The following is a 57,671-nucleotide window of genomic DNA, read 5'->3' as shown; positions in this document are numbered from 1 at the left end:
CTTTCCAAAGTGGACGATGTGGCCAGCGTACATTTGGATTATATCCGTTTCCCGGATATTTTCTTGCCTATAGGCTTATTGCCGAAGTATGACTTGGTGCAAGATGAGGAATTGCCGGAATTTGATTTTTGTTACTGTGACGTCTGTGTGGCCGAATTTGAAAAAATGCACCATAAGAATCCAAGGGACATGGAAAACCCTGCCATTGATATGGAATGGAAGCAATTTCGCCTGAATAGGATACGTGATGTGGTCAACGAGGCTTACGACATTGTCCATGAAAATGGCAAAATATTGACCGCTGCGGTGTTTCCCTATCCCGAGATGGCGGACCATATGGTAAGACAACGTTGGGACAAATGGGATGTGGATGTGGTATTGCCCATGATCTACCATAATTTCTATAATGAGGACACCGATTGGGTAGGGTTTGCCACCAAGCAAGGGGTTCAAGACCTAGAGGCTACCCAGACCGAGCTGCACACTGGACTTTTTGTGCCGGATATGAGCGGGGAAGAGCTCACCGAGGCCATTGAACAGGCAAGGCAAAATGGTGCCAAGGGTGTTTCTTTTTTTGACGGCCCTGCTCTGACCGAAGAACAGTTGTTGGCAATCAAAGCCTCAAAATGACAAGACGTGTCCAATCCCCACATCGAAATGGGGAATAGCTAAATGTTCGGCTATTGTCAAAGGTTGTTGGTCTAAAAATTTTTATACCATGGGGCGTTTTGGACAATTTTGGAAGGAAGTAATCCATAAGAGTACTTTTAATTTTAGTTAAATGCGGGTGAGCTGACCGATATTGGAGAATATCGGTCAGCTTTATTTTTGGCCATGGGCAGCCCACTTTTTCAATGCATTTGAGACATATGGTCTTTGGCCTCGCTTAGGACAATGACTTTGTTCTATGCCTTTTTCAAGCTTTTCCAACGCCTTTTTAAGAATTGAAAAATCAACCTTCGGCTTTTCACGTCTGTTGTTGGTCGAAATTTTTTCAGAAGTCTTTAACAAATGGGGATTTTCACTCGGTATGTTAACGTAAAATTAACATGCGAATTGGAATTACTAACTATCAAAAAAACTAACATGATTCAAAAACTCAAGTTTGTATTTGTTTTTGCTGTACTGCTTTCCATTCAGGGGGCAATGGCACAGACAATTACCGGAACGGTTTCTGACGAATCGGGCGTGCCATTGCCCGGTGTCAACATTGTTGAAAAGGGAACCAGTAATGGTGTTTCGTCTGACTTTGACGGAAATTATAGTATTGTCGTTTCGGATGGCAATGCTATACTGGTCTTTTCCTCATTGGGAATGGAGACCGTAGAAATGTCGATCAATGGTAGGTCGACTATTAATGTGACCATGAAGGAAGATGCACAACAACTGGGAGAAGTAGTTGTTACGGCGTTGGGTATCAGCAGGGAGAAAAAGTCCCTGGGCTATGCTGTCACAGAGGTGCAGGGAGATGAGGTTTCCTTGGTAAAAGAACCTAACGTGGTGAACTCACTTGCGGGTAAAGTGGCAGGTGTGGTCGTTTCAAGGACCACTTCAGGTCCTGGTGGAGGTACCCGTGTGGTCATACGTGGTAACAACTCCATAAGCGGCAACAACCAACCCTTATATGTAGTGGATGGTGTGCCGATTGACAACAGTGCACTAAGTGCACCTACCGGGGCAGGGGAGTTCAGTATCCCCGATTTGGGAACAGGTATTTCTGACATCAACCCAGATGATATCGAATCCCTCTCTGTTCTAAAAGGACCCAACGCGGCCGCTCTTTATGGTTCCAGGGCAAGTAACGGGGTCATCATCATCACTACGAAGAAAGGAGCGTTGAAAAAAGGAATGGGTATCTCGTTCACCTCAAGTGCCACTTTTGAGAACCCGTTCGTTTTGCCGAAGTACCAAAATGAATACGGTCGTGGTACGGATGGAAACTTTCCGACCATAAACCCTAGTGATCCTTTATCGGCACAAGTGGCTGCAGTGAGGGGAACCAGTTCTTGGGGACCTCGTTTTGACGGTTCCGAGCGTTTGGCCTACAATGGGGAAATGAGAGCCTATGAGGCCCAACCCAACAATGTGGAGGACTTTTTTGAGACAGGGACTAGCTTTATCAATACCCTTTCATTGAGTTCAGGGAACGAAACTTCTTCTGTTCGTTTTTCCTATACCAATTCTGACCTTCAGTCCATTCTTCCAAATTCAAATGTGGATAGGGACAACTTCAACCTTCGTGCATTTACCAACCTATCGGATAAACTGACTTTGGATGCAAGGGTGACCTATTTCCTTCAAAAGGCAAAAAACAGGCCTACCCAGGGTACGGAAGGTGTAATGGCTTATTTGTGGCCCTTGGCACGAAATGTCCGCATCAATGATTTGAAGCAATACCAAAATTTTGAGAACCCTTTGGATCCGACCAATCCCTATGGAGTGGTTGCGCCAACAGCATCCGGAGGTAACCCATACTGGATATTGCAGCACGATTCCAACATGGACAGACGTTCCAGAATAACAGGTTTTGCCAAGCTGCAATATGAATTTAACGATTGGCTTTCCGCTTTTGTGAGGGTAGGTACCGATGATATTTCCCAAGACACGGAAGCCATCACCAGGACGGGACATCATTTCTTCCCTTCAGGTCGGGTAAATTACGGAAAGAATAAAAGGACAGAGACCAACTACGATTTCTTGTTGATGTTCAACAAAGATTTGAGTGAAAAATTCAACCTGAATGCCAACGTGGGTGCCAACGCATTGCGTTTCTCTACCATAAGCTCCAGCACTAGGGGGGAGAACATTAAAATTCCCGGAAGACCCTTTTTGGACAATACGGAAAATCTGTTCGCTACACAAAGTGCATTGATCAAGAAGAATGTCAATTCCGTGTATGGGGCCATCTCCTTGGCCTATGACGATATGATCTATTTGGATTTGACTGGAAGGAACGACTGGTCTTCTGCCCTAGCAGCCGAGAACCGTTCCTATTTTTATAGCTCCGCAAGTTTAAGTGTGCTGTTGAATGAAGCTTTTGACCTAGGAAGCGATATCAACCTGTTGAAAGTTAGGGGAAGTGTGGCCAGTGTTGGTAACGATACCGATCCACAACAATTGGTGAACTTGTTCAGGATTGCGGCCAACGGCTTTTTGGACAATGTGACCGTGACCAGGGAAACCACTCTTTTCAGTGAAAGTCTTCGTCCAGAGGATGTACAGTCCACTGAGTTCGGTTTGGAATTGAGGGCCTTCAACAACAGGTTCTATACTGACCTTTCGTACTACAGCATCAGTTCTAAAGACTTGATATTCGATGTGCCTTTGGATCCAGGGTCTGGATACAGTAATTTTAGGACCAATGTAGGGGAGATTTCCAACAAAGGTTTTGAGATATTGGTAGGGGGAACACCTGTACAGACGGAGAATTTCTCTTGGGAAACTTCCATCAATGTTTCCAGGAACCGCAATAAATTGGAAAGCTTGGTCGAAGGACAGGACTTTTTTGAGTTCAGTAGCAGTAACACGGGAAGAGTATCCACAGTGGCCAGGGTAGGACAAGGATTTGGTGATATAGAGACCACCACTTGGTTGCGCAACGATGAAGGTCAATTGATCTTGACCGCTGAAGGAAGGCCACAAGCGACTTCCGAGCGTCAAAAATTCGGCAACTATCAGCCTGATGCAGTGGGAGGTTTCACGAACACGTTCCGTTATAAAAACTTCAGCCTGAACACCTTGATCGATTTCAGGATCGGGGGCGAGGTGTATTCAGGTACCGATGCCGGACTTGATGCCGCTGGGGTTTCCGAAAGGACCTTGCAGTACCGGGAAGGTGGAGTTTTGGTAGAAGGCGTCGTGGACAATGGCGATGGGACATTCTCTCCCAACACCACCACCATCAGTGCCCAGGATTATTGGGGAGCTGTCAGCACAATCGGTTCGGAATATGTTTATGACCAGACCAACGTGCGTTTGCGTGAAGTGAGCCTTACCTATAACTTTCCAAAGAAGATTTTGGACAACACTTTCATAACCAATGCATCCATAAGTGCTGTTGGTAGGAATCTCTTGTTTCTGTACAAGGATGTTGATAACTTTGATCCCGAATCAAGCTATTCCACATCCAACTTCAGCCAAGGTGTTCTTTTCTATGCCCTTCCTTCTACAAGGAGTTTCGGGCTTAGTTTAAATGTAAACTTTTAAAAATTGCTGAAAATGAGAAAACAAAAAAACATACTATTGGGCCTGATTTGTTCGGTCACAATATTTTCATGTACCAAAAGTTTTGATGAAATCAATACCGATCAGAACGGATTTCTTTCCGATGAGGTAAGTGCCAAGTTCTTTTTGACCGATACCCAGTACAAATTGTATTCCCCAGATCGTTTTCCCTATTGGAGAGCACATCTGATCCATGCAGATAGGTTTGCTGGACAGTTCACATTTGGTTTCAGTGGCTGTTGGTGGTCAGATGGATTGGGATATACCTACGATACCGGGTATACCGATGCAGCCTACGGTTGGCTAGCGGGCTACTTGGGTAATCTTAAAGGTTTTACCGATTTTGTGAAAGAAGGTGGTGAGCTTGAGAATGAATATATGTATGCCATGGCCTTGATCATGAAAGGGCTATATTACCAAATGTACACCGAGACTTTTGGGATGGTACCCTATACGGAAGCAGGAGTAGAAGGTATCCTGACACCAAAATATGATACCCAACAGGTGATTTATAAAGGCATCATTGCCGAGTTGGATGAAGCTATGGCCATAATCGGTTCCGAAGAGCGAACCGGTTTGGGAGTTGATGATGCGGGGTCGAACGATCTATACTGTGGTGGAGATTTGCAAAAGTGGAAAAAACTTGCAAATACCTTGAAATTGAGGATAGGGATGCGGGCACTTGGAGCCGATGGAGATGATTTTGCAGCTACTGCGATCAGTGAGGCATTAGCGGCACCTTTATTGGACGATGCCACTGGAAGTGTAGTAATGGAGAAGGATTTTGTGATCGACCAGTGGGCTGCTGCTGCCTATGGGGATGTATGGCACAACTTTGGAGGAACTGGTTCAAAATGGACCGTGAGCAATATCCTAATCAACATGTTGCAGGATAACAACGATCCCCGCCTGTCCGTATATGCAAACCCTATTGTGGGTGGATCCTTCGTTTATGTGAATGATGGTAGTGACCCCAATTTTCAGACCAGGGTCGATTTTGTTGTTGCAACGCTTGACAGGGCAGGAGCGGATTATACTGTAACGGTCAACGGGAACGAAACCACCATTGAAGTGCCCGGTGGACAATACATCGGACTTCCGACTAGGGTGAACGGGGATATCATGCCTTACATACGTTATGACATGTTCAGCTTGCCCAGTGAGATGGTCACCCAGCAAAAGGGATCACAGGTGGATGCTTATCCAGAAATCGTCCTTACCAGTGCCGAATCCTATTTCTTACAGGCCGAAGCTGTGTTGAACGGACTTCAGGGAGCTTCTGGAGATGCCCAAGACCTGTTTGCGAAGGGAATCAAAGAAGCCATGAGGATATGGGGCGTTTCCGATGGAGATGCGGACACCTATATTGCTACAGAAGCGGCCGCGGATATTACCGTGGGTACATTGGATGAAAAGCTGGAAAAGATAGCCCACCAAAGGTGGTTGGCCAGCTACACCGATGGGTTTGAAGCTTGGGCAGTGGTCCGTGATACTGGTTATCCTGCTGAATTGGCAGCTGGAGTAACAGATCCTGTCATTTATGAATTAGGGACCCTTAACGGGGCCTATCCACAGCGTTTGCGTTATGGATCTGGAGCTCAGGACAACCCAAATTTCTCTGCAGTGGCACCTATTCAGGGAGCAAATGTGCAAGGAACAAAACTGTGGTTTGCCAAATAATAAGTGATTTTATGAAATCAATGATCATTTCATAGCTTGAGTTAGTTTTATTTGTAGTTAATTTAAGTAAAGGAAGAACACGTTCTTCCTTTACTTTTTTTACATTGCAACAATAGTGAAACAACCACATAGCAACCAACGGAACAAATGGATATTGCAGGTGAACGGATTGGAAACCCAGAAGCTGAAAGCGGGGATAACGGCGTTCCTTGACTGCCCAGTGCTATCCAATGTCGAAATTTGTTGAAGATGTGCACCGAATTTAATAATATAACCAACTTACTTTAAACCAAACCTATGATATCATTAAATACTTTGGACTATGTAATCATTTTTGGCTTTTTTGCCATTACCCTGAGCATAGGTCTTTACGTGTCAAAAAGCTCTGGAAAGAGCAGTACGGAATACTTTCTTTCCGGAAGGACCATGCCTTGGTGGCTCTTGGGAATCTCCATGGTGGCCACCACCTTTTCCACGGATACCCCCAATCTTGTCACGGATATTGTCCGTACCAATGGCGTATCGGGAAACTGGGTCTGGTGGGCATTCTTGCTGACCGGGCTGTTGACGGTCTTTGTCTATGCACGGCTCTGGAGACGTTCCAATGTGAATACTGACCTTGAGTTCTATGAACTTAGGTATGGTGGCAAGCCTGCCCGTTTTTTGAGAGGTTTTAGGGCCGTTTATCTTGGTGTCATCTTCAATGTCATCACCATGTCGGCAGTGACCCTGGCCGCCATAAAGATAGGAGGCATCATGCTAGGTCTGGAACCTTGGCAGACCGTGGTGAGCGCAGGACTCATCACTGTGATATTCAGTGCCGTTGGAGGTTTTAAGGGAGTGGTCTATACGGATTTTGTCCTTTTCTTCGTCGCCATGGGGGGAGCCATAGGTGCAGCCTACTATTTGGTCAACATACCAGAGGTGGGGGGCATTGATGCATTGCTATCCCATGAAGTCGTGAAAGAAAAACTGAACATCCTACCTGACTTGAATGATAAAAGTGCATTGATCACCCTTTTGATCATTCCCTTGGCGGTTCAGTGGTGGAGTTCATGGTACCCAGGAGCGGAACCCGGTGGTGGAGGTTATATCGCCCAACGGATGCTCTCCGCCAAAAATGAAAAGCATGCCATAGGCGCCACTTTTTTCTTCAATATCATGCACTATGCCATGCGACCATGGCCATGGATATTGGTGGCCCTGGCCTCTTTGGTTGTTTTCCCGGATTTGGAAAGCCTTCAAGCTGCGTTTCCCATAGTTGCGGACGACAAACTGGGGCATGACCTCGCTTATTCGGCCATGCTCACCAAATTGCCGACAGGTTTGTTGGGACTGGTACTGGCCTCATTGGTCGCAGCATATATGTCCACAATTTCCACACAGTTGAACTGGGGGTCGTCCTATATCGTATATGATTTTTACAAAGAACGGGTCAATCCCGGGGCTTCTGAAAAAAGATTGGTAGCAGTGGGCAGGTTATCCACCGTTGGGTTGATGGTTTTGAGTGCCCTCTTGGCCCTTTTACTCCAAAATGCCCTCCAACTTTTTGAAATATTGCTGGTATTTGGAGCGGGCACGGGATTGATTTTTATTTTGAGGTGGTTTTGGTGGCGTATCAATGCTTGGAGCGAGATCACGGCCATGTTCATTTCAGGGATCCTGTCACTGGTGCTCAAGCTCACCCCCCTTGGGGACTACCTATTTGCAACCGATAGCGGCCTTCTGCCGGATTGGAGCGAATATCCCATGGTAGTATTGGTCACAACGATTGCTTGGCTCATCGCTACCTATGCCACATCGCCTGAGAGCAAAGAGGTCCTCTACGATTTTTGTAGAAAGATAGAGCCAGGAGGCCCAGGTTGGAAAAAAGTAGAGCAGCAGAGTAGGGCAGAAGGTGTGGAATTGAACAGTACCGGAAAAAAGTGGAGTGTCCCTAGTGGCATATTGGCAATGATTGTCGGCACGGTGCTCATATACAGCATTCTTTTTGCCACTGGATATTGGATCTATGGACGATGGGTATCGGCATCCATATTGACGGTCCTTGCCATAGTATCCGGCACCTTTTTGATCATGACATGGAAAAAAATAAAAGTATCCCTAACCTAATCCTATAAATGAAAGTGAAGATGGAAACAAAGGTATTATCCAAATCAATAGCATACAGACCGGCCGGGCAATTTGAGGAGACCCGGTTCGAAAAAATACACAATGTCATCTTTGATGACTCCAAGGAAGGATCCTTGCATGTGGCGATGGAAATTGCAACCTTGATCCGGGAAAAAGCGGACAAAGGGCAGACCTGTGTACTCGGCCTTGCCACTGGTTCGTCACCCATACGGGTATATGAGGAACTGGTACGCATGCACAAGGACGAAGGACTCAGTTTCAAGAACGTGGTCACCTTCAATCTGGATGAGTATTATCCCATGGAAAGGAATAATATCCAGAGCTACCATTATTTTATGCACCAACATTTGTTCGACCATGTGGACATTCCGGCAGCGAACGTCAATATTCCGGACGGGACCGTTTCTGCTGATGACCTGCAGGACTATTGCAAGGACTATGAGAGACAGATAGAGGCAGCCGGAGGACTTGATTTTCAACTGTTGGGGATTGGCCGTACAGGACACATCGGGTTCAACGAACCAGGTTCGCACTTCAATTCGGCCACCAGGGACATCACTTTGGACCATATTACACGAGTGGATGCCGCACCAGCCTTCAAAGGTCTTGAAAATGTGCCGAGAAAGGCCATCACCATGGGGATCGGGACCATTAGAAAAGCAAAACGGATCGTGCTAATGGCCTGGGGCCAGAACAAATCCGAGATTGTTAAGGAAACTGTGGAAGGGGAGATAAGTTCTGAGGTGCCTGCCACCTATTTGCAGGAACACTCCAATACCACTTTTGTCCTGGATAAGGAAGCGGCCCAGAACCTGACCCGAATAGATACCCCATGGTTGGTGGGCAGCTGTGATTGGACACCGGACCTGACCCACAAAGCTGTGGTTTGGCTGAGCCTAGAAAAGGGTAAGCCTGTACTGCAATTGACCGACAAGGATTATAACGATTCGGGCATGTCTGACCTTTTGAGCTCCGAGCATTCCTCCTATGAACTCAATATCAAGACATTCAATAGACTTCAACATACCATTACGGGATGGCCCGGGGGCAAACCCAATGCGGATGATACCAACCGACCTGAGCGTGCCGAACCTGCCCAAAAAAGGGTGATCATCTTCAGCCCACATCCGGATGATGATGTGATTTCCATGGGAGGCACTTTCGATCGATTGGTATCCCAGGGACATGAAGTGCATATTGTCTATCAGACCTCGGGTAACATTGCCGTTGCCGATCATGAGGCGCTGAAGATTGCCGAAGTGGCCGATGCCATATCCCATACTTCTGTTTTCGAGCAGGTCATCAAGGATATCAAGGCAAAAACCGAAGAAGATTACGATTCGGAAATCGTCCGCAAGGTCAAGGGGACCATCCGTAGGAGCGAAAGTTATGGGGCCACAAGGTATATGGGGATTCCCGATAGCCAAGTACACTTCTTGGACCTACCGTTCTATGAAACGGGGACCATCAAGAAGAACCCACTTGGGGAGAAGGATATCCAGATCATGAACGATATCATAGAAAAAATAAAGCCGCACCAGATCTATGCCGCGGGCGATCTGGCCGATCCGCATGGTACGCACCGTGTCTGTTTGGAGGCCCTGTTCGCCTCTTTGAAGGAATTGAAGGGGAAGCCGTTCATGAAGGATTGCTGGGTATGGCTCTATAGGGGCGCTTGGCACGAATGGGAGATCCACGAGATAGAAATGGCCGTGCCCATGAGCCCTGTTCAGGTATTGAGGAAACGCAAGGCCATATTTTACCACCAGACCCAAAAGGATGGGGTCATGTTCCAAGGTGAAGACCTTAGGGAATTCTGGGTAAGGGCAGAGGACCGTAACAAGGAAACTGCACTGAAATATCAATCTCTGGGGTTGGCCAGTTATGCGGCCATGGAGGCTTTTGTACGATATAAGTATTGACCCGATAAGAAATAACACTGGACATAAAAAGTAAAAGCCCCGTTTTCGGGGCTTTTTTACTGCTAAGTGTTTTTATTCCTGCATGGTGTGATACACGTTCTGGACGTCATCATCCTCCTCGATTTTTTCCAACAATTTCTCCACATCGGCCACTTCTTCCTCCGATAATTGTTTGGTTACTTGAGGGATGCGTTCAAAACCTGAGGAAATAATCTCCATTTCCCTGGATTCCAGTTCTTTTTGAATGGCGCCAAAATTTTCGAACGGGGCATAGATATGGATACCATCCTCATCGGCAAACACCTCTTCCGCACCAAAATCGATCATTTCCAATTCCAGTTCCTCAAGATCTATCCCATCCGCCTTGATGGTAAAATTGCAGGTGTGGTCGAACATGAACTCCACAGACCCCGAAGTCCCGAGGCTGCCGTTGCATTTGTTGAAATAGCTTCTGATGTTCGCAACGGTACGGGTATTGTTATCGGTGGCGGTTTCTATCAAAATGGCGATTCCGTGTGGGGCATAGCCTTCAAAAAGCACCTCTTTATAATCGCCCTGGCTTTTGTCCGAAGCCCTTTTGATGGCTCGCTCAATATTGTCCTTGGGCATGTTCACCGACTTGGCATTCTGGATCACGGCGCGCAGTTTGGAATTGGCATCGGGGTCGGGGCCACCTTCTTTGACGGCCATGACAATATCTTTTCCAATTCTGGTGAACGCTTTGGACATGGCTGCCCAACGCTTCATTTTACGTGCTTTTCTAAATTCAAATGCTCTTCCCATAGTAATAAAGTGGTAATCGATGGGGGCAAATTTAGCAAAAAAAGCTCCGCTGTCAAGATGGATTTATAGGTTCGATAGTTATGCCCCTACTATGCGTTCAATACTTTGGGCCAAACGGATGTCTTTTTGGGTCACACCGCCCACATCGTGCGTGTTCAGGGCAATGTTCAGGGTGTTATAGACATTTTCCCAGTTGGGATGATGGTTCTGTGCTTCACACTCAAAGGCAATCCGTGTCATTGTGGAAAAAGCTTCTTTGAAGTCCTTGAATTTGAAGGATTTCGATATGGAGCCATTGTTGAGGGACCATCCTTGGAGTCCCTGCAGTGCTTTTTCGATTTCGTTGTCCGTCAGTTTTTCCATGCTGTGCTTTTTTCTAAAGTTAACCAAATCACCTGAAAAAGTCCAATGTCCTTACACCGGAATGTGGTGGTCAATGATTTCTTGGCAAGTGATGAGAAGATTTTTGGGGAGCTTGTTGTCCTTGGGCAAAGCGGCAAGATAGCGGTCCTCGTTGGTGGTATAGACCCTTTTGAGGATGGGATGGTAATTGCCCATGCGCTGGATGACATCTTTTATGAATTCCTCGTGTTGGATAAGGTCGCTGCTGCCCAAATGGAAAATTCCGGTCTTGTTCCGGTTGATGAGGTAATGGATCTGCTGGGTGAGCCTGTCGTCATTCGTTACATTGATGATGAGGTTGGGAAAGACTTCAATGGGCTCGTTACTGTCCAGAAGGGCCTTGATTTCCCTCACCCTAGGCGATTTGTTCCCAAAGACCATAGGGACCCTCAATATGGCCGTTTTTTCCTTGGGCAACCGCATCATCATGTTCTCGATCTTTATTTTGAGCCGGCCAAAGACACTTTCGGACAAGGTCTTATCGTATTCATAGGAAGGGTATTTGCTATAGGCGTCAAAAACGTTGGCGGAAGAGATGAAGTATAGTTTGGCCTTGCTCTTCATCAAGTATTCCATCAAATGCTGATGGGCCTGAATCTGCGCAGGAAAATTGCCTCGTAGGGCAGAAATGATTACATCTGGATGTACCTTTTCCAAAATCTGGAAAATATCGTCCTCTTCCAGGTCGTACCTGAAAAATTGTTTGTTGGTAGAAAAGGAACGGTTGGAAAAATAGGTGCCGTAAGTGTCGAAATAGGAGCAGAGTTCTTTATATATGGCATTTCCCACAAATCCGCTCGCCCCTAATATCAGAATCTTCTTTTTCTCCAAATGTTGTCTAGGTATTTTTATAGAAAGGCAACTTTACGATGGTTGCCGGAACTTTGTTGATGCGTATTTTGATATAGATGGTGGAACCCAAAGCGGAATGCGTGGCCGGCACGTAGCCCAACCCAATTCCTTGGGAAAGGGAGGGTGACATGGTCCCGGAGGTGACCTTACCGATTTCATTGCCATCCTTGTCCAAAATAGGGTAGCCGTTTCTGGGGATGCCCCTTTCCTCCATCTGGAAAGCGATTAGTTTTCTTTTGGGACCCTCTTCCTTTTCCTTGGCCAAAGCTTCGCTGTTCACAAAGTCCTTGGTGAACTTGGTGATCCATCCCAATCCGGCCTCAAGGGGAGAGGTGGTGTCGTCAATGTCGTTGCCATACAGGCAATACCCCATTTCTAGACGCAAAGTGTCGCGGGCGGCCAATCCGATGGGCTTGATGCCAAAACCGGCACCGGCCTCCATGACCTTGTCCCATACTTGTTTCACTTCCGAATTTTTACAGTAGATCTCAAATCCGCCGGAACCTGTATACCCTGTGGCAGAGATTATTACATGGTCGATACCTGCAAAATCAGCTACGACAAAGCTGTAGAAACTGATGGCGGACAGATCCACTGAGGTCAAGGATTGCATCGCCTCCACAGCTTTTGGCCCCTGGATGGCAAGTAGGGAATAATCGTCCGATAGATCGCGCATATCGGCACCAATCTCCTTGTTGTATTTGGAAATATGCTCCCAATCCTTTTCAATGTTGGAGGCATTCACCACTAAGAGGTAGGTTTCTTCCTTGATGCGGTACACGATCAAATCGTCCACGATTCCACCCGTCTCATTGGGCAAGCAGCTATACTGTGCCTTGCCCACGGTCAGTTTGGAAGCATCATTGGTGGTCACTTTTTGAATCAGTTCCAGGGCCTTTGGTCCCTCGACCAAAAATTCGCCCATGTGCGAAACATCGAATACCCCGACGCCCTTACGGACGGTTTCGTGTTCGATGTTCACCCCTTCATAGGAAACGGGCATGTTGTAGCCCGCAAACGGGACCATTTTTGCACCCAGTGCCTTATGTGTTTCAAAAAGAGCCGTATTTTTCATTTCTACCATTTTTTAAAGCTTGGCAAATTTATAGAATTAATTAAGGATTCAAATGTTTAATACTCTTATGATTTACATAAAATGGAAGCAATTTTTAGTAATGCGTTTTTTTTGTAAAAAGTTGTATTTTGAGCCAAATACCGATTACATGAAAAATCTCATACGAAGCACTTTATTCTCCATGATGTGGGTATCATTGGCCATGGCTCAAGGAACCCCTACCGATTACTTATCTGCTGATTTTCACAAGGAAAGAAGGGACAAGGTCAGAAATTTGTTGCCGCCCAATACTGCGGTGGTCCTGTTTGCGAATGCGGAAAGAAACCGAGCGAACGATGTAGATTACATATACCACCAGGACCCCAATTTTTATTATTTGACGGGCTATAAGGAGCCCAACGCCGTGTTGGTCCTATTCTCCGAACCACAGACCGATGCGTCGGGCAAACAGTTCAACGAGATCATTTACGTGCAGGAGCGCAACGCCAGGGCAGAGCAGTGGACCGGAAAACGGTTGGGCGTTGAAGGGGTGAAGGAGAAATTGGGGTTCGATATGGTGTACAATGGTAAGGAGTTTGAAAATTTCCCAGTTGATTTTGCAAAGTTCGATATTGTGTCCTTTGTGGATTTCAAGAACGATTACCGCGACCAAAGTGGCAATGCGGACCTTTTCGACCTGATAAAGACATTCAAGGAAAAAGCAAACTATCCGTCAGATTATAACCCCATCCGAAACGAGCTCTATACCATGATCTCTGCGGATGATGGGAGCAAAACGGAAGAATTGGTACAAACGGTCGAAAGGTATTTGAACCGTTTTCCCGATATGCGGGAAGATGAATTCCTCAATGATTTTGTAAATGCGCCAAACGATGACCTTCGGAAGGAGATCAAGAACAAGGTGTTGATGGTACAACAATCCCATAACCTGGATTCCAAGGTATTACCTATGGTAATGGCCCAATTGAGGGAGACCAAAACTCCTGAAGAAATGAAACTGCTAAAAAAAGCGGTTGAGATTTCCGCTGTGGGGCAGATCGAGGTCATGAAGGCCATGCACCCCAATATGTCGGAAACCGAGATACAAGGTGTGCACGAATATGTCTATAAAAAATATGGGGCCGAGTACGAAGGTTACCCCTCCATTGTAGGTGGAGGCAACAATGGTTGTATCCTCCATTACATCGAAAACAACAAGATGGAGGTGGGGAACGACCTTGTGCTGATGGACCTTGGAGCGGAATACCATGGCTATACGGCCGATGTGACACGTACCATCCCTGCCAATGGAAAATTCACCCCAGAACAAAAGGCTGTTTATGATATCGTTTACAATGCCCAAGAAGCGGGAATAAAGGCCAGTGTGGTAGGTGCTCCGTTCCAGGCCCCGGGCAGGGCGGCCTATCAAGTCGTAGCCGAAGGCTTGCTGAAACTGGGTATTACCAAGAACGAAGATGAGACCAAGATTTATTTTCCACACGGCACTTCCCATTATCTCGGATTGGATGTCCATGATCAAGGCACTTACGTACCGTTCCAGCCCAATACCGTGATCACTGTGGAGCCCGGCATCTATATTCCGGAAGGCAGTGCCTGCGACAAAAAATGGTGGGGCATCGCCGTGCGTATCGAAGATGATATCCTCATTACTGAAAACGGACCGGTCAATCTATCCGAGATGGCCCCAAGGACCACGGAGGCTATTGAAGCCATGATGAAGCAGCCCAGTCCGTTGGACGATTTTAAATTGCCAAAACTGGATTGATCCTAGACGAGCAAAAAATCCTTTAGTTCTTCGTAAGAGGAAATGATATGGGATTTTTTCTCCCGGTCCATCACTTTTTGGATTTGGGGTGGAATGGCCGGGCTCAAGCCCAAGGTCTCTTCCACCACGTCCAAGAACTTGACGGGATGCGCTGTTTCCAGAAAGATGCCAAAGGTATCCGGATGCTGTTTTTGGTACTCCTTCAGACCCAAATACCCCACTGCACCATGCGGGTCCATAACGTATCCCGTATTGTAGTGGACTTCCTTCATTGCCTTTCGGGTCATTTCGTCTGTGAACGAATAGGATGATAAGTTTTCACGGAGGGTATCCAAGTCATCTTTATAGAGGTGCCTTATACGGATAAAGTTGCTCGGGTCGCCCACATCCATGGCATTGGAAATGGTGGCAATGGAAGGCACGGGTTCATAGATTCCCTTTTCCATGAATTTGGGAACCACATCGTTCACATTGGTGGAAGCTACGAAGTGCTTTACCGGCATCCCCAGTTTTTGGGCCACCATACCGGCGCAAATGTTCCCGAAATTTCCGGAAGGTACGGAAAACACAATTTCCTTTCCTTTGGATTTGACCTGCTTGTAGGCGAACAAAAAGTAGAACAGTTGGGGTAGCCATCGGGCCACATTGATGCTATTGGCCGAAGTCAATTTTTTATGATTCGTTATTCCCGAATCCAAAAAAGCAGTCTTTACCATACGCTGGCAATCATCAAAGGTGCCGCGCACTTCCATGGCCTCGATATTTTGTCCCAAGGTGGTCAATTGTTTCTCTTGGATATCGCTCACTTTTCCGCTAGGGTAGAGGATAACGACCTTTACGCCATCGACCCCAAGAAAACCATTGGCGACGGCACCCCCGGTATCCCCCGAAGTGGCCACCAAAACGGTAACGTCCTGTTTTTCTCCTTGCGAAAAATAGCCCAGGCAATTGGCCATGAATCGAGCTCCCACGTCCTTGAAGGCCATGGTTGGGCCATGGAAAAGCTCCAAGGTGGCCACATTGTTCTCGATCTCGACCACGGGAAATTCAAAGTCCAAGGTGTCCGCGATGATTTCTCTCAACACATCATCGGGAATGTCCTCGCTCACAAATTGATGGATGGCCCTGAAAGCGATTTCATGGTCGGACAGGGATTCAATTTCGTCAAAAAAAGCAGGGGGCAATGCATCGATGTGCTCGGGGAAGTACAATCCCTTGTCCGGTGCAATGCCAGCAATCACGGCTTTTTTGAAGGAAGTCTGTATGTTTGGGTCGTTTAAACTATAAAATTTCATGGGTTCAAGCAATTTTCTTAACGCCTTGGGCATTTATTTTGGAGATGTGGATGTCAAAATCGATTCCGATGGGTTGGTAGGTTTCCCTCATGGACTGGGCCACCTGTTTGGCATTTTCTTCCCCTTTGCTGAGGGCAAAAATGGAAGGCCCTGAACCGGATATCCCACTCCCAAGTGCCCCGGCCTTGAGTGCGTTGGCCTTGATGTCGTCAAAGGCAGGTATAAGGATGGAACGGATGGGTTCCACGATATGGTCGTGGAGGGAACGCCCGATGAGGTCGTAATCACTTTGGAAAAGACCGGCAATCAATCCTCCCAGATTTCCCCATTGTTGGATGCCCTTTTCCAAGGAAATGGTCGTTTTCAGGATTTTCCGGGAATCGGAGGTCTTGACCTCTATCTGCGGATGGATCACGGTGGCATACAATTCGGAAGGGGTGGGTATGGAAATGATGTCCAATGGATCATAACTCCGTACCAAGGTGAACCCGCCATAAATGGCAGGGGCCACATTGTCGGCATGGGCCACATCACTGGCCAATTTTTCGCCCTGCATGGCAAATTGTACCAGTTCCAAGTTGGAAAACGGTTTTCCCAGCAGTTCGTTCATGGCCCAAACGGCACCTGCGGAACTTGCTGCACTGCTTCCGATACCACTTCCCGGTTTTATCCGCTTATCGATTTCTATCTCGAACCCACCGTCGTAATCACTTTTTTCCAAAAGGGCCAGGCCTGCTACGCCCGAAACGTTTTTTTCGGTTTCCAGAGGAAGGTCCTGTCCGATAATTTTAGTAATCCGGATGCCTTTTTCTGTGGTCTTTCTAACGATCATCACATCGCCAACGGAATCCAGGGCGAGTCCGAGCACATCGAACCCGCAAGAAACGTTGGCAATAGTGGCGGGGCAGAATATTTTGATTTCTTCCATGGTCAAAAATTTCCGATTCGTATGATATCGGCAAAGATACCCGATGCGGTGACATCGGCACCTGCTCCGGCTCCTTTTATGATCATGGGTTGGTTGGGGTAGCGCTCTGTAAAGAACAGCACAATGTTGTCGCTACCTTCCAAATTGTAAAAATCATGTCCCTTTGGGATTCTTTGTAAACCTACCTTGGCCTTGCCATCCTCAAACTGGGCCACATATTTCAGTTTACAATCCGCATTGGCAGCTTCCTTGTACATGGCCTGAAAATCATTCTCATATTTTTTCAAGGACTCAAAGAAGGCCTCGTTGGAACTGGTTTCCAGGCTTTCCTTGGGCAAAAAGGATTCGTTTTCAATGCTGTCGATATCCAATTGGTTCCCACTTTCCCTGGCCAAGATCAAGATCTTTCGCATCACATCGATACCGCTTAGGTCAATGGTCGGGTCGGGTTCGGTATAGCCCTGTTCCTGGGCTTGTTTCACCACATCGTGAAAGGTGACAGAATCGTTAAAAGTGTTGAATACGAAGTTAAGGCTGCCGGAAAGCACGGCCTGTATCTTTTTCACCTTGTCGCCCGAAGCAATGAGATGTTTCAGGGTATCGATGATAGGCAGTCCTGCACCCACATTGGTCTCGAACAGGAAAGGGGCATTGTATTTTTTGGATAGTTCCTTCAGCTCCTTGTAGTAGGCATAGTCCGATGAACACGCAATTTTATTGCAGGTCACCACCGAAATACTGTTTCTAAGGTAATCGGGATAACTTTGGGAGACTTCTAGGTTGGCGGTATTATCCACAAACACGCTATTGCGTAGGTTCAGGGATTTCACCTGGTCAAAGAATGCCTGTTTGTCCGCTTTTTCGCCATTGGCCAATAGGCTTTCCCAATCTTTCAATGCAATACCATTCTCGTCAAAGACCATCTTTCTGGAGTTGCTGATGCCGATGACCCGGATATTGAGCTTGAGTTCTTCCTTCAGATATTTTTTCTGTTGGCGGATCTGTTGGAGGAACTTAGATCCCACATTGCCCACACCCATCACAAATAGGTTGAGCTGTTTGATGTTCTCCTCAAAGAAGGTCTCGTGCAGCGAATTGAGCGCTTTTTTTACATCATCTTTTTTGATGACCGCCGAAATGTTCCGTTCCGATGCGCCCTGGGCGATGGCCCTGATGTTCACATTGTTCTTGCCCAAAGTGCTGAACATTTTACCGCTCAGGCCTTGGTGGCTTTTCATGTTGTCGCCCACCAATGCCACAATGGTAAGATCCTTTTCAACGATCACTGGTTTTATCTTCTTGCTGGAGATCTCGTAGGCAAAGGTGTCGTTCACCGCCTCGGCGGCCATGTCAACATCCTCGTCTGCAATGCCCACACAGATGGAATGTTCGGAAGAGGCCTGGGTGATCAATACAATGCTGATGTTTTTGAGCGAAAGGGTTTCGAAGAACCGCTTGGAAATTCCAGGGATACCGATCATGCCAGGACCTTCGAGTGACAAAAGGCTGATATTGCCCACGTGGCTGATGCCTCGGACTGTCTTTCCATTGCCATTGTTGTTCTTGGCAATCAACGTGCCCGGATTCTCAGGTTCAAAGGTGTTCTTGATGGCAATGGGAATCTCTTTTCCCAAAACGGGCTGGATGGTGGGCGGGTAGAGTACCTTCGCCCCAAAATGTGAAAGTTCCATGGCCTCCTCATAACTGATATGGGCAACGCATTTGGCCTGCTTCACCAGTTTGGGATTGGCCGTGTACATACCGCTCACATCGGTCCAGATTTCCAAAAGACTCACCTGCTGTGCCGCCGCGATGATGGCTGCGGTATAATCCGAGCCACCCCTGCCCAAAGTTGTGGAATTGCCCGACTTGCTCGATGCCACAAACCCGGGAAGTACCGTGATCTTATGTGCATTCGCGCTAAAAAAGGCATTGCAATTGGCATTGGTCTTATCAAAGTCCACATTGGCCTTGCCATAGTTGTTGTCCGTGATGATGAGCTCCCGACTGTCCTTGAAAACGGCGTCCAATCCCTCAGATCTGAAAAATTCACTGATAATATAGGAAGAGAGCAGTTCGCCATAACTCACGATCTTGTCCGATAGCTTTGGGGTAAGCTCGCCGATCAAAAAGGATCCTTCCAACAGGGTCTCCAAGGTGTTGAGGTCGCTTTTTACCTTGCTCAACACGGTGCTTTGAGCGCGGACGGGGATAAGTTCCCTGATGGCCGAAATGTGCCTGTCCTCGATTTGCTTTAGGGATTCTTTATAGGCGGGATCTTGGTTGGATGCCAAACGGGAGGTGTCCAACAAAAGATCGGTAATGCCCCCAAAAGCGGAAACAACGACCGTTATGTGTTCATTGTTGTTTTTTTCAACAATGGATTTGACTTTGCGTATATGCTCTGGATTGGCCACGGAAGTGCCACCAAATTTTAAGATTTTCATGATGAAAAATGCTGTTGTGATAAATTATTGAAATGAGTAAAAAAAACGGACGGATGATATATAGCAGACTTACCCCAAAGGGGTGGTAATGGTGATGGTGAAGATAGATGAAAGTGATTTCATCTTTTTGGGCTCCATATCCGTTTGATTTATCTGCATTATGCTGTAATGAGGTGATAAAAGTAGTACATTTGGATACTTCATCAAATCCTTTGTGATGTTTTTTGCGAAATCCTCACGAATGACCAATATTTTTTGCTGAATGAAAATTTTTTCCGCACCTCAAATCTATCAAGCTGACAAATCGACAATAGAAAAGCAACAGATTTCCAGTGACGAACTCATGGAACGCGCAGCCACGCAGCTATTTGAGTGGATCCATTCCCGATTGAGGGGGACACAGGTAAGGATCCAACTGTTCTGTGGGATCGGGAACAATGGTGGCGACGGTATGGCGCTTGCCCGCCAATTGCTGGAGCACGGCTATTCCATCAAGGTCTATGTGGTCAATTATAGTGAGAAGCGGTCCGATGATTTTCTTTTGAACCTGGAACGGTTGAAGGAACGGAAACTTTGGCCCGATTTCTTGACCAAGGACAGTGAGCTGCCCGAGATTTCCCCTGATAATATTGTGGTGGATGCCATTTTTGGCATTGGTCTGAACCGGGCACCCGATACGTGGGTGGGCCATTTGATACAGCATATCAATGAATCAAGGGCCTTTGTGTTGGCCGTGGACATTCCATCGGGGCTACCCTCGGATAGGGCTCCTTGGAACCCTTCCCATGTGGTCCGAGGCAGTTATGTTCTGAGTTTCCAGATGCCCAAGTTGGTTTTCTTCCTCCCGGAAACAGGGGTGTATGTCAATCAATGGGAGTTGTTGGACATTGGTCTGGACGAAGAGGTACTTCAAAAAACGGAAGCAGATTTTGAACTGATCGGTAGGCCGGAAGTGTTGCCCATGTACCGACCTCGACTCAAGTTTTCCCATAAGGGTACCTACGGGCACGCTGTGATTATTGGTGGGAGTTATGGAAAAATAGGAGCAGTCCAATTGGCAAGCAATGCCTGTTTGACCGTTGGGAGTGGTCTTGTGACTGCCTTCATACCCAAGTGCGGATATGATGCTTTGCAAACTGCAGTGCCTGAAGTGATGGTTTTGACAGGTTCTAGGGACAAGAGTATTTCGGGAATAGAAATTCCATTTGAACCTTCTGCGGTCGGTATCGGTATGGGAATCGGTATGGATGATGATACGGTTGCGGCCTTTGGAACCTTCCTGAAAGAAATGGAAAGACCTATGGTCATCGATGCCGATGGTTTGAACATTTTGGCCAAGAATCCCGGAATGTTGGAGGATGTTCCAGAACTTTCTGTCCTTACGCCCCATCCCAAGGAGTTGGAACGTTTGGTGGGGAAATGGAAGGACGATTTTGAAAAATTGGAGAAAACCAAGGCTTTTTCCACTAAACATAACGTAGTGGTCGTCATCAAAGGGGGACATACCATTACTGTATATAAAGGGAAGGGTTATGTGAACACCACTGGCAATCCGGGCATGGCCACGGCAGGCAGCGGGGACGTACTGACAGGAATGATCACAGGTTTGATATCGCAAGGGTACCTTCCTCTAGAAGCGGCTATATTTGGGGTACATCTACATGGGTTGGCGGGCGATGTCTGTGCTTCCAAAAATGGATATGAGGCGGTGAAGGCTTCTGGTATTGTGGAACATATAGGAAGTGCCTATATGGAACTGTTGCGACAACCAGAAACTGAAAACAATAGCGGTACTTAGGCTTTGCCTTTACCTTTATTGTTTCTCACTCTTTTCTTTACCCAAGCCAGGGCGTTGTCAAATTCAATGAAGAACTCCATGTGCTTTTTGTAGAACAACTTTTCAATCTTGAAGTTGTGCATGTCAATTTCCTTCTTGGACACGATGGCAAATGCCTTGAGGTTATCGAGCCCCCTTACATAGTTGTATATCGTTGGATCCACGGCATAGGAATTTTTTCTCAAGCTGATGTACCCAAAATCCCTGTCCCTGAAATGTATCTCGGATATCCCAATGATCTGGTAGGCCCTTTCCAAGGTGACCGTGACCCCTTCGTCGAAGCTGGATACCATATAATCATCATAAACCTGCACGGTGCCAATATCCAAACGGTACTCGCGTACAACAACTGTCTTCTTAGTCGAAGTGAATTTCATCCCCAAATGTAGTTATAGTGTCTCTGTGACGAAAGTATATGTAATGACGGGTGAGGTGAAAAATACTAGATTAAACGCGCAAATATCGTTTATACTACTTTAGGGTATTATTTTAACCAAATATTAACTCCACCAACATTTTCTTCAAATCCAAATGTTTGGCACTATTTACAGTTTTTGAATTAATTGAAACCAACTCAATCCAATCCATTATTTTTTTCTTTTCGCTCGTCTTCTCGTTCCAATATTCGGTTAACTCAATTGATGATGTGTTAATCAAAACCTCTAAAACAGAGTCTATATTCTCAAACAATTTAATATAGATTCTTGGAATATTTTTGTATGTCTTATTCTTGATTAGATAATCGTCTTTTCCACCTGCTGTAAATAAATCTCTAATATTTGGGCATACAACAGATTCCTTTGTTACTAACCAAATAGCTAGTCGAGCAAATTTATCTCCTCGATTACTGAAAACCTCTGGAAAGTAAACCATTGTTCTATTTTTTATTTCTTGCTTTTCTTTTTGGTTTAGATTGTTCCAAATGTTGATGACAAGGTTACTTGCTTGCTCTGTGTCTTGAATCCACCACAAATCCTGTCCTGGTTTTAATTTACTTTTGTAGTAGTCTGTAATTGGTTTAATCGGATTTTGCTTTTGTCGCAATGTGTCGTAAGGCGTATTTATTTTGTCAAATATTGTTTTGCCTTTCTCCAAGTTCATATCTATTAAATATCTTGGCGAATGAGTAACAACGACTTCTGACAAGCATTCTTCATATGCTCTGCATTTGAATTCAATCGGTTTGCCGAGTTTGCCAAATAACATAAATATTCTTTCAACATCTTCAACTCTCGTGGATTCCAAAACGCTATTTCCTGTTGTTTTCCAATGATTTTGAGTAGTCGTTTTTACTTCTATTCCATAAAATTTATTTGCGATAATGTCAGGGAATTTTTGCCCGCCAATAACTTCAATTGAATTTTCAAAAGCAGTTCCCACCGCTAATTCAGTCATTACGTCTCCCACGTAAGGCTCAAGTTTGTTGCCTTTTAGTTGCTCTATCTTCTTTGGTGAATTTTTGGCGTGTGCATTTAATTCAATAATTGTTGAATTAAGCAAAGTGTTGAACTCGTTTTTATGCGGTTCTGAATTTACTGATACTACCATTATTTTCTAAAATATAAGTCCCAAACATCATCTAACCTCTTTGCTAAATTATATGCGAGTAGGGGCGGAACTGCATTTCCAATTATTTTGTATGCTTTTGACGGGCTTACCAAAAATGAACCTTTACGACCTTGCTTATTTTCAATTACAAATTCATAATCGGGTGGAAAAGTCTGGATTAAAGCGCATTCTCTTGGTGTTAACCGCCTTTCTTTTAGTCCTTTTGAAAGTTCTTCGGTAATTATACCACCATTTTTTTTGGATAAACGTCTGAACTCTATATTCCCGTGATGTTCGGCTCGGATTGTTGGGCTAATTCCATCAGGTTTAATTTCTATTTGTCCTTGACAATGTTTACCCATAAACTTTGCTTTTGAGTAAAATTTTTGGGATAAATCATTTGATTTTTCTGGCTCTTCTAAATTTGCAAAAAGTTCTTTTAAATCTACGTGGCGTTTTAAATTATCTCCGTCCGTTGTATAAGCGTGAGTTGGTTTTGGATAAGGATTAAATTTTTCTGATACAATTTCCTTTTCCAATTCTTCGAGTGCGGATTTTTTTAAAGCAGATTTCTTGATTCCAATAAAGAAAACTCTTTCTCTGGATTGTGGAACTCCATAATCAGCTGCGTGTAAAACTCTTGGCTTTAAAACCAAATATCCATTATCTCCTGTGGATGAAAAATCACTTTGAATTATGTCTTTTACGTTTGAAAGGTTAACCAAGCCTTTTACATTTTCTGCAATGAAAATTTTAGGTTGAGTAATTTCAATCACTTGCTTCATCCACATATAAAGCTTTCCGCGAGTTTCTTCTGTGGCACAAGTTTCAGTCTTCAGTTCGCCTTTGTGGTTTTTATGGGAATTGAAACCGTTTCTTTTTCCTGCGACACTAAAATCTTGGCAAGGAAAACCGCCCGTAACAATGTCAATATTTTCAGGAAATACTTTAGTTCCGCTTTGATGAAGTTTTACCAAATCAACGATACTATCGGTTTGATAGTCTTGAATATCGTGTCCTCTTTTGGAAAAATAATGCACCCAAGCATTTCTCGCATCTTTTAAAATGTCGTTTGCAAAAACTGTTTTGAATCGAGTTTGTTTAAGCCTTACAAAATTATTATCAAGTTCTCTTTCTATAAAATCAGGATTTAAAATTTCGTTTACCGAAGATTTTAAAACAGAAAAATCGCCTTCAAAACCTAAATCCATTCCTCCACAACCTGAAAATAAAGAGAGCATATTTAAAGTTGATTTGCCCTTTTCCTCTTCTTTTTGCAATTCAACTTTTGATTTGAATTTTACAGCTAATTGTGGTTCTTCAACTACGCTTGTGTTTTCCGTGTCAGTTGTCAATGTTCGCATAGCTAATTTTTTACGGCGTGAGATTTTAAATATTTTATTTTTCTTTCTGCCACTTTTAAAGCTTTGTTTGCACAATCTTCATTTACAATTTCGTAGGCTATTTTATCACTTAAAAACTGAATCATTAATTCATCTATATCGAGTTTTAAGATTTCCGCAAGGCGCTCCAATATTTCTTTCGTTGGTTTTCGCTCGTTTCTTTCAATCTTACTCAATATTGCTTGATCAATATCAACATAAGCAGAAACTTGTCTTAAAAAGAGTCCTAACTCTTGTCTTTTGTTCCTTAATATTTGTCCTATTGTTTCCATTTGAAATTTATGACTTGACAATTTGTGTCAAATGTAGCTGGTCAAATTAGAATATGCAAAATGTAAAATTATTTTTTGCTTTAGCGTGTGTATAAAAAAAAGCTGGCCATTGGCCAGCTTTGTATGTTGAGCATACGTTGGTACTACTCAGTTTCGGGTGACTTTTCAGTCTTCTTTATTTTGATGGTGAGCTCTTCTTTTTTCTCATCAAGGTCCATAAAGATACTGTCCCCTTCCTCAAGTTTGGAGTTCACGATTTCTTCAGCAAGTACATCCTCAATGTATTTTTGGATGGCCCGCTTCAAAGGTCTGGCACCATACTGCTTGTCAAAACCTTTGTCGGCAATATAGTCTTTGGCCTTGTTGGAAAGGCTTAGGTCGTAACCAATATCCTTGATCCTTCTGTAAAGTTTGTCCAGCTCGATATCAATGATCTTATGGATGTCCTCTCTTTCCAGAGGATTGAAGACAATCACATCATCTATCCTGTTGAGGAATTCAGGGGCAAAGGCTTTCTTGAGTGCACTTTCGATGACACTCTTCTGATGGGTGTCCTCCTGTGCCTTTTTGGCGGCGGTCCCGAAGCCCACACCTTGTCCAAAATCCTTCAATTGGCGCGCTCCGATATTGGAGGTCATGATGATGATGGTGTTCCTGAAATCGATCTTACGTCCAAGGCTGTCCGTCAAGAACCCATCGTCCAACACCTGCAAGAGCATGTTGAACACATCTGGATGGGCCTTTTCCACTTCATCCAAAAGAATCACGGAATAGGGCTTGCGGCGTACCTTTTCGGTCAACTGTCCGCCTTCTTCATAGCCTACATATCCGGGAGGTGCGCCCACCAATCTGGATATGGCGAATTTTTCCATGTATTCGCTCATGTCTATACGGATAAGGGCATCTTCCGAATCGAAAAGCTCCTTGGCCAGAATTTTGGCCAACTGTGTTTTTCCTACCCCGGTCTGTCCCAAAAAGATAAAGGACCCTATGGGTTTGTTGGGATCTTTCAGTCCTGCGCGGTTACGTTGGATGGCCTTGGCCACCTTGGCCACGGCTTCATCCTGACCAATTACAAAACCTTTGATCAGGTTGGGCAGTTCAGCCAATTTATTGCTTTCGGTCTGTGCGATTCTGTTTACAGGGATACCGCTCATCATGGACACCACATCGGCTACGTTGTCTTCGGTCACGGTCTCCCTATGGAGTTTGCTTTCCTCTTCCCAACGCTCTTGTGCAGATGCCAATTCTTTCTCCAGACGTTTTTCATCGTCGCGGAGCTTGGCGGCCTCTTCGTATTTTTGTTTTTTGACCACACTGTTCTTCAGTTCGCGCACATCTTCCAACTGACTTTCCAGTTCCAATATCTGTTTGGGTACGTCCATGTTCACTATGTGCACGCGGGAACCGGCCTCATCGAGTGCATCGATGGCCTTGTCGGGCAAAAATCGGTCCGTCATGTACCTATTGGTCAATTTTACGCATGCCATGATGGCCTCGTCTGTGTAGTTGACGTTATGGTGGTCTTCATACTTGCCTTTGATGTTCATCAAAATTTCGATGGTCTCCTCCACAGTGGTGGGCTCTACCATCACTTTTTGGAAACGGCGTTCCAAGGCACCATCCTTTTCAATGTATTGTCTGTATTCGTCAAGGGTCGTTGCACCGATACATTGGATTTCGCCCCTTGCCAATGCAGGTTTGAACATGTTCGAGGCATCCAAGCTTCCTGTGGCGCCTCCGGCCCCAACAATGGTGTGGATCTCATCAATGAACAAAATGATGTCATCGTTTTTTTCCAACTCGTTCATCACCGCCTTCATACGTTCCTCGAACTGGCCACGGTATTTGGTCCCGGCCACCAATGAGGCAAGGTCCAAGGTGACCACGCGTTTGTTGTATAGGATACGGGATACTTTTTTGTTGATGATGCGCAGTGCCAATCCCTCGGCAATGGCACTTTTGCCCACACCGGGTTCACCTATGAGCAACGGATTGTTCTTTTTCCGTCGGCTCAGGATCTGGGATACGCGTTCTATTTCCTTTTCACGGCCCACTACGGGGTCCAATTTGTTTTCCTCGGCCAAACGGGTAAGGTCGCGGCCAAAGTTGTCCAATACGGGTGTCTTGGATTTCTTGCTTCCCTTCTGCCCGGGGTTGGACCCGAAAGTGCTTTCTTTTCCATCGCCCACATCGTCGGCATCGCCTGGGAAGGATTCTGCCTGTGGGGAATCGATATAGTCGTCATCACTGGTGATCATGGATTTGAACTGTTCTTTGACATTATCGTAATCCACTTTTAGCTTGTGGAGTAATTTTGTTGTGGGATCGTTCTCGTTCCTAAGGATGCAGAGCAATAGGTGCGCTGTATTGATGGAAGAACTTTGGAAGAGCTTTGCTTCCAAGAAAGTCGTCTTCAATGCACGTTCCGCCTGTCGCGTAAGGTGCAGGTTCTTTTTGTCCTTTTGAACAGTTCCCGAATTCGGATTGGCAGGGCTCAGGATCTCCACTTTCCTGCGAAGGTGTTCCAGATCCACATCCAATGCGTCCAATATGTTGATGGCCTTGCCATTTCCATCTCTCAAAAGACCCAGCATAAGGTGTTCCGTTCCAATGAAATCATGGCCCAATCTTAGGGCTTCCTCCTTGCTGTATGCTATAACGTCTTTTACTCTTGGGGAAAAATTATCGTCCATAGGTTTCTTTTTCAGCAATTAAAATTAATAAAAGTATTGTTACATAGGTCAAATACCGTACCCATATTCGACAAACTAGTGGTAAATGTCGGAATATGGTGGCTTTCATGACTGTTTTAACATAGCTTTATTACAATGCTGGGGCTAGTGCCGAACTGTTGATAATTTTTTTAATAAAGTAAGCGTCCAGGGCTGTAAAAGCTGCTATTTTCTGTATATTGCCATGATATTTTAACCACAAAAAACAATAAGATTTTAGCATGGCGGAAGGAGAAAAGTTAATTCCTATCAATATTGAGGATGAGATGAAATCTGCCTACATTGATTATTCAATGTCGGTCATTGTGTCACGTGCCCTGCCAGATGTTCGTGATGGCCTCAAGCCGGTTCACCGAAGAGTGCTTTTCGGGATGCACGAACTGGGCGTTAGATCTACAAGCGCGCACAAGAAATCGGCCCGTATCGTAGGGGAGGTATTGGGTAAGTACCACCCCCATGGGGATACTTCGGTCTATGATACCATGGTACGTATGGCCCAAGAATGGAGCCTTAGATATATGTTGGTGGATGGCCAGGGAAATTTTGGCTCCGTGGATGGGGACAGCCCTGCGGCCATGCGTTATACGGAAGCAAGGATGCGGAAAATAGCAGATGAGATGCTGGCCGATATCGATAAGGAAACAGTGGACCATCAACTTAATTTTGACGACTCCCTGCAAGAGCCAACCGTTCTTCCTACCCGTGTCCCCAATCTATTGGTGAACGGGGCTTCGGGCATTGCCGTGGGTATGGCCACCAATATGCCGCCCCACAACCTTTCTGAAGTGGTGGACGGAACTATTGCCTACATTGACAACCACGACATTGAAATAGATGAGTTGATCACGCATATCAAGGCCCCTGATTTTCCGACTGGGGGAATCATTTATGGTTACGAAGGCGTGAAAGAGGCTTTTCACACCGGCAAGGGCCGTGTGGTCATGCGGGCCAAGGCCTCGTTTGAAGAGGTACAGGGCAGGGAGTGCATTATCGTGACCGAGATACCCTATCAGGTGAACAAGGCGGACATGATCAAGAAGACCGCCGACCTGGTAAATGAAAAGAAAATAGAAGGGATAGCCTCCATCAGGGACGAATCCGACAGAAAGGGAATGCGTATCGTTTATATCCTTAAGCGTGACGCCATCCCCAATATTGTACTCAACACATTGTACAAATACACGGCCCTCCAATCGTCTTTCAGTGTCAACAACATTGCCTTGGTCAAAGGCAGGCCGCAATTGCTGAACCTGAAAGAAATCATACACCATTTTGTGGAGCACAGGCATGAGGTTGTGGTTCGCAGGACAACTTATGAATTGAGGAAGGCCGAGGAAAGGGAACACATTCTTCAAGGTTTGATCATCGCTTCGGACAATATCGATGAGGTGATTGCCATCATCAGAGGTTCTTCCAATGTGGATGAGGCGCGGACCAATTTGATGGAACGTTTCAAACTGTCCGAGATCCAGGCCAAGGCCATCGTGGAGATGCGTTTGCGTCAATTGACCGGATTGGAGCAGGACAAGCTTCGTGAAGAGTATGAAGAACTGTTGAAGACCATCGAAGACCTTAAGGACATTCTTGCCAAAAAAGAGCGTAGAATGGAGATCATCAAGGAAGAATTGCTGGAGGTCAAGGAAAAATATGGTGACGAGAGAAGATCGGAGATCAACTATGCAGGTGGAGACCTTAGCATAGAGGACATGATCCCGGATGAGCAAGTGGTGATCACCATTTCCCATGCCGGCTATATCAAAAGGACCTCACTTTCGGAATACAAGACCCAAAACAGGGGAGGTGTGGGCCAAAAGGCATCATCCACCCGAAATGAGGATTTCTTGGAACACCTGTTCGTAGGAACCAACCACCAATACATGTTGTTCTTCACCCAAAAAGGAAAATGTTTCTGGATGCGTGTCTATGAAATCCCCGAAGGAAGCCGTACTTCCAAAGGAAGGGCCATCCAGAACCTGGTCAACATAGAAATGGACGACAAGGTCAAGGCGTTCATCTGTACGCAAGACCTAAAGGATGAGGATTATGTGAACGGCCATTATGTGATCATGGCCACCAAAAAGGGAATTGTGAAGAAGACTTCCCTGGAGCAATATTCACGGCCAAGACAGAATGGTATCAATGCCATAACGGTCAGGGACGATGATGAACTATTGGAAGCCAAGTTGACCACTGGAACCAGCCAGATATTCCTTGGTTTGAAGTCCGGGAAGGCCATCCGCTTCGAGGAAAGCAAGACCCGACCTATGGGCCGGAATGCTTCGGGTGTGCGTGGGATTACGTTGGCAGATGATAAGGACGAGGTGATCGGAATGGTTTCCGTGCACAATCTGGAAGATGATATCCTTGTCGTTTCGGAAAACGGATACGGAAAACGCTCCACTATTGAAGACTACAGGATCACCAACCGGGGAGGAAAGGGCGTGAAGACCATTTCCATTACCAATAAGACAGGAGGTCTCGTGGCCATAAAAAATGTGACCGATACTGACGATTTGATGATCATCAACAAGTCTGGAATAGCGATAAGAATGAGCGTCGAAGATCTTAGGGTCATGGGAAGGGCCACACAAGGGGTGCGTCTGATCAACCTTAGGGACGGAGATTCCATAGCAGCGGTGGCCAAGGTAATGAAAGAGGACGATCCCGTTCAGGACACCGATATCCTTGATATAGAGGTGAAAGGGGAAGATGGCACAGCAATTGATAACGATAACGAGAATAATTAATAAACATAAACACTAAATAATTAGATTTTTGACATGAAGACTAGAGTTTTGATACTACTTGCCATAGGGATTTCAACTATGGGATTTTCCCAGAAGGATGAAATCAAGGATGCAGAAAAGGCACTGAAGGACGGTGATGCGGCAGCAGCAAAAACAGCATTGGAAGCGGCAGCCTCTACCATTGATGCAGCAGATGAGAAACTGCAAGCACAGTATTATGCCATAAAAGGGAATGTGTATTCCGATTTGGCAAAAAAAGGGGATGCTTCAGCTTTTGAACCCGCAATCGAAGCCTATAACAAGGTCATTTCAGTGGAAGAAGCCAGTGGGAAATCAAAATATACCCCAGTTGCGCAGGAAAAACTGTCCCAGATGACCGCAGATCTTGTAAATGCGGCCGTAGAGGACAACAACAACCAGAAGTTCAGTGAAGCTGCCGAAAAACTATATATGGGTTATAAACTGAGCCCCCAAGACACCATTTATCTGTATTATGCTGCCAGCAGTGCTGTAAATGGACAGAATTATGAAAAGGCACTCGATTACTACAACGAGCTGAAAGACTTGAACTATAATGGAAGCGGGGTTACCTACACTGCGGTCAACATCGAAACTGGTGAAACGGAGACCATGGACAAGTCGACCCGAGACCTGTATGTGAAAGCGGGTACCCACAAAGATCCAAAGGAAGAAAAAAGCCCATCCAAGAAGCCAGAAATCGTGAAGAACATTGCACTGATCTACCAACAACTGGGCGATAGTGAAAAGGCTCTTGCCGCGTATGCAGATGCCCGTGCAGAAAACCCAGAGGATGTAAACCTTGTATTGGGAGAAGCCAATCTATATTATACTTTGGGTGACAAGGACAAGTTCAAGGAATTGATGGCACAAGCCTCGGAAATGGCACCTGATAACCCTGATTTGCTTTACAATATCGGTGTGATCAATATGGAGCAGGGCAATTTGGAAGATGCAAGGGATGCCTATAAAAAAGCCTTGGCCATTGATCCAGGCTATATCAATGCACTATTGAACCTTTCCACTACTTATGTGAACGAGGGCAATGGCCTTATCGATGAGATGAATGCATTGGGCAGCTCGAAAGCGGATATTGCCAAATATGACCAGTTGAAGGAGAAAAAGGACAGTCTTTTCAAGGAAGGCGCCAAGGTTTTGGAAGATGCACTGAAGACCAATCCGGATAATGAAAGTATCCTTACCCAATTGAAGAATATCTACGGAGCTTTGGGAGATACCGAGAACTTTATGAGGATGAAAAAACTATTAGGGGAGTAAAAAACCATCTAGGAGTAAATAAAAGAAGCCCCAATACTGGGGCTTTTTTTATATGATCTTTTTGATGACCCTTAATTTATGGGTGTATGATTTTTCTTGGGTATTGAAGATGCCCGTATGGTCCAAGCGGTCAATCCGGACATGCCCGTTCACGTGGATAATGTAGTTGTCCTTCAGGATGATGCCCACATGGTCGATGGTGCCATCCTGGTCATCAAAAAAGGCCAGGTCGCCAGGTTCACTCTCCTCTATGAAACTCAATGCTTCACCTTGTTTGGACTGAATTTCTGCCTTTCGTTCGAGAGTATATCCATTTATTTTATAGACCATCTGCGTAAAACCCGAACAATCTATACCAAATGGGGTCTTTCCCCCAGCCAGATAAGGGGCCTTTAAATACAAAAAGGCTGTGTCCACCAAATTTTCTTTGGATTTCAAACCATTTACATGGCTTCCCTCAAAAGAATGTCCCAATAGGTATGAGGAACCTATCATGGATCCCAACAGCACCGGGAGCAGCATCCCATCATCGGTACAGATGTGTGAAATGATATCGGAGGATATTTTTTTGTTCTTTTCAGCATCCAATTGCTGGAATACATCTTCGGTGATAAGGACAATCTGGTTGTTGGCAGCCCAGCCTTCATGGTTGTCAAAGGCCGTCCTGATCTTGCTCCACTTCTTTCTGTGCTCCAATACCTTGAAATGTTCGCCATATAAGAGTTGTGAGGACATTTCAGACGAATCATCGGGAGCTGTTCTAATGGGAACAATGCTCAGAGGACAAATTCCATATTGCATTTACAGTAGATTGAATCGCTAGTATTTTTCCAAAACAATTGCCGATGCCCCGCCTCCACCGTTGCAAATTGCGGCAGCACCCAGTTTGGCATTGTTCTGTTCCAATATGTTCAATAATGTTATGGTAATCCTGGCGCCGGAACAACCCAGTGGGTGTCCCAATGATACGGCGCCTCCATTCACGTTCACGTTGGAAGCGTCAAGTCCAAGGAGTTTCATGTTGGCAAGCCCCACAACGGAAAATGCCTCATTGAACTCAAAATAATCGATGTCCCCAATGGAAACCCCGGCCCGGTCCAGTGCTTTGGGAAGGGCTTTTGCAGGGGCAGTGGTGAACCATTCCGGTTCGTGCGCGGCATCGGCATAGCCTTTGATGAAGGCCAAGGGCCTTAATCCTAGTTCTTTGGCCTTTTCCTCGCTCATGAGCACCACCGCTGCTGCTCCATCATTTATGGTAGATGCATTGGCGGCCGTGACTGTACCTTCTTTGGTAAAGGCGGGACGTAGGGACGGGAGTTTGTCCAGTTTCACGTTTTTGTACTCTTCATCCTCACTGACCACAATGGGCTCTCCTCTTCGTTGGGGCACCTCCACTGGAACAACTTCATTGTTGAACTTTCCTGCCTTCCAGGCATCTGCAGATCTTTGGTAGGACTGGATGGCATAGGCATCCTGATCTTCCCGACTGAATTCATATTTGGTAGCGCATGCATCGGCACACACGCCCATGGCATTTTGGTCGTAGGCATCCACAAGACCATCCTTTTGCATGCCGTCAAGCAATGTGGACGGACCAAATTTGGTCTCACTCCTCAAATAGGCATAGTGGGGGATAAGGCTCATATTCTCCATGCCGCCCGCCACCACAATGGAATTTTCGCCCAGCGCAATGGATTGGGCCGCTTGCATTATGGATTTCATTCCAGAGGCACATACCTTGTTCACCGTGGTACAGGGAACGGTATTCGGAATACCGGCATAAATGGCCGCTTGTCTGGCGGGAGCTTGCCCTGTTCCTGCCTGTACCACGTTCCCCATCAGCACCTCTTCCACAAGTTCGGGCTTCAAATTAATTTTATCCAAGGCACCTTTTATGGCTACGGCTCCCAATCTGGGTGCGGGAACGGTGGAAAGGGACCCCATAAAGCTTCCGATTGGGGTTCTGGCGGCTGAAACGATGACAACTTTTTTCATATGTGCATTTTTACTTTTGCGAAAATACTAAATTTAAATGCAAAGCTATAAGAGGGTACAAGCCCACCATCTTCATTATTATTTTCTATTTTTGATGTTGACAGCACTCGGCTATGGGAAAAACATTGGATAATATCTATAAACACCAATCACTGGTATACAAGTATTTCCTCTATTTCGTCTCCGTGGCCTTGATTGTTTTCTTTTTTCCGAAGGGAGGGAAGTTCAAGTATGATTTCCAAAAGGGAAAACCTTGGCAATATGAGAACTTATATGCCCCCATCGATTTTTCCATTCAGAAGTCCCAAGAGGAAATAGCCCAGGAGCAGCTCACGATCCGCAATAACAAAACGGATTATTATGCCTTTGATGGCAATGTGGTGGCTAATGTGAAGTCCGAAGTGGAGAAAGGACTTGGCACCATGTTTTCTTCGCAACAAAGGAGGCAACTATGGGCATTGGCCGAGGAAGCCATAGATGAGGTATATGAGGTGGGAGTTTTCCAAGATTTACCCCAGGCCAGTTCCATTGTAGTGGTGAAGAACAATGAGGCCCTTCCATTGGGCAGCAATGGCTATCTGGATGTGGTAGGTGCCAAGCGGAGAGTTTCCAAAAAGTTTTCAGATAGCAACAACGCGGGAGCTTCCAGTGCGGAGGAGCTTGTGGAACGAAGCATAAAGCCCAATCTGGCGTATGATCGATCGTTGACCGAAAGTGCACTAAACGATGAACTCTCCAAGATTTCCTATACACGGGGTGAGGTGTTACAGGGAAGGCTCATCATCGCAAAGGGAGAGATTGTGGAGGCAGAGGACTTTAAGATCCTGAACTCCCTTAAGGATGAATATGAGTCTGAACTTTGGAGGGGCAACAATTACTATTTCATTTTGCTGGGGTATATCATATTGGTGGCCTTGGTCTTGATTATGTTGTTTTTGTTCATCAAACGTTACCGTAGCGATATTTTCACCAACAACAATAAGGTCACTTTCATCTTTTTCAATGTGCTGCTCATGGTCCTAGCCACCACTTTGATGGTGAAGCACTATGAAAACTATGTTTATATGGTCCCTTTGTGCATTCTCCCATTGGTGCTCAAGAATTTTTTCGATGCCAGACTAGGTCTGTTCGTTCATGTGCTCACAGTCCTTATTCTGGGTTTTGTAGTGCCCAATAGTTTTGAATATATCTTTTTGCAGATCATAGCCGGCATCGTGACCATCCTGACGGCATCCGAGCTGTATAAGAGGGCCAATCTCTTTATTTCGGTAGGGCAGATCACCATGATCTATATCATTGGTTATTTTGCCTTCCATGCCATTCACGAGGGAAATCTGGAGAATATCGAATGGATCTTGTTCGGGGTTTTTGTCCTGAACGGACTTTTGACGCTTTTTGCCCAGCCTCTGATCTATATGTTCGAAAAGCTTTTTGGACTTATATCCGATGTTTCATTATTGGAACTTTCGGACACCAACTCCAAATTGCTCAAGGAACTGTCCGACAAGGCCCCAGGGACTTTTCACCACTCATTGCAAGTGGCCAACCTTGCCGAGGCCGCAGCCAACGAGATTGGGGCCAATGCCATGTTGGTCAGGGTAGGGGCCCTGTACCACGACATTGGTAAAATGGAGCATCCGACCTACTTTACGGAAAATCAGATCACGAGTGTGAATCCTCACGATGACCTGCCCCCTATGGAAAGTGCAAAGATCATTGTGGACCATGTCATCAACGGTATCGAGATTGCCCGAAAGAACAATCTGCCCGATCGTATCATAGATTTTATCCGGACCCATCATGGGACTACCTTAGTGTATTATTTTTTTAAGAAGCAGCAAGAACTGGACAAGGAGGTGGATGAAGATGATTTTAGGTACCCCGGGCCGATTCCCTTCTCGAAGGAAACAGCTATATTGATGATGTCAGATGCTGTTGAGGCCGCCTCCAAAAGCCTAAAAAATCCAACCTTTATCGCTATAGATGAGTTTGTGGAAAAAATTGTGAAGGGACAGATGCAGACCAACCAGTTTTTGAATGCCAATATTACCTTGAAAGAGATAGAGATGGTCAAGAAAGTCTTGAAGCAAAAGCTTACGAACATCTACCATTTGAGGGTGGAATATCCAGAATAGCAGAGGGATGCAAACTATTGGTTTAAAAAAATGGAAAAATAGTTGCGATCTATTGGATGAAAAGGTACATTTGCATCCGCATTTTTGGAGTGCACGTTCAGGAAAAAAATTAATAGGAGAGGTGCCGGAGTGGTAACGGAGCAGATTGCTAATCTGTCGACGGGTAACCGTCGCCTGGGTTCGAGTCCCAGTCTCTCCGCTTTTCCCTACTGTTAGTTCGGGGTGTAGCGTAGCCCGGTTATCGCGCCTGCTTTGGGAGCAGGAGGCCGCAGGTTCGAATCCTGCCACCCCGACGAACCTAGAAATAGGTCAAAACAAAACACTGTTAATCATTTGATTTTCAGTGTTTTTTGTTTTTTATGCACTCGTTTGATTTCATTTAAAACCAAATAAAAGGTGTACAATTCGGTGTACAGTGATTAATCCGGAATGTACTAACTTGAAAGGACTTTAGAGTACGATTTGACTTTCGTCTTTACAATTTATTGTTTAACCAAAGTCATGGAAAATGAAATCAAAACACACTTTCACCGTAATTTTCTTCACCAGAAAATCAAGGAGCGTCCCAAACCAATTATCCATCTATGTACGAATCACTGTGGACGGCCAACGGGCCGAGATCAGCCTAAAGAGAAACATTCCCTCCAAGGAGTGGGACAATTCACGGAACCGGGGTAGGGGAGGTTCACAGAGAATCAGAGCATTGAACGCCTATCTGGACAGCGTTTATAGTGAACTATTGGACTGCCATAAAGAACTTCTGGAAGAGAACAGGGTGGTTTCCTCAAATGCCATCAAGTCCCGTTATCTGGGTGCGGATGACAACAGCAAGACTTTAAGGGAGCTTATCAAGTACCATAATGAGAATATGTCAATTGTCCTGAAAAAAGGGACAATGAAGAACTACTATACGACGGAAAAGTACCTGCATAGGTTTTTGTCTAAGAAAAGAAAGGTAAACGATGTCCGCCTCAAACAGTTGAACTATGCCTTTGTTACGGATTTTGAGCATTTTTTGCGCAATTACAGAGATTCAAAGAAAAGGCTCTTATTGGGCAACAATGGGGTAATGAAACATCTGGAAAGGTTCAAGAAGATGCTCAACCTTGCCGTCAAATTGGAATGGATGGACAAGAACCCGTTCAACCAGTTCCAGTTGAAATATTACAAATATGATAGGCAGTTTCTGGACGAAGAGGAACTGGAGCAATTGGAAAGCTCTGAAATCGGGAACGAACGTTTGGAAAGGATAAGGGACTGTTTTGTATTCTCATGCTATACAGGCCTTTCTTATGTGGATGTCAAGGAGCTGAACCGTGACAATATCGTAAAGGGGATAGATGGTAACCATTGGATTAGTACCAAGCGTGAAAAAACGGACAAGCCCGTTAAGGTACCCTTGCTCCCAAAGGCACGGGAAATCTTGGAAAAGTATATGCAATGTCCGGAAATGGAAAATAAGGAAGGTTTGTTGCCCATCAGTTCCAATCAAAAGACAAATGCCTATTTAAAGGAAATAGCGGATTCCTGTGACATTGACAAAAACCTGACCTTTCATGTTGCAAGACATACCTTTGCCACAACGGTAATGTTGTCAAATGGTGTACCCATCGAAACAGTTTCAAAACTTCTCGGGCATAGCAAACTGTCCACTACACAAATTTATGCCAGAGTGGTAGAATCCAAGATTAGTGAGGATATTGGAAACCTTTTGATCAGGTTCAAGGAAAAAGCAATCAAAAGAAGTGCTGTCACATGAAAAAGGGAAGATGACATTAGCTTCTTTTTACATACTTTAGCCTACCGGATGAATGGCTGTCATCACAGAATATTGCGTTTCGGAGCGGTTTTTCAGTGAGTTGTATATGGTGTTTAGGCAACTATATACCTCTTTCACCTTTGATTTAATTACTGGTACTAGTTGGTTTCTTGCTATCCCTTAAAAATGCCCTACTGCTCCTAAATGCGAAAAAAGCAATGATCCAACCAATTGATTGCATAAACCAAGCGTATCCAAGCTCATGTCTTACACCTGCATCGGGTTCGAGCAATAAATAAGGAGTCCTTTTAAGTAGTGGTAAAAAATCAGGAATAAGGAAAATCCCAATTGCGATACCTATAAGGAGAAGCAATATCCCAAGGGTTCTATCTAATATTTGACGATTTCTGGACACTTCATTAAAAGTATCCATTTTCAATCGTTCAAAAAAACTTTATCGGTGTTTGTCCCATATTGTATTTAGGTGCCCGTATTTAGGCTTATTGATTGCTATTGTTAGCGTATATCCCACAAGTTGTATGTGTTGTTCACACTTAGTGAGTGTAATTCTTAACCTCACCCTATGGGTGTACAAGCACCCTCAAAATCTAATTGTCAGCCAATAATAAGTTCAATACCTGCTTTCTCGGCCTTGTATTTTATTTTGGTCATTAGTTCATAATAGCTCCAGTTCCTTAATACAAATTCTTCTTCTTTGGCAATCCCGACCTTGTCCTCTTGGTTCATTAAAATAAGCGTTCCCGCCTGATGCTTGATACAGAAATCTATAAGTTTTCTACTGTATACATGTATGCGGTGTGCCACATAATTACTTTCTGTTTTGTGGTACTTGTCCACTGCTTTAAGTTTTCGTTTTTTCCCTTTCCCTGATCTGGAATAGGTCGCCCCAACCTGAGTCCTTCTGCGGGCAGCCTGTATAGCCAGCCTACGATATAAAAATTCTTCCTTAGTGCCGATTGTGAGTCTGTTTTTTCCTGTCTTCACAACTATGGGATATTCCAAGGACAATGATGCTTCTGCTATGACCTCTGGTTTTAGGCTATGCTTTTCCTTCTCGATTTCAAAAACCGCCAACCAAAAGATTTTTCCGCCATTCAGTTGAATATTCGAAGCACATAGCTTGACATCACCTTTTACCAAACGCTCCAACAGCATTCGTTTGTCCGTAAAATCCTTGCCCAAGTAGGTTTTAAATGGAACCCGGTACAAACGGAAACAAAAGGCTTTCTTCTCTTCATCATAGACAAGCCGACTTATACCCTGTAAGCCAAAAGGAAATGCCATGTCCTTCTTGAAATTCGGCAATGATCGTTCGCCCTTCCAGTATTGAACCCTATTTTTATTGAATGAGGAAATCAATCCATGGTTCAGGGTGGACAATATGTTTGTCGGCATTTCCCCTTTGAATCGATCAGATACCACTCGATAGGTAGTGTTCATTCTGGAACGTTGCAGGATTCCTTTTTCATCTTTTTTTTCATCCGCCAATTTATATTTGATCCCCTCCGATAGATAAAAGAAATCCTTTATCATTTCTTGGACATACAGATGTGTTACGATGATGTTGGCAGCTCTAAAGCATCGGTCCCGCCACTGGTACATCATATCCATAACCTCTTTTTTTTCGTCCTTGGTAGGGAGGTCGATCAATATTTGGATCTTTCTAGTGTGTTTTAGCGTAGACTTTCCCATATTAAGCTGATTGTAATTGCAATTGATGATTTGCCTTCATTAGCTTATAAGCTTTCATGAATTCCTGATGGACTTCCTTTTCGGATAGTTCAAGTTCTTTGGCTATTTCAGAAAAGGAATATTTCAGGTCACAGCGCATTTTAAGAACTTTTGCCTGCTCTTCGCTCAGCTCCCCACTGAACTTGATTTCATTTGTCATGGTGTCATTGGAACCGAGTTCGTTTCCTTTATGGACTATGGTTTTGATATCTTCAATGGCTTCCTTTATTTCTCTGCTAGTTTCATGGATGCCTTTACCCATTACCTTGGAAATAGCCTTGTATTGGAAGCCATATTTTAAACAGAGTTCGATCAAATGCCTTTTATCGGCATTCAATAGGGGAAGTATACTTTTGATATGGTCAAAGGATTTTTGTGTCGATTCCTGTTCATCGAGGTTTTCAGAATCATTTACCGGATCATACCCTACCATGTAGTCTTGGTAATTGTCATAATCCTCCAGAGAGTTGACCTTCTTGTGGAACTTATATTTTGGTTTTCTATAGTATGAGATACACTCCCTTTTCATCACAAACCTCAAGAAATAGAAAATGTGCTCAGGTGATTCCAATTTGTCCCTATTGACCCATAATTTTAAAAAGGTATCCTGGACAAGGGATTCTATTAAAAAATCATCGTTAAGCCATTGCCTACCTATCCAAAGTATACTCCTAAAGTATTTGGCATGGATATGGTCCAAAGCAGAAGTATCGCCAATTTTTAAAAGTTCAAAATCACTGTATAACATAACAGGCCTCGTTTAAGATGGTCAATGCACCATGGTTAAAATTGATTATGCTTTTAAAGCTGATGCGATTTCTTAAAAAAGGATAAAGAGAAGATAGCTTTGAAAAGTTGAGAAAGCCCTTTTTAAATAAGATAAAGAGGGCGTGAAAACTTAACCTATAGCATCAAGGTACTGGTATACCGCACGACAATAAGTAAGCTCACGCCCGGGCCGTGAGCATTTGCACTTATCATCTCGTCGTTAAAAATTACCAGTTTTTGATGCGAGAATCAAAGCGAATGCTTCTAATATTATTAACTTAAGAAGTTTCGCAAATATGTTATTTCAGGGATAAATATAATAAAAACCCCTAAATGAGAGCGAACGCTCTCAAAAAAACTTCTTGTAATTTTTTCATTTGTGTTAATGGCAGATAAAAACACAAATAAAAGTAAAGTTTATTTTTCTGATAAATATGTATGCAAGTTTATCAGTGAGGAATGGTTGACCTCAAAAGACACAAGTGCCAGAAAATATGGGAAAATATACGGTGTCAACTATCACGTGATAGAAAAAATACAGCAGGAGAATGGTTACAACATACCATTATCCACCTTAAGCACCATCTGTTTCAACCACGGAATCAAACTATCGGATTTCTTTAAATTGGTGGAAAAAAAGTATGGGGAATTTTTGAATGATAGCTATGAGTACAAATAATTCTTAATTGTAATTTATCCTTCAATTCAATTCTCACTAACCTTACTTGTTTCCATTTATTATCCACTTATGGAAGAGTTATTGGGTTAACTGTTTTACGGCTATGGTACAATTTGTATCCGTTCATAGGTGGTTATGTTTCCCCATTTTTTCATAACCCATTTATTCCAGTGCCAAAACGTATTGTTTGAATGCAAAGAGTGTTTTTCTCCTTTGCCATTAAATTCTATATTTATATCGTTGAAAAACAATAGTATAATGTACGGCATATTTGATTTGACTTTCCTAAAGTCCGTACAAACCAAAGAATATTTATGTGGCAGCTGATTTCCAAATCAGCTTGTATTCATTCGGTCCCGCTTGCGGGACGTAGGGAATAGCAAGAGGGTGATGCGCAAATTGCGCCATCACGGTTGTTTTCGGGTCTTCAACAAGTTGAAAACCAGTTAATTGATTGGATTTTGGAATACTGTACAAAATCTTGGGTTACAGTAGACTTTTCCCAAATCTACAGTAAAACCTTTGGGAAGCCCTGTAAACACTGGAAATTTTTGACGAAAAAATTGACGCAATTTCACTAAAAAATAAAATACGGCCCATGGAAAAGAAATCAACAAAGGAAAGGACAAAGAAAGGAACCGGGGGGTATTCCAATATCACCGTAAAGAAAGAAACGGCCACACGTTTTCGCAGCTATTCCAAAAGGTTCAACAAGTCCCATAGTGAGGTGTTGGATGGAATGGTAAGCCACTTCAAGGAGAACCACCTTGACCCTTTTGGAGAGGGAACAAAGATCATTCTTGATAGTATCAAAAAGTTGGAGCGTCAGATGATGAAAAAATTCGATAGGCTCATCGCCATTATCAAGAACATGGAAAAGACCAGTATCCGGCCCACCTATGAAATGGTACTCATTCTTTACGAGGCCTATGTAAAGGATGGGAGGAAACCGAGACGGGAACCCGTCCAGATACAAGAAGAGCGAATGGATTTTTTGGAGCCTAGAAACACCGTTCCGAAAACAGAGCACGATAGAATGCTACAAGAATTCAAAGATTATAAGGAGCACTGCAATGAAATCCTCAACAATGTGGAGAAGGTGGAGCCGATGATGGGAAAGCCATATCTGAAAATCAATATGTGCATCGGGGATTTTGAAAGCCTCAAATACCAATTAAAATAACGCTCATGTACCTTACCATCTCAGCACAGAAAATGGGCAGTACCTACAACTCCAGTGTGGGGAACTATGTGGACTATCTGGAAAAGGAAAACGAGGATAGGTCGCCCGAGCAAAGGGAGGAATTCTTTGATCAAGAAAATGATAGCGTAAGCCCTCAAACGGTCATCGATGAAATAGATGCCAATACGGCCAAATTAAGGCAGAAGGACCCAAAATTCTATTCCATAGTGGTCAGTCCCAACCAAAGGGAACTGAAGGCCATCGGAAATGATCCAAATATGCTAAGGGAATATACAAGGAAGCTTATGGAGGACTATGCCAAGAGTTTCCATCGTAACCAAGAGGTAAAGGTTGAGAACCTGAAATATTATGCCAAGATCGAGCATGAACGCACCTATCGGGGCTTTGACAAACAGGTACAGGAGAACGCTCCATATCGAGGTGAAATAGCAAGGCTAAGGAACGAGATACGAAAAGTGGAGCGTGGCGAATCCATCGGGAATGTCAATGAGCTTGAAAAAAGGATAGCAGAGCAAACAAGATTGGCCCCACACAAACAGAACGGGCAACTAGTGGCCGCAGGAATGAAGAAGGAAGGGCCACAGACCCATATCCATATCATCGTCAGCAGAAGGGACGTAACGAACACCTATACGCTTTCACCCATGGCAAAACACAAGGCCTCGCAAGTGGAACTGAACGGAAAGACGGTCAAAAGGGGGTTTGATCGGGACAGCTTTTACCAAGCAGCCGAAAAGACCTTTGACAAGACAACAGGGTTCAACAGGAACTATGTGGAATCCTACGTTGGGAGAAAGGCCCATGCCAAGGAACCGGGGAAGTTCTTTGCCAAGGTGATGGGACTGCCCACCAAGGAAAAGGACATGGCCTTCAAACTACTAAAAACTATGGGGGTCAAAGCTCCCAGTATACCGACCAATAAAGTACAGATTGCGGCCAAAATCATAAAGGCTCTTGGGAGGGGAATCGATAAGGCTAGGGGGACTGGTGAGGACATGGGTTATTGAAATCCAAAAAGTAGGTTGCACCCTATCGTGTTTTTGCTTCACGCTTATCTTCCCGAACGCTACAAAAACCCGACAGGATCCATGCGCAAAAGTTGGGGTAAGATTTGGAGGTTCTTAAATAAAGATTCTAAAATTTTAATAACCCAAAATAATATTTTTTAGATTTGTCAAAACTTGACAAGTTTAAAAAAACAAGTCTTATGAAACAATATTTTGGGGAGTACATTAGACAGTTACGCACAAAAAATGGATATACTTTAACACAGTTAGGTGCAAAATTGGGTTTGGATTCTGCAAATTTGAGCAAAATCGAAAACGGCAAAAGGGATTTTGATGAAAAAAGGTTAACACAATTAGCAACTGTATTCAGCCTTGACTTGGAAGAACTCAAAACCGAGTATTTCAGTGACTTATTTGCAAAGAAAATATATGCAAGTAGTTGTTCAACAGATGCTCTTTTTATTGCGGAAAAAAAAGTGAAATATCTGCGTCAAATCAATGCCAAACAAGAAAGTCTCAAACTTTAATAATATGCCAAAAAATATAAGTAAATATCTTAATAAAGTAATTCAAGGTGATTGTCTTCTGGAAATGAAGAAAATACCAAGCAAAAGTATTGATATGATTCTATGCGATTTGCCCTATGGAACTACACAAAACAAATGGGATTCAGTGATTGATCTCAAAAAATTGTGGAAAGAGTATTATCGGATAATAAAGGATAACGGAGCAATTGTTCTTACCTCACAAGGTATTTTTACAGCGAAACTTATTTTAAGTAACGAAAAGGATTTTAAGTATAAAATTGTTTGGATTAAATCAAAGGCAACCAATTTCTTAAATGCAAAAAAACAGCCATTAAGAAAACATGAAGATATATGTGTTTTTTATAAAAAACAGCCTACCTATAATCCGCAAATGACAAATGGTGAAGCGTATGATAAAGGAGTTCGAAAAGATCAATATACAGGAAGTTACGGGGATTTTAAACCACGTCATGTAAAAAGTAATGGAAAGCGCTATCCAAATGACATCGTGTTTTACGAAGAACAACCAATTGATGATTTTGTATATGTAAAAACTGCTGAATCGGAAGGAACGGTTTACCATCCAACTCAAAAACCAATAGAATTAGGAAGATATTTGATAAGGACTTTCACAAAACCAGGAGATGTTGTTCTCGACAACGCCTGTGGAAGCGGTAGCTTTCTTCTTTCAGCCATTCTTGAAAACAGAAATTTTATTGGTATTGAAAAAAACGAAGATGTCTTACTTCATAAAGTTAAAGAAGTTGATTATATCCAAATCTGCACCAACAGGATAGAAGAAACGCTAAAACAAAAAGAGATTAAAGAATCGACCTTGCGATTATTCAGTGAGCCTATTGTAAAGTATCATACGTTAAATTATAAAACTCCAATTCTTAATGGCGAAAGTTACATATAACGAAAGAGCTTGGTCGGGACAAATTATTAGTTGGATAAAACAAGCTATTAATAACGGCACTACTCTATTTCAAGACGCAACTAATGACGAAGGATTAAAAGTCGCATCAGGAAGAACAAAATTTCCAGATGTTCTCTTGTTTATAGACAAGGTTTCGGGTATTGTTTTCAATGGTTGGGAGTTGAAATTTCCCGATACCGAAGCAGATGACACTGAAATGTTGGAAAATGCTCTGGAAAAGGCTGAACGGTTGAAATCAGATTCTTTTGTTACTTGGAACGGTGCAGAAGCCATTATATGGAAAATCAAAGATGATGATTATTCTATTTCTGGATTGGAAAAATTGAAAGTTTACCCTAAAGAAAAGGGTATCATGAATAGAAATGATTTAGCAGACAGGAATAATTACATAAAGCACGAATCAAAACTTCAAAATCGGTTAATTGAAATACTTCACGATTTAGGTCAACTCTACCAAGATGGAAAGCTGAAAAAGGCAATAAATATTTCGTCCAACATTGTTGAAGCCGTTTTGCAAACTTCTCAACATTTTGTTCCGCAATTCCAAAATGAAATCAATGAACTTAAAGGAGATGACAGTTCATTCAGAAAAGAATTTAATCAATGGAAAATTGTTGAAAGTGCTACGCTTAAAATTCTGTCAACTTCATCAAGAAGAGTTGAAAAAGTTGAACCCGAAGAAGTTTTGGCAAAGTTCACATACTATAAATTTATTGGTAAAATCCTTTTCTATCTCACACTTTCAGAAAACTTGTCAGGCAAAGTATCTAAATTGGAGTTAAAGGATAGCAAAAAAGTTCAAAAGCAACTTAACGACTTTTTTGACCAAGCAAAGAAAATAGATTACCAAGCCGTTTTTGAAAGTGATTTTACAGATAAAATCCCGTTCAACGAAACGATTGACGAATTACTTTATCAACTTGTTTCTGTTTTTAATGAATTTGATTTCAAAGTATTGCCGAATGAAGTGATTGGACATATTTTGGAAAACTTAGTGCCACAGGAAGAAAAACAGAAATTTGGGCAATACTTCACTTCCGAGACATTGGCAAATCTTGTTACATTTTCAGCAATTAAAGGCCGAAATGATATTGTAATTGACCCAACATCGGGAACAGGAACATTTTTAAGTTCGTTCTATCAAATATTACAGTTTTTTGGAAACAAAAATCATCAACAAGTTTTAAATCAAATTTGGGGCAATGATATTTCGCATTTTCCTGCAACGCTTTCGGTCATCAACTTATACAAACAACGGGTTGACGATACGGCAAATTTTCCAAGAGTAATACGAAAGGACTTTTTCACGCTTGTTCCAAAACAAACGATAGCAATTCCTGACAACAAGGATATTGACAAAATCAACCAAATTCCAATTCCGAAATTTGATGCTGTTGTTTCGAATTTCCCTTTCATTCAGCAAGAGGATATTCCAAATGAAATTTTGAATGCACAGTTTGAAAATGAATTTGCAAAAACACAATCTGCATTTTTAAACGGTAACAAATTTGAGATCAACGGGAAAAGCGATTATTACATTTATTGCTTTTATAACTCATTTAAGTTCTTAAAAGACAATGGAGTTTTGTCCGCAATTACCTCCAATGCATGGTTGGGAAAGAATTACGGTTTGCAGTTCAAGAAATTTTTGTTGGACAACTTCCATATAAAATACATTGTAAAGAGCAATGCAGAACATTGGTTCAAAGATTCAAAAGTCAGTACAATTTTTATTACGCTTGAAAAAAGAACGAGCAAAGAACCGACCAAATTCATTACCGTAAACGAAAAGTTGGAAGTATTATTTAAAGACAAGTCTTTGCAAAAATTTGAAGATTTTTATACGGAAGTTGACAATTGTGATTATTTGCATAATAGCAACTGGAAAGAGGATGCTCAATTTAAAAACGTATTTCAGAAGACAGACGGCACAAATACTGTGAGCATTGTTGATAAAACAGAATTATTAGAATCGCTCAAATCAGAAAGTAATTGGGATGAATATTTTATATCCCCAAATTTATTCACTCAATTTGAAAACCATACTAAAAATCTTTATCCAGAGATAATTGATGCACCTCGTGGGATTAGAACTGGCTGGGATAAAATGTATATAATTCCCAAAGACAGTGACCCGCCAGTAGAGAAAGAGTTTCTAACACCATATCTAAAAAGTCCAAAACAGATTAGTCATCTTGAAATACAAAACTCATCTTTTAAATCATATTTATTCACTTGTAACAAAACAGAAGATGAATTAAAAAGGAAATATCCTAAGGCTTACAAATGGATTAAAAAATTTGAAAATGAAACAAACACTAATAACACTTTAACAATAAAAGAAAAAGGCTTCAATGACAATCATAAACCATTCTGGTATTCAATCCCACCTAATGAAGCAAATATTGTTACTGCAATCAATCCATACAGAAGATTGTTTTTTAGTTACTCGAAAGACAAGTTTACAGTAAATCAAAGATTAGCAGTTATCAATGTTAAAGAAGGCTATGATGTAATGTTGATTGGAGCATTACTAAACTCAATTGTTTCAAAATTAATTATTGAGGTTAGAGGCTCATCACGAAATGAAGGAGCATTAGATTTAAATGCAGACTATTTTAAAAAACTAAAGGTCTTAAATCCAGAAGTTCTTAGCAAAAAACAAGTTAAGGATATTTTATCTGCTTTCAAATCTCTTTGTGAACGAGAAATAAAAGATTTTGAAGAGGAATATAAACAAAAAGATAGAATTGCATTTGATGAAGAAGTTTTAAAAGCCTACGGTTTCGAAACCGATATTCTTCCTCAACTGTATTCCCTTTTAACCGAAACCATTCGCAGTAGAGTGGAAATGAAAAATAAATAATGAGAAACAAAATATTCATAAGTCATGCTACACCTGATGACAACGATTTTACAAAATGGTTGGCGTTAAAACTTATTGGCTTAGGATATGAAGTTTGGTGTGACATTTTGTTTTTAGACAAAGGAGCTGATTTTTGGAGTAACATTGAAAAGGAAATCAGAGAAAATACGTGTAAATTTTTAATAGTTTCTTCTTCATATTCAAATCAACGTGAAGGGGTTTTGAAAGAATTGGCTGTGGCAGCCAAAGTAAAAAAACAGTTGAGGGATAAAACATTTATTATTCCCTTAGCTATTGACGAAAATCTATCTTATGACGATATAAATATTGATATTGTCAGGCTTAATGCAATTGACTTTAAAAAATCTTGGGCAAATGGATTAAGAGATTTATTAGAGACTTTGGAAAAACAGAGTATTCCCAAGTATTCACCTGATCCTACTAGAAGTAATAAACTCTATCAACAAATATTTCTTTTCGACAAAGGAGTTATTGAAAAAGAAGAAGTTTATGATTCGAATTGGTTTTCCATCACTTCATTTCCAAATGAATTAAGGTTTCATAATTTTGATTGGCGATTGCCTAAAAGGTTTGATGTTAGAGATTTACCCTTTCCCGCCATTCGCTTCAAAAACTACTTATGTACGTTTGCTTGGGAATATGACTTTATGGAACAATTGCCTAAAACGGCGGCATACAGCGGGAGTGATTCCATAAGAATACCAACACAAGATGTTTTGTTCGGAAACTATGATACCGATTTTATTAGAAATTTTGAATGTCAGAGGTTAATTGTTCAATTAACAAATAAAGCATTTGAACTACAAATGTTGCAAAATAAAGGACTCCGGGAGTACGAAATGTCTAACAAACTTGCATTTTGGTTTGAAAAAGGAAAACTTGAAAAGGATAAAATCAATGGTACTTTAATGGTAGGAAAACAAAAAGAAAAGAATTGGCATTTTGGAATATCTGGAGCGACCAAACTATATCCTTTCCCGGTTCTTATGGTTTCTTCTCATATTTTTTTTACTAAAGACGGCAAAAGCCTTATCGAATCCAAGAGCATTCAACATTCATCAAGAAGGAGACAAGGTAAAAATTGGTGGAACGATACTTGGAGAAGTAAACTATTATCTTTTGCAAATTATTTGTCGGAAGGTAATGATACTTTTTATTTAGAGGTTGGAAGCGAGGAAAAGATTCTCATTTCAAATCAACCCCTACAATTTAAGGGAAAGTTCAGTTACATTATTCCAGAAAATGGAACTATGCAAGAAGAAGCTGATTTAGAAAATTTCAACGAATTTGAGAACTTCGATGAAGATGGTTATGAAGAAAACACCGAATTGGAATGAAAGAGTTAGAATACATTGAAGAACCAAACATTCTTTTTGCCCATGGACAAAAATGCACGGATGCGAGAGATGGACTTTCTTTGTTTGGTCCCTTAAACAATCTCTATGGAATTAAAAGCGGTGTAGTAGCAACAAAAGAAGGGAAGAGTATTTTTGAAAACTATTTAAACCAAATCCAAAAACCCATTTATAATGCCAATAACATTACAAGGCCAATGTTTCCTGGATTTGAAGCCGTATTCGGTTGTAAATGGGAAGCAAAAAGCATTGTTTTCAAGGAAGTTACAAATGAAGAAATTGGAAAGCACCTATACAATGAGAGTACTCATAAACGAACTTACGACTTAGTTTCTCTTTTCATCAATAAAATAATTTCAGCAAATAAAAATGAAGATGAACGGGTAGATGTTTGGTTTGTGGTTGTACCTGATGAAATATACAAGTACTGTCGCCCAAATTCAGTAATGCCTAAAAATATGGTTCAAATAAAGTCTCTTATTAAAAAATCGAAAGCAAAAACTTTCAGGTATGAACCAACTTTGTTTGAAGATATTAACAACGAGGAAAAGGCTAAAGAAAAAGAAGCCGATACATATAATTATGATGCTCAATTTCATGATCAATTAAAAGCAAGGTTGCTAGAACATACAATACCTACTCAAATTTTAAGAGAAAGCACTTTAGCATGGAAAGACTTTAAAAATGGTTTTGGAGTTCCCCTTCGAGATTTTTCAAAAATTGAAGGGCATTTAGCTTGGACAATTTCAACAGCTGCTTTTTATAAAGCTGGTGGAAAACCTTGGAAATTATCAGATGTAAGAAATGGAGTTTGCTATTTAGGGTTGGTTTATAAAAAGGTTGAAAAAAGTAAAAACCCAAGAAATGCCTGTTGTGCAGCTCAAATGTTTTTAGACAATGGAGACGGCACAGTTTTTAAAGGGGAAGTTGGACCTTGGTACAATCCTGAAAAAGGAGAATTTCATTTAAAACCTAAAGAGGCAAAAGCACTTTTAACCCAAGCACTGGATTCCTATAAAGAACAAAATGGAGATTACCCAAAAGAGGTTTTTATTCACGCAAAGACAAGGTTTAATACTCAAGAATGGAGAGCATTCCAAGAAGTCACACCAAATGAAACAAACCTTGTAGGTGTAACAATAACAAAAACAAAACCACTTAAATTGTACAAATCGAAGGGTGATTATACCATACTACGTGGAAATGCTTTCATTGTAAATGAAAGAAGCGCATTTTTATGGACTGTTGGTCACGTTCCAAAAATTCAAACTGCCTTATCTATGGAAGTTCCTAACCCAATTTTTATTGATATAAATAAGGGGGAGGCAGATATCAGACAGGTGTTGAAAGACATTTTAGCTCTTACAAAATTAAATTATAATGCTTGCATTTATGCAGATGGAGAACCAGTTACACTACGGTTTGCTGATAAAATCGGAGAAATATTAACAGCTAGCACAGAAATTAAAGCCCCACCACTTGCATTCAAATATTACATTTGAAATCATCTAATAAGCCATAGTTGACACATGAAATATAAAAAATATTTAGAAGGGTAAATAATTACTTAGGGGTCTAATAGAATTTGGCATCCTCTTATTTTAGTATCTTTATAATATCAAATAAGTTCAAATTTTATTCAATAAGTTCTCTGAATGGTTTTGTTGTGCAATTAGGTGTGCAAAATCGAAGAACTTCATGTAAATAAATGATTAACAATCTATTATAAGTGGTTGGCTAAGTCTGCCACCCCGACGAACCACTAAATAGGTGGTATTAAAGCACTGTTAATAGACTGATTGACAGTGCTTTTTGTTTTTTATGAATTCATCTGATATCAAATAAAACCATATAAAAGGTGTAGAGTTCGGTGAATGGTTCGGTACGTTTCTTGTGCATAATTTAGCTTCAGTTTGACGCTGTTCATGGGTGTTTTACAAACCAGTTTTGTCAAACCCAAAAATTATGTATTATGCGCAATTCCAACACTTTAAAGGTTCTAATCTTCACTAGAGACATTTCCAACAACCCTGAAAAATTGACCATTTATGCCCGTATCACCGTCAATGGAAAACGTGCCGAGATAAGTTTGAAACGTTATGTTTCGGTGAATGAATGGGATAAAAATAAAGGCAGACTCCATGGACTTACCCACAAGGCCCGTTTGTTGAACAGCTATTTGGATAGGTCTATGGTGAGATCATGGATACCCATAAACAGTTGTTGCTTGAGGACAAGCTTATTACAGCTCAGCCATCAAGGCCCGTTATCTGGGAAAGGATGAAGAACACAGGACCCTCAAGGAACTTGGTTTTTTAGGAGTTGATTTGGGGTACAAACGTTTTGCCTCGGGAGAATATTCCGTCTATGAAGCCCAGAAAGCTGGACTATTGGTCGGTTCCTATACAGTGGATGATCGTGATGAAATGAAAAAGCAATTGTCTGATGGTGTAGATTTTATCACCACCAACGAGCCTGAATTGTTATTTGAGGTTTTGGAAGAGCAAAAAAGAAGTAGGAAATGATAAAAGCAAAAAGTTTAGGTTGGCTCTTATTGACCCTTTTCATTTGTTCAACAAGCATCGGGCAAAGAACAAATTCACGTCTGGAACGCCCAAAACTAGTTGTGGGGATTGTGGTTGATCAAATGCGCTGGGATTACCTCTATCGGTATTATGACAGGTATGAAGAAGAGGGTTTCAAACGGATGTTGAACCAAGGGTTCAGTGCGGAGAATATTTATATCAATTATGTGCCTACGGTAACGGGTATTGGTCACACTTCTATTTTTACGGAATCCGTACCGTCGATCCATGGCATTGCAGGCAACCATTTTATCGACGAAGAAACCCGAGAGGAAGTGTATTGCGTTGAGGATGGAAATGTCGATCCCATAGGCAGTTTATCGGAGGCAGCCCAGATGTCTCCACATCGATTGTTGACCACGACCCTTGGGGACGAACTTCGACTGGCGACCAACTATAGGGCCAAGGTCATCGGTATTGCCTTAAAGGATAGGTCGGCCATACTTTCTGCAGGGCGCTCTGCCAATGCTGCGTATTGGTATGATGTTGATGCCAGGAAATGGGTAACCTCCAGTTGGTACAGCCAAAGCTTACCGGACTGGTTGGAGGCTGAAAACAACCAAGAGCGACTGGAACTATTGGCCAAAGGGGGATGGAAAACCTTATACCCTATGGATACTTATGTTCAGAGCACGGCGGATGCTGTTCCCTATGAAGGCGCATTGGCGGGATTGACATCGGCAACCTTTCCATTGGATGCCCAAGCCTTATTGGACAACGAGGGGGCTGAACCCTTACTGAATACCTATTTGGGAAATGAGCTGACCCTTTCCATGGCCAAGTTGGTCATTGACAAGGAGGAACTGGGGAAAGACGCTATAACGGATATGCTGAGTTTTTCATCAACGGATTGGGTAGGGCACCGGTTTGGCCCGAATTCGGTTGAAGCGGAAGATACCTACCTGCGGTTGGATGGTCAATTGGCCGATTTGTTCCATTATTTGGACAATAAGGTGGGGAAGGGGATTATACCGTATTTCTAAGTGCTGATCATGGCGCTGCGCACAACGTCAACTTTTTAAAGGACCATAAGCTAAGTGCTGGAGGCTGGGATATCCAAAGGGCCCTGGAAACATTGAACCAGCATTTGTCCACTACATTCGGTGTTCAGGGGCTCGTCAGTAGTTTGTTGTACTACCAAGTCCATTTCAACGAACCATTGATTGAAAAAAAGGAGTTGAATAGAACGGATATTGTCCGTGAAACAACACATTTTCTCCGCAAATTGAAGGGTGTCAATGAGGCTTCTGTTCCGAAGATCTTAGGGCAGCGCATCATCAATGGGTATTATCATAAGCGAAGTGGCAGTATTCAAATAATTGTGGAACCCGCCTAGTACTATCAAAGAAAGGTGCCCTTACAGGGAACTGATCATTCCTCCTGGAATCCCTATGATTCGCATATTCCCTTGTTGTTCATGGGATGGGGGATAAAAAAGGTTGGACCAAAAAGTCCACCATGATAAATTGGGATTTGAATCGATCCATTCCGATAGCGTTTTTGATGCCTTGGTGCTGTATGCGGAACGTGGGGAAATGGATACTTTGGTTATGTTGGAGTGTAATGAAAAAGGCATTGTTCCATCTCTTTGCCCATCCAGACTTTGTTAAAAAAATGATGCCCCGGATACAGGTCCCCTATGCTCAGCTTGAACAGACCCATGTTTCATTGATTTATTATTCTTCCGTCTTCCAGTTGAACAATGCGATCGGTGCGTTTGGCAAAATCTTCGTCATGGGTCACCACCAGCAGCGATAGGCCCTGTTCTTCCTTAAGGTTTTTAAAGATATTGAATACGTTTTCGGAATTATGGCTGTCCAAGTTTCCGGTGGGCTCATCGCCCATCAAGATCGTTGGGTTGTTGATCAGTGCCCTGGCTATGGCCACCCGTTGCTTTTCACCTCCTGAAATCCGGGAGGCCCTTTGATGGGCCAAATGGTCTATATGTAGCATCTCAAGTTTTTGGTGGGCATCGCGTTCAATTTCAAGGTGTGATTTTTTGCCGAGCTTTTTGGCTGGGAGCATTACATTCTCCAGAACACTGAATTCGGACAACAAATAGTGGAACTGGAATACAAAACCAATGTTTTCGTTGCGGATTTGTGAGAGTTCACGATGGGTCTTTCCTGTAATCAATTCTTCACCCAAGTACAATTCCCCGGTATAATCGGTGTCCATAGTGGAGAGAACGTACAACAAGGTGGATTTTCCAGACCCAGATTTGCCCATTATGGAAACAAACTCACTTTTCTTGACCTTGAAGGAAACATTTTTCAGTACATGAAAATCCTTAGGTTTGTGGAAGTGCTTGTTGATATTTTTGGTTTCAAGGACAAGGTTCATAGGCTGGATTAAGTTCCTCTGATAATTTTTACCGGATCAATCTTTTTGGCCCTATTGGAAGGCAAATAGCCCGCAATAAAGGTTGATATGAGCGCAAAGGTGATACCGATGGCATAATAGGTCGGGTCATAGTTTACGGGATAGGTGGTGATGGTCGGCAGGGCCTCGGTCTCAAAAGGGGTCTGGTCAATTATTTTTGAAAGCGCAAACCCGATCAACAACCCCAATAAACCACCAACGAACCCTATGATCATGGCCTGGCTCATAAAAATAAGTTGCACATCCGTTCCTGAAAAACCGGTTGCTTTGAGTATGGCAATGTCCTTCATTTTCTCGTAGATCAGCATGTTCAGTATATTGTAAATGCCAAAACCGGCAACAATGAGCAGTGTAATGGAAACCGCATAGGTAATAAGGTTTCTGATGTTCGATCCCGTTTCAAACTGTGCATTGGCCTCGTTGATGTCCAGGGCCTTGATGTTGAACTGTTTTTCCAGGCTTTGTGCCATGGATGGAGCCTCTGCAATATCCAATAGCTTGACATTGATATCCGTGACATAATTCTCCGCCTCCCCTAAAATGCGCTGGACGGTCTTCAGGTTGACAAAGCTTTGTACATTGTCAATTTCTGCTATGCCACTTTGATAGATGCCCACTATTTTCAAGGGGAAAATATTACCGTTCACAGTGCTCACCTGAACCCTGTCCCCAACGGACAAGGACATTTTATCAGCCAATCCTGCCCCCAAAAGAATGCCATTATCATTGTTCTTCAAGGCTTCTGGGGAACCTTCCACAATATTGTCACGTACATTGGACAAATGGACTTCCTCCATGATATCGACTCCAACCAAATTGCCGCCCAGTTCAATGGAACCGGACAGATAAAAGATTTGTGCCCTGAGTTGTGGGGTGGCACCCTTAACATTGGGCTGTTTTTTAAGGTAATTTAGAATGGGAAGGGCGTTGTGTATCTTTTTCTGGCTTTGTTTTGGTTTTATGGAGTGAACAATGTTCAGGGCATCCTTGAAATCATCGTACAAAGCTACGGGCTGGGTGGGAGACGGCCCTATTTCGTTGTACATATGGATGTGAGGAGTTTGGTTGAGTACCAGATCGTCCAGCATAGCATTAAGCCCTGTCATGAAACTGACGAGTGTAATATAGGCCCCAATTCCAAAAGTGACCCCCAGCGTAGCAGTAACGGTGGATTTCATCTTGGTGAGAAGATGGGTCTTGGCAATGCCCAGTATTACGCTCCAATTGATCATGGTTCAGGTTTGTATATAGCCGTGTTTTCGTTGATGCCGTCCAAGATCTCCACTAGTACCATATTCTGTAGGCCTATGGAAACCTTTGTTTCTCCCTTGTCCGTGATTACCGTTGATTCATCTACCAGGTATGTCTTGGGGATGGTCAGGGTCTCCTTTTTTTCGGCAATGATGATGTTGCCTTCTCCTGACAGGCCGGGATACAAGGTTTTCGGGGGCTCATTGAACAAGGCCTTAACTTTGAAGGTTTGGGAATGTTCGTCTTTTCTGGGATAGATTTTGTCCAAAGTCCCTTCAAAAACTTTTGAACCATAGGAATCAAGTGTGATGAATACTTTTTGTCCAATATTGAGTTTGACGATATCCACCTCATCGACCAATAATTCCACAACAAATTTATCGCTTCTGCCCACTGCGGCCACGGGCTCCAGAGTGTTCACAATTTCGCCGGGATTTTTGTACAGAGCATATACCTTGCCATCTATTTTGCTGGTTATGGTGAAGTCATTGGACGTTGTGAGCGAGGTTTTATAATTGTTCTTGGCTTGTCTGAGATGGGTCTCCAGTTCATTTTTTGTCTGTCCATATTTCTTTTTGAGCAATCCCAGTCGGTTTTGGGAAAGTTCATAAGCCAGTTTTTTATTGTCGTATTCCAATTTTGAACCAATGTTCTGGTCCCAGAGTTTTTGTTGACGGAAATAATTGATGGAATCATTTTTCTGTTGAAGCTCGGCAGCTTGGATTTCGTCGGCTATACTGCTCAGGACCCCCGGAGTGCCTGAATAGTTCTCTTGTGCCAGTTGCAATGCCAATCTGGCATTTTCTTTGTTCAGCTCAGGTGAGGTGTTAATGATCTGGAGAATGCGATCTCCCTTGGACACTTTATCGCCTTCTTCCACCCAAATCTTGTCCAAAATGCCCATGGCCACAGAATAGACCTGGTACATGCTATCGGGTTGGACCGTAGCGGAAGCATATACCGATTCGGTCATTGGCAACTTCTCCGGATATATTTTCTCCTTTTTTTCGGCACATGAGAATAGGAGGGAAGAGAGGATGGCAAACAGCGATAAGTATTTCATTGTACTTGGCATGGGATAATGTTCAAATTACCAATAAAATACCGAAATGGAATATGAGCAAAATCATTATTGGACTTTTGGGCAACCATCCATTGGCCGTTTTTAGAATGACCCAGATCATAGTAAAAATCCTAAGCTTCCATTAACATTGATGTATCTAAAGCAGAGGACCGGAAATACCCTCAATCAGAAGGGGATGGATTCCTTTTTTTAGATCATGGAGGCACCCAATCCATCAAAAAAGAACATTATGAAAAAAATATTGTTGCCCACCGATTTTTCTAACAACGTATGGAACGCCATTTTTATGGCAACCAAACTATATGCACCATTGGAATGTAGATTTAAATGAAATGGATATGTTCTTATTCTCATTTTTATCCTAATGTGCAATAAGATGTGCAGGTTCTGGAATTTCAGTTCTTGTTTTTGATTTACAATGACTTACAATTATATGAGTGATTCGGTCATCCTGAATTGGAGAAATTGGAAAAGCAGATGTTTCATATTAGAGGTTTGCATTCATTAGTTGATTAATCTATATCCAAAACCTGGACCATCACATGGAAAGTAACCCCCATTGAATATTTCCTTGTTGTTCAAAATAGAGATATGATGTTTAAGTGTATGGGACGGATAATGAGAACCACTAAAAACGGATAAATTGAACTACTTAATTTTAGCTATAATTGAATCTGAATCAGTCACTTATTTGTGATTTTGCTATGCTCGCTTTTTTCCGTTTCGAGCGGTATACTAGGACCGTTTTTTTTGCACTTTGGCAGGGGCATCGACAAGGATCATGGTGTAATCATCCCCTTTGTCCACGCCCGTACCTCTATGATCTCGTTCCAGGAAGGGCTGCACAATTTGGATGGTAATCTCCACTTGTGAGATGTTTCCGCGCATGTTGTCATCAGCCAGCCCTATTGACGACCTCCCGTGCTGTGAGCTCTTGCTGGGGGTACGCGGAGAAAAAAAGGCCTATGAGGGTAATCCATAGACGAAATGGTGGCGTTGTTCTTTTTTACGACCTTAGTTTTGGTTTTTGCCCCTGGCACCGAACCAATACCCGATTCCCGCGGACCAATAGAACACATTGTCCAACTCCTCCTCAAAAACCCCATCTTCAGTGCTCAAGGTGGCGTTGCTCTGGGGAAACGCCCATACCGGTGTGAAGGAAAAAATAAAATGTTTGTGGCGGTACTGTAGCGGGATGCCCAATTCTAGGTTCAACACCTTGAATTCCGACGCCTCCGCAATTTTGACCGTGGTGCTTTCCATGGAACCCATACCTCCGGAACCTTTGCCCTGGCCCTTGCGATTTCCCAAACGGCTGGTACTGTAATATTCCTGGTAAAAATATTGGGAGCCCACAAACAATGAGACCCTGGGCATTATCAACAGTGAATTGTCGAACCCATAGAACGTATGATCCATCAACACCCCCAAGAAAATATCCGGGGAACTGTTGTTGTTGAAATAGCTACTCACATAGGCGGATACTTCCACGGCCTTAAGATCATAGCTCAGGACCCCCGTGATGTCAGCAACCACTTCAGATTGTACATTATAGCTATCCTTGTTGTAAAAATAGGCGGTTCCCGAAACCCCACCGCTCCATTTTTGGGAATCGAACAGATACCCGGCCGTGGCAAGGAACAGGTCCACCCGTTGTTCGTCTGAACGGGTAAGATAGGAAGCCGATACGTCCAAGAATATTCCAGATCGGTCATAGTATCCGAAAGAAGGCAGTATATAAGGGGCCGCAATGGAATCCCGCCTACCCATGAAGATAGCATCGTTCATGTAGCTCAAGTCCACCAAAAAATAGGACTCTTCCGTGGTTGAACTTTCCTTCGCGGTTTTCTGGGCGTGGAGTTCAAAACCTACAGAAATCAGTGATAGCAGGAGAACGTAAAGTATTTTTTCCATGGTGCTCAAATTGTATGATGGAGAAATCCATTACGGCTAGGTTAAGACCATTAGCGGTCCACTCCTTTTTTCTTCTGGATCGGGTTGACCTTCATCCCTTTTT

At 43.0% G+C, this 57,671-nt stretch carries 45 protein-coding genes and 2 tRNA genes (2 of these 47 running past the window's edge); 24 read left to right on the top strand and 23 right to left on the bottom strand.

Translation table 11 applies throughout. The features are described 5' to 3' along the window. From D2V93_RS07900 to nagB, 5 genes are all read left to right on the top strand, one after another. Positions 1-630: the 3' portion of a glycoside hydrolase family protein gene (locus tag D2V93_RS07900; RefSeq protein ID WP_119619083.1), read on the top strand. The gene continues 477 nt to the left of window position 1, outside the view; only the last 630 of its 1,107 coding nucleotides appear in the window; its start codon lies off the left edge, out of view; its stop codon occupies positions 628-630. 456 nt (positions 631-1,086) lie between these two features. Beyond that, entirely contained in the window at positions 1,087-4,206 is a 3,120-nt protein-coding gene (locus D2V93_RS07890) for a SusC/RagA family TonB-linked outer membrane protein (protein ID WP_119619062.1), read from the top strand. 12 nt (positions 4,207-4,218) lie between these two features. Continuing rightward, entirely contained in the window at positions 4,219-5,904 is a 1,686-nt protein-coding gene (locus D2V93_RS07885; RefSeq protein WP_072882258.1) for a SusD/RagB family nutrient-binding outer membrane lipoprotein, read from the top strand. A gap of 297 nt (positions 5,905-6,201) precedes the next feature. Then, positions 6,202-8,016 carry a sodium:solute symporter family protein gene (locus D2V93_RS07880; RefSeq protein WP_119619061.1) on the top strand — a complete coding sequence of 605 codons (1,815 nt, stop codon included), beginning with the start codon at positions 6,202-6,204 and terminating at the stop codon, positions 8,014-8,016. 20 nt (positions 8,017-8,036) lie between these two features. Then, a complete protein-coding gene (gene nagB / locus D2V93_RS07875; protein WP_409557890.1) occupies positions 8,037-9,959 on the top strand; it encodes a glucosamine-6-phosphate deaminase in 1,923 nt (640 codons plus the stop codon). A gap of 72 nt (positions 9,960-10,031) precedes the next feature. Here the strand turns inward: nagB and D2V93_RS07870 are convergent, their stop codons facing one another. The 4 genes from D2V93_RS07870 to gcvT all read right to left on the bottom strand — a co-directional run bounded on the left by D2V93_RS07870 (position 10,032) and on the right by gcvT (position 13,071). Continuing rightward, a complete protein-coding gene (locus tag D2V93_RS07870) occupies positions 10,032-10,742 on the bottom strand; it encodes a YebC/PmpR family DNA-binding transcriptional regulator (RefSeq protein ID WP_072880411.1) in 711 nt (236 codons plus the stop codon). 78 nt (positions 10,743-10,820) lie between these two features. Continuing rightward, entirely contained in the window at positions 10,821-11,105 is a 285-nt protein-coding gene (locus D2V93_RS07865) for a 4a-hydroxytetrahydrobiopterin dehydratase (RefSeq protein WP_072880409.1), read from the bottom strand. Between the two features lie 51 nt (positions 11,106-11,156). Continuing rightward, positions 11,157-11,975: a sugar nucleotide-binding protein gene (locus D2V93_RS07860; RefSeq protein WP_119619060.1), complete on the bottom strand. Its 819-nt coding sequence runs from the start codon at positions 11,973-11,975 to the stop codon at positions 11,157-11,159. 7 nt (positions 11,976-11,982) lie between these two features. Then, a complete protein-coding gene (gcvT, locus tag D2V93_RS07855) occupies positions 11,983-13,071 on the bottom strand; it encodes a glycine cleavage system aminomethyltransferase GcvT (protein ID WP_119619082.1) in 1,089 nt (362 codons plus the stop codon). A 148-nt stretch (positions 13,072-13,219) separates the two neighbouring features. On the opposite strand from gcvT, the gene D2V93_RS07850 reads away from it, so the two are divergent. Continuing rightward, a complete protein-coding gene (locus D2V93_RS07850) occupies positions 13,220-14,836 on the top strand; it encodes an aminopeptidase P family protein (RefSeq protein WP_119619081.1) in 1,617 nt (538 codons plus the stop codon). Between the two features lie 2 nt (positions 14,837-14,838). Here D2V93_RS07850 and thrC read toward each other — a convergent pair whose 3' ends face one another. The 3 genes from thrC to thrA are packed head-to-tail and all read right to left on the bottom strand — an operon-like array spanning position 14,839 to position 19,506. Further along, on the bottom strand, positions 14,839-16,131 hold the full coding sequence (gene thrC, locus D2V93_RS07845) for a threonine synthase (RefSeq protein WP_119619080.1): 1,293 nt from the start codon (positions 16,129-16,131) through the stop codon (positions 14,839-14,841). A 4-nt stretch (positions 16,132-16,135) separates the two neighbouring features. Then, on the bottom strand, positions 16,136-17,059 hold the full coding sequence (locus D2V93_RS07840; RefSeq protein ID WP_119619059.1) for a homoserine kinase: 924 nt from the start codon (positions 17,057-17,059) through the stop codon (positions 16,136-16,138). A 2-nt stretch (positions 17,060-17,061) separates the two neighbouring features. Continuing rightward, positions 17,062-19,506: a bifunctional aspartate kinase/homoserine dehydrogenase I gene (thrA, locus tag D2V93_RS07835; protein WP_119619058.1), complete on the bottom strand. Its 2,445-nt coding sequence runs from the start codon at positions 19,504-19,506 to the stop codon at positions 17,062-17,064. A 262-nt stretch (positions 19,507-19,768) separates the two neighbouring features. Here thrA and D2V93_RS07825 point away from each other — a divergent pair, with 262 nt between their 5' ends. Beyond that, positions 19,769-21,304 (top strand): NAD(P)H-hydrate dehydratase, encoded by a 1,536-nt coding sequence (locus D2V93_RS07825; protein WP_119619057.1) that lies wholly within the window; start codon positions 19,769-19,771, stop codon positions 21,302-21,304. On the opposite strand, the gene D2V93_RS07820 is transcribed toward D2V93_RS07825, so the two are convergent. The 5 genes from D2V93_RS07820 to D2V93_RS07800 all read right to left on the bottom strand — a co-directional run bounded on the left by D2V93_RS07820 (position 21,301) and on the right by D2V93_RS07800 (position 27,262). After that, positions 21,301-21,720, bottom strand: coding sequence for an STAS/SEC14 domain-containing protein (locus D2V93_RS07820; protein ID WP_072880396.1), 420 nt, complete (start codon positions 21,718-21,720; stop codon positions 21,301-21,303). The two genes, D2V93_RS07825 and D2V93_RS07820, sit on opposite strands and share 4 nt — an antisense overlap. 112 nt (positions 21,721-21,832) lie before the next feature. Then, positions 21,833-22,891: a hypothetical protein gene (locus tag D2V93_RS07815; protein WP_182849966.1), complete on the bottom strand. Its 1,059-nt coding sequence runs from the start codon at positions 22,889-22,891 to the stop codon at positions 21,833-21,835. Then, positions 22,891-24,255, bottom strand: a complete 1,365-nt coding sequence (locus D2V93_RS07810; RefSeq protein ID WP_119619056.1) for a DNA cytosine methyltransferase — start codon at positions 24,253-24,255, stop codon at positions 22,891-22,893. Before D2V93_RS07810 ends, D2V93_RS07815 begins: the two co-directional genes overlap by 1 nt. 2 nt (positions 24,256-24,257) lie before the next feature. Further along, the gene (locus tag D2V93_RS07805; RefSeq protein ID WP_119619055.1) at positions 24,258-24,566 is read right to left on the bottom strand and encodes a helix-turn-helix domain-containing protein; all 309 of its coding nucleotides are present in this window, start codon (positions 24,564-24,566) and stop codon (positions 24,258-24,260) included. A 143-nt stretch (positions 24,567-24,709) separates the two neighbouring features. Further along, complete coding sequence (locus tag D2V93_RS07800) at positions 24,710-27,262, bottom strand: ATP-dependent Clp protease ATP-binding subunit (protein WP_072880515.1); 2,553 nt, start codon at positions 27,260-27,262, stop codon at positions 24,710-24,712. A 260-nt stretch (positions 27,263-27,522) separates the two neighbouring features. Here D2V93_RS07800 and gyrA point away from each other — a divergent pair, with 260 nt between their 5' ends. Further along, positions 27,523-30,048, top strand: coding sequence for a DNA gyrase subunit A (gyrA, locus tag D2V93_RS07795; RefSeq protein WP_072880394.1), 2,526 nt, complete (start codon positions 27,523-27,525; stop codon positions 30,046-30,048). A gap of 33 nt (positions 30,049-30,081) precedes the next feature. Further along, complete coding sequence (locus tag D2V93_RS07790; RefSeq protein WP_119619054.1) at positions 30,082-31,344, top strand: tetratricopeptide repeat protein; 1,263 nt, start codon at positions 30,082-30,084, stop codon at positions 31,342-31,344. A 48-nt stretch (positions 31,345-31,392) separates the two neighbouring features. On the opposite strand, the gene D2V93_RS07785 is transcribed toward D2V93_RS07790, so the two are convergent. Both D2V93_RS07785 and D2V93_RS07780 read right to left on the bottom strand, forming a co-directional pair. Beyond that, positions 31,393-32,145 (bottom strand): C40 family peptidase, encoded by a 753-nt coding sequence (locus D2V93_RS07785; protein WP_119619053.1) that lies wholly within the window; start codon positions 32,143-32,145, stop codon positions 31,393-31,395. Between the two features lie 18 nt (positions 32,146-32,163). After that, complete coding sequence (locus D2V93_RS07780; protein ID WP_119619052.1) at positions 32,164-33,339, bottom strand: acetyl-CoA C-acyltransferase; 1,176 nt, start codon at positions 33,337-33,339, stop codon at positions 32,164-32,166. 113 nt (positions 33,340-33,452) lie between these two features. Between D2V93_RS07780 and D2V93_RS07775 the strand changes: the two genes are divergently transcribed. The 4 genes from D2V93_RS07775 (at position 33,453) to D2V93_RS07760 (ending at position 37,233) form a co-directional block, all read left to right on the top strand. Further along, positions 33,453-35,474 carry an HD family phosphohydrolase gene (locus D2V93_RS07775; protein ID WP_119619051.1) on the top strand — a complete coding sequence of 674 codons (2,022 nt, stop codon included), beginning with the start codon at positions 33,453-33,455 and terminating at the stop codon, positions 35,472-35,474. Between the two features lie 115 nt (positions 35,475-35,589). Next, a tRNA-Ser gene (locus tag D2V93_RS07770) sits at positions 35,590-35,673 on the top strand. A gap of 19 nt (positions 35,674-35,692) precedes the next feature. Next, positions 35,693-35,767 (top strand) — tRNA-Pro (locus tag D2V93_RS07765). Between the two features lie 215 nt (positions 35,768-35,982). After that, on the top strand, positions 35,983-37,233 hold the full coding sequence (locus tag D2V93_RS07760; RefSeq protein WP_119619050.1) for a site-specific integrase: 1,251 nt from the start codon (positions 35,983-35,985) through the stop codon (positions 37,231-37,233). 615 nt (positions 37,234-37,848) lie between these two features. Here D2V93_RS07760 and D2V93_RS07750 read toward each other — a convergent pair. Next, positions 37,849-38,946 carry a hypothetical protein gene (locus D2V93_RS07750; RefSeq protein ID WP_119619048.1) on the bottom strand — a complete coding sequence of 366 codons (1,098 nt, stop codon included), beginning with the start codon at positions 38,944-38,946 and terminating at the stop codon, positions 37,849-37,851. A gap of 1 nt (position 38,947) precedes the next feature. Continuing rightward, on the bottom strand, positions 38,948-39,733 hold the full coding sequence (locus tag D2V93_RS07745) for a sigma-70 family RNA polymerase sigma factor (RefSeq protein ID WP_119619047.1): 786 nt from the start codon (positions 39,731-39,733) through the stop codon (positions 38,948-38,950). Between the two features lie 1,297 nt (positions 39,734-41,030). On the opposite strand from D2V93_RS07745, the gene D2V93_RS07735 reads away from it, so the two are divergent. The 11 genes from D2V93_RS07735 to D2V93_RS07690 all read left to right on the top strand — a co-directional run bounded on the left by D2V93_RS07735 (position 41,031) and on the right by D2V93_RS07690 (position 52,273). Continuing rightward, complete coding sequence (locus D2V93_RS07735; RefSeq protein WP_119619045.1) at positions 41,031-41,615, top strand: BfmA/BtgA family mobilization protein; 585 nt, start codon at positions 41,031-41,033, stop codon at positions 41,613-41,615. A gap of 5 nt (positions 41,616-41,620) precedes the next feature. Beyond that, positions 41,621-42,643 (top strand): MobB family relaxase, encoded by a 1,023-nt coding sequence (gene mobB / locus D2V93_RS07730; RefSeq protein ID WP_119619044.1) that lies wholly within the window; start codon positions 41,621-41,623, stop codon positions 42,641-42,643. A 200-nt stretch (positions 42,644-42,843) separates the two neighbouring features. Then, positions 42,844-43,170, top strand: a complete 327-nt coding sequence (locus D2V93_RS07725; RefSeq protein WP_119619043.1) for a helix-turn-helix domain-containing protein — start codon at positions 42,844-42,846, stop codon at positions 43,168-43,170. Between the two features lie 4 nt (positions 43,171-43,174). Next, positions 43,175-44,089, top strand: coding sequence for a DNA-methyltransferase (locus D2V93_RS07720; protein WP_119619078.1), 915 nt, complete (start codon positions 43,175-43,177; stop codon positions 44,087-44,089). After that, positions 44,070-46,976: an HsdM family class I SAM-dependent methyltransferase gene (locus D2V93_RS07715; RefSeq protein WP_119619042.1), complete on the top strand. Its 2,907-nt coding sequence runs from the start codon at positions 44,070-44,072 to the stop codon at positions 46,974-46,976. The genes D2V93_RS07720 and D2V93_RS07715 overlap by 20 nt, the downstream gene beginning before the upstream one ends. After that, entirely contained in the window at positions 46,976-48,334 is a 1,359-nt protein-coding gene (locus D2V93_RS07710) for a toll/interleukin-1 receptor domain-containing protein (RefSeq protein ID WP_119619041.1), read from the top strand. Before D2V93_RS07715 ends, D2V93_RS07710 begins: the two co-directional genes overlap by 1 nt. Then, positions 48,331-49,854: an argonaute/piwi family protein gene (locus D2V93_RS07705; protein ID WP_119619040.1), complete on the top strand. Its 1,524-nt coding sequence runs from the start codon at positions 48,331-48,333 to the stop codon at positions 49,852-49,854. The genes D2V93_RS07710 and D2V93_RS07705 overlap by 4 nt, the downstream gene beginning before the upstream one ends. Positions 49,855-50,324: 470 nt before the next feature. Beyond that, positions 50,325-50,636: an Arm DNA-binding domain-containing protein gene (locus D2V93_RS18830; protein ID WP_245978141.1), complete on the top strand. Its 312-nt coding sequence runs from the start codon at positions 50,325-50,327 to the stop codon at positions 50,634-50,636. A gap of 43 nt (positions 50,637-50,679) precedes the next feature. Then, on the top strand, positions 50,680-50,877 hold the full coding sequence (locus D2V93_RS18825) for a glycerophosphodiester phosphodiesterase family protein (RefSeq protein WP_245978139.1): 198 nt from the start codon (positions 50,680-50,682) through the stop codon (positions 50,875-50,877). Next, entirely contained in the window at positions 50,874-51,920 is a 1,047-nt protein-coding gene (locus D2V93_RS07695) for an alkaline phosphatase family protein (RefSeq protein WP_119619039.1), read from the top strand. Before D2V93_RS18825 ends, D2V93_RS07695 begins: the two co-directional genes overlap by 4 nt. Before the next feature lie 92 nt (positions 51,921-52,012). Next, positions 52,013-52,273 (top strand): hypothetical protein, encoded by a 261-nt coding sequence (locus D2V93_RS07690; RefSeq protein WP_147377385.1) that lies wholly within the window; start codon positions 52,013-52,015, stop codon positions 52,271-52,273. A gap of 21 nt (positions 52,274-52,294) precedes the next feature. Here the strand turns inward: D2V93_RS07690 and D2V93_RS18640 are convergent, their stop codons facing one another. The 7 genes from D2V93_RS18640 to D2V93_RS07660 all read right to left on the bottom strand — a co-directional run. Further along, positions 52,295-52,513: a hypothetical protein gene (locus D2V93_RS18640; protein WP_119619037.1), complete on the bottom strand. Its 219-nt coding sequence runs from the start codon at positions 52,511-52,513 to the stop codon at positions 52,295-52,297. Between the two features lie 89 nt (positions 52,514-52,602). After that, positions 52,603-53,280, bottom strand: a complete 678-nt coding sequence (locus D2V93_RS07680) for an ABC transporter ATP-binding protein (protein WP_119619036.1) — start codon at positions 53,278-53,280, stop codon at positions 52,603-52,605. A gap of 8 nt (positions 53,281-53,288) precedes the next feature. Next, a complete protein-coding gene (locus tag D2V93_RS07675) occupies positions 53,289-54,551 on the bottom strand; it encodes an ABC transporter permease (RefSeq protein WP_072879785.1) in 1,263 nt (420 codons plus the stop codon). Continuing rightward, positions 54,548-55,633: an efflux RND transporter periplasmic adaptor subunit gene (locus D2V93_RS07670; RefSeq protein ID WP_119619035.1), complete on the bottom strand. Its 1,086-nt coding sequence runs from the start codon at positions 55,631-55,633 to the stop codon at positions 54,548-54,550. Before D2V93_RS07670 ends, D2V93_RS07675 begins: the two co-directional genes overlap by 4 nt. Positions 55,634-56,389: 756 nt before the next feature. Continuing rightward, positions 56,390-56,542, bottom strand: coding sequence for a hypothetical protein (locus tag D2V93_RS18635; protein WP_182849965.1), 153 nt, complete (start codon positions 56,540-56,542; stop codon positions 56,390-56,392). 126 nt (positions 56,543-56,668) lie between these two features. After that, on the bottom strand, positions 56,669-57,568 hold the full coding sequence (locus D2V93_RS07665; RefSeq protein ID WP_119619034.1) for a hypothetical protein: 900 nt from the start codon (positions 57,566-57,568) through the stop codon (positions 56,669-56,671). A gap of 50 nt (positions 57,569-57,618) precedes the next feature. After that, positions 57,619-57,671, bottom strand: partial view of a DUF6799 domain-containing protein gene (locus tag D2V93_RS07660; RefSeq protein ID WP_119619033.1) — the 3' end only. The gene runs 613 nt beyond the window's last position; only the last 53 of its 666 coding nucleotides appear in the window; its start codon lies beyond the right edge, outside the window; the stop codon is at positions 57,619-57,621.

This window comes from Flagellimonas taeanensis (assembly GCF_003584105.1).
Classification (GTDB): domain Bacteria; phylum Bacteroidota; class Bacteroidia; order Flavobacteriales; family Flavobacteriaceae; genus Flagellimonas; species Flagellimonas taeanensis.
Note: the sequence above shows the minus strand (reverse complement) of the source record. Positions and strands in the feature narration are given on the sequence as shown.

Coding starts and splice junctions, on each gene's coding strand:
- D2V93_RS07890 (WP_119619062.1), top strand. CDS start 1,087: ATGATTCAAAAACTCAAGTTTGTATTTGTTTTTGCTGTACTGCTTTCC.
- D2V93_RS07885 (WP_072882258.1), top strand. CDS start 4,219: ATGAGAAAACAAAAAAACATACTATTGGGCCTGATTTGTTCGGTCACA.
- D2V93_RS07880 (WP_119619061.1), top strand. CDS start 6,202: ATGATATCATTAAATACTTTGGACTATGTAATCATTTTTGGCTTTTTT.
- nagB (WP_409557890.1), top strand. CDS start 8,037: ATGGAAACAAAGGTATTATCCAAATCAATAGCATACAGACCGGCCGGG.
- D2V93_RS07870 (WP_072880411.1), bottom strand. CDS start 10,742: ATGGGAAGAGCATTTGAATTTAGAAAAGCACGTAAAATGAAGCGTTGG.
- D2V93_RS07865 (WP_072880409.1), bottom strand. CDS start 11,105: ATGGAAAAACTGACGGACAACGAAATCGAAAAAGCACTGCAGGGACTC.
- gcvT (WP_119619082.1), bottom strand. CDS start 13,071: ATGAAAAATACGGCTCTTTTTGAAACACATAAGGCACTGGGTGCAAAA.
- D2V93_RS07850 (WP_119619081.1), top strand. CDS start 13,220: ATGAAAAATCTCATACGAAGCACTTTATTCTCCATGATGTGGGTATCA.
- thrC (WP_119619080.1), bottom strand. CDS start 16,131: ATGAAATTTTATAGTTTAAACGACCCAAACATACAGACTTCCTTCAAA.
- D2V93_RS07840 (WP_119619059.1), bottom strand. CDS start 17,059: ATGGAAGAAATCAAAATATTCTGCCCCGCCACTATTGCCAACGTTTCT.
- thrA (WP_119619058.1), bottom strand. CDS start 19,506: ATGAAAATCTTAAAATTTGGTGGCACTTCCGTGGCCAATCCAGAGCAT.
- D2V93_RS07825 (WP_119619057.1), top strand. CDS start 19,769: ATGAAAATTTTTTCCGCACCTCAAATCTATCAAGCTGACAAATCGACA.
- D2V93_RS07820 (WP_072880396.1), bottom strand. CDS start 21,720: ATGAAATTCACTTCGACTAAGAAGACAGTTGTTGTACGCGAGTACCGT.
- D2V93_RS07815 (WP_182849966.1), bottom strand. CDS start 22,891: ATGGTAGTATCAGTAAATTCAGAACCGCATAAAAACGAGTTCAACACT.
- D2V93_RS07810 (WP_119619056.1), bottom strand. CDS start 24,255: ATGCGAACATTGACAACTGACACGGAAAACACAAGCGTAGTTGAAGAA.
- D2V93_RS07805 (WP_119619055.1), bottom strand. CDS start 24,566: ATGGAAACAATAGGACAAATATTAAGGAACAAAAGACAAGAGTTAGGA.
- D2V93_RS07800 (WP_072880515.1), bottom strand. CDS start 27,262: ATGGACGATAATTTTTCCCCAAGAGTAAAAGACGTTATAGCATACAGC.
- gyrA (WP_072880394.1), top strand. CDS start 27,523: ATGGCGGAAGGAGAAAAGTTAATTCCTATCAATATTGAGGATGAGATG.
- D2V93_RS07790 (WP_119619054.1), top strand. CDS start 30,082: ATGAAGACTAGAGTTTTGATACTACTTGCCATAGGGATTTCAACTATG.
- D2V93_RS07785 (WP_119619053.1), bottom strand. CDS start 32,145: ATGCAATATGGAATTTGTCCTCTGAGCATTGTTCCCATTAGAACAGCT.
- D2V93_RS07780 (WP_119619052.1), bottom strand. CDS start 33,339: ATGAAAAAAGTTGTCATCGTTTCAGCCGCCAGAACCCCAATCGGAAGC.
- D2V93_RS07775 (WP_119619051.1), top strand. CDS start 33,453: ATGGGAAAAACATTGGATAATATCTATAAACACCAATCACTGGTATAC.
- D2V93_RS07760 (WP_119619050.1), top strand. CDS start 35,983: ATGAAATCAAAACACACTTTCACCGTAATTTTCTTCACCAGAAAATCA.
- D2V93_RS07750 (WP_119619048.1), bottom strand. CDS start 38,946: ATGGGAAAGTCTACGCTAAAACACACTAGAAAGATCCAAATATTGATC.
- D2V93_RS07745 (WP_119619047.1), bottom strand. CDS start 39,733: ATGTTATACAGTGATTTTGAACTTTTAAAAATTGGCGATACTTCTGCT.
- D2V93_RS07735 (WP_119619045.1), top strand. CDS start 41,031: ATGGAAAAGAAATCAACAAAGGAAAGGACAAAGAAAGGAACCGGGGGG.
- mobB (WP_119619044.1), top strand. CDS start 41,621: ATGTACCTTACCATCTCAGCACAGAAAATGGGCAGTACCTACAACTCC.
- D2V93_RS07725 (WP_119619043.1), top strand. CDS start 42,844: ATGAAACAATATTTTGGGGAGTACATTAGACAGTTACGCACAAAAAAT.
- D2V93_RS07720 (WP_119619078.1), top strand. CDS start 43,175: ATGCCAAAAAATATAAGTAAATATCTTAATAAAGTAATTCAAGGTGAT.
- D2V93_RS07715 (WP_119619042.1), top strand. CDS start 44,070: ATGGCGAAAGTTACATATAACGAAAGAGCTTGGTCGGGACAAATTATT.
- D2V93_RS07710 (WP_119619041.1), top strand. CDS start 46,976: ATGAGAAACAAAATATTCATAAGTCATGCTACACCTGATGACAACGAT.
- D2V93_RS07705 (WP_119619040.1), top strand. CDS start 48,331: ATGAAAGAGTTAGAATACATTGAAGAACCAAACATTCTTTTTGCCCAT.
- D2V93_RS18830 (WP_245978141.1), top strand. CDS start 50,325: ATGCGCAATTCCAACACTTTAAAGGTTCTAATCTTCACTAGAGACATT.
- D2V93_RS07695 (WP_119619039.1), top strand. CDS start 50,874: ATGATAAAAGCAAAAAGTTTAGGTTGGCTCTTATTGACCCTTTTCATT.
- D2V93_RS18640 (WP_119619037.1), bottom strand. CDS start 52,513: ATGCCTTTTTCATTACACTCCAACATAACCAAAGTATCCATTTCCCCA.
- D2V93_RS07680 (WP_119619036.1), bottom strand. CDS start 53,280: ATGAACCTTGTCCTTGAAACCAAAAATATCAACAAGCACTTCCACAAA.
- D2V93_RS07675 (WP_072879785.1), bottom strand. CDS start 54,551: ATGATCAATTGGAGCGTAATACTGGGCATTGCCAAGACCCATCTTCTC.
- D2V93_RS07670 (WP_119619035.1), bottom strand. CDS start 55,633: ATGAAATACTTATCGCTGTTTGCCATCCTCTCTTCCCTCCTATTCTCA.
- D2V93_RS18635 (WP_182849965.1), bottom strand. CDS start 56,542: ATGCGCGGAAACATCTCACAAGTGGAGATTACCATCCAAATTGTGCAG.
- D2V93_RS07665 (WP_119619034.1), bottom strand. CDS start 57,568: ATGGAAAAAATACTTTACGTTCTCCTGCTATCACTGATTTCTGTAGGT.